The 45,391-nt window shown below is 64.9% G+C and carries 45 protein-coding genes and 2 pseudogenes; 24 read left to right on the forward strand and 23 right to left on the reverse strand.

What is annotated here, in order from left to right; translation table 11 throughout:
• Positions 1-281, forward strand: a 281-nt coding sequence (locus tag A5707_RS00630; RefSeq protein ID WP_156657400.1) for an alpha/beta hydrolase fold domain-containing protein, incomplete at its 5' end; no start/stop codon positions are given.
• 93 nt (positions 282-374) lie between these two features.
• Entirely contained in the window at positions 375-1,451 is a 1,077-nt protein-coding gene (locus tag A5707_RS00635; RefSeq protein ID WP_065012603.1) for a hypothetical protein, read from the forward strand.
• On the opposite strand, the gene A5707_RS24260 is transcribed toward A5707_RS00635, so the two are convergent.
• Entirely contained in the window at positions 1,448-1,753 is a 306-nt protein-coding gene (locus tag A5707_RS24260; protein WP_065012604.1) for a ferredoxin, read from the reverse strand. The two genes, A5707_RS00635 and A5707_RS24260, sit on opposite strands and share 4 nt — an antisense overlap.
• Complete coding sequence (locus A5707_RS00645; RefSeq protein ID WP_065012605.1) at positions 1,753-2,892, reverse strand: Rieske 2Fe-2S domain-containing protein; 1,140 nt, start codon at positions 2,890-2,892, stop codon at positions 1,753-1,755. The genes A5707_RS24260 and A5707_RS00645 overlap by 1 nt, the downstream gene beginning before the upstream one ends.
• 99 nt (positions 2,893-2,991) lie before the next feature.
• Here A5707_RS00645 and A5707_RS00650 point away from each other — a divergent pair, with 99 nt between their 5' ends.
• Positions 2,992-4,695: a 3-ketosteroid-delta-1-dehydrogenase gene (locus A5707_RS00650; RefSeq protein ID WP_065012606.1), complete on the forward strand. Its 1,704-nt coding sequence runs from the start codon at positions 2,992-2,994 to the stop codon at positions 4,693-4,695.
• On the opposite strand, the gene A5707_RS00655 is transcribed toward A5707_RS00650, so the two are convergent.
• Complete coding sequence (locus A5707_RS00655; RefSeq protein ID WP_065012607.1) at positions 4,696-5,370, reverse strand: PadR family transcriptional regulator; 675 nt, start codon at positions 5,368-5,370, stop codon at positions 4,696-4,698. It abuts the gene before it with no gap.
• A 100-nt stretch (positions 5,371-5,470) separates the two neighbouring features.
• On the opposite strand from A5707_RS00655, the gene A5707_RS00660 reads away from it, so the two are divergent.
• The gene (locus A5707_RS00660; RefSeq protein ID WP_232000585.1) at positions 5,471-6,100 is read left to right on the forward strand and encodes a PaaI family thioesterase; all 630 of its coding nucleotides are present in this window, start codon (positions 5,471-5,473) and stop codon (positions 6,098-6,100) included.
• On the opposite strand, the gene A5707_RS00665 is transcribed toward A5707_RS00660, so the two are convergent.
• Positions 6,072-7,355: an amidohydrolase family protein gene (locus tag A5707_RS00665; RefSeq protein ID WP_065012608.1), complete on the reverse strand. Its 1,284-nt coding sequence runs from the start codon at positions 7,353-7,355 to the stop codon at positions 6,072-6,074. The genes A5707_RS00660 and A5707_RS00665 overlap by 29 nt on opposite strands.
• 114 nt (positions 7,356-7,469) lie before the next feature.
• On the opposite strand from A5707_RS00665, the gene A5707_RS00670 reads away from it, so the two are divergent.
• The gene (locus A5707_RS00670) at positions 7,470-8,399 is read left to right on the forward strand and encodes an NAD(P)-dependent oxidoreductase (RefSeq protein WP_065012645.1); all 930 of its coding nucleotides are present in this window, start codon (positions 7,470-7,472) and stop codon (positions 8,397-8,399) included.
• Position 8,400: 1 nt separating this feature from the next.
• On the opposite strand, the gene A5707_RS00675 is transcribed toward A5707_RS00670, so the two are convergent.
• On the reverse strand, positions 8,401-9,231 hold the full coding sequence (locus tag A5707_RS00675; RefSeq protein ID WP_065012609.1) for an SDR family oxidoreductase: 831 nt from the start codon (positions 9,229-9,231) through the stop codon (positions 8,401-8,403).
• Positions 9,232-9,327: 96 nt separating this feature from the next.
• Positions 9,328-10,263: an enoyl-CoA hydratase gene (locus A5707_RS00680; protein ID WP_065012610.1), complete on the reverse strand. Its 936-nt coding sequence runs from the start codon at positions 10,261-10,263 to the stop codon at positions 9,328-9,330.
• A gap of 155 nt (positions 10,264-10,418) precedes the next feature.
• On the opposite strand from A5707_RS00680, the gene A5707_RS23625 reads away from it, so the two are divergent.
• From A5707_RS23625 to A5707_RS00690, 3 genes are read left to right on the forward strand one after another with little or no spacing between them, the layout of a single operon-like run.
• The gene (locus A5707_RS23625; RefSeq protein ID WP_156657405.1) at positions 10,419-10,583 is read left to right on the forward strand and encodes a hypothetical protein; all 165 of its coding nucleotides are present in this window, start codon (positions 10,419-10,421) and stop codon (positions 10,581-10,583) included.
• Positions 10,584-12,062 (forward strand): alpha,alpha-trehalose-phosphate synthase (UDP-forming), encoded by a 1,479-nt coding sequence (locus A5707_RS00685; RefSeq protein ID WP_065012611.1) that lies wholly within the window; start codon positions 10,584-10,586, stop codon positions 12,060-12,062. It begins immediately after the preceding gene.
• A gap of 40 nt (positions 12,063-12,102) precedes the next feature.
• Positions 12,103-12,666 (forward strand): hypothetical protein, encoded by a 564-nt coding sequence (locus A5707_RS00690; RefSeq protein ID WP_065012612.1) that lies wholly within the window; start codon positions 12,103-12,105, stop codon positions 12,664-12,666.
• A gap of 3 nt (positions 12,667-12,669) precedes the next feature.
• Here the strand turns inward: A5707_RS00690 and A5707_RS00695 are convergent, their stop codons facing one another.
• The 12 genes from A5707_RS00695 to A5707_RS00750 all read right to left on the reverse strand — a co-directional run bounded on the left by A5707_RS00695 (position 12,670) and on the right by A5707_RS00750 (position 24,477).
• Positions 12,670-13,152 (reverse strand): mammalian cell entry protein, encoded by a 483-nt coding sequence (locus tag A5707_RS00695; RefSeq protein ID WP_065012613.1) that lies wholly within the window; start codon positions 13,150-13,152, stop codon positions 12,670-12,672.
• Positions 13,152-13,835, reverse strand: a complete 684-nt coding sequence (locus tag A5707_RS00700) for a mammalian cell entry protein (RefSeq protein ID WP_156657408.1) — start codon at positions 13,833-13,835, stop codon at positions 13,152-13,154. The genes A5707_RS00695 and A5707_RS00700 overlap by 1 nt, the downstream gene beginning before the upstream one ends.
• Complete coding sequence (locus A5707_RS00705; RefSeq protein WP_065012615.1) at positions 13,832-15,541, reverse strand: virulence factor Mce family protein; 1,710 nt, start codon at positions 15,539-15,541, stop codon at positions 13,832-13,834. The genes A5707_RS00700 and A5707_RS00705 overlap by 4 nt, the downstream gene beginning before the upstream one ends.
• A complete protein-coding gene (locus A5707_RS00710) occupies positions 15,541-16,695 on the reverse strand; it encodes an MCE family protein (protein ID WP_065012616.1) in 1,155 nt (384 codons plus the stop codon). Before A5707_RS00710 ends, A5707_RS00705 begins: the two co-directional genes overlap by 1 nt.
• Positions 16,692-18,074 (reverse strand): virulence factor Mce family protein, encoded by a 1,383-nt coding sequence (locus tag A5707_RS00715; RefSeq protein ID WP_065012617.1) that lies wholly within the window; start codon positions 18,072-18,074, stop codon positions 16,692-16,694. Before A5707_RS00715 ends, A5707_RS00710 begins: the two co-directional genes overlap by 4 nt.
• A gap of 49 nt (positions 18,075-18,123) precedes the next feature.
• On the reverse strand, positions 18,124-19,185 hold the full coding sequence (locus A5707_RS00720) for an MCE family protein (RefSeq protein ID WP_065012618.1): 1,062 nt from the start codon (positions 19,183-19,185) through the stop codon (positions 18,124-18,126).
• Positions 19,175-20,224 carry an MCE family protein gene (locus A5707_RS00725; RefSeq protein WP_065012619.1) on the reverse strand — a complete coding sequence of 350 codons (1,050 nt, stop codon included), beginning with the start codon at positions 20,222-20,224 and terminating at the stop codon, positions 19,175-19,177. The genes A5707_RS00720 and A5707_RS00725 overlap by 11 nt, the downstream gene beginning before the upstream one ends.
• Complete coding sequence (locus A5707_RS00730) at positions 20,224-21,426, reverse strand: MCE family protein (protein WP_065012620.1); 1,203 nt, start codon at positions 21,424-21,426, stop codon at positions 20,224-20,226. Before A5707_RS00730 ends, A5707_RS00725 begins: the two co-directional genes overlap by 1 nt.
• A 59-nt stretch (positions 21,427-21,485) precedes the next feature.
• Positions 21,486-22,328 carry an MlaE family ABC transporter permease gene (locus A5707_RS00735; RefSeq protein WP_065012621.1) on the reverse strand — a complete coding sequence of 281 codons (843 nt, stop codon included), beginning with the start codon at positions 22,326-22,328 and terminating at the stop codon, positions 21,486-21,488.
• A gap of 4 nt (positions 22,329-22,332) precedes the next feature.
• On the reverse strand, positions 22,333-23,097 hold the full coding sequence (locus tag A5707_RS00740) for an MlaE family ABC transporter permease (protein ID WP_065012622.1): 765 nt from the start codon (positions 23,095-23,097) through the stop codon (positions 22,333-22,335).
• A gap of 260 nt (positions 23,098-23,357) precedes the next feature.
• Positions 23,358-24,272 carry a 3-oxoacyl-ACP reductase gene (locus tag A5707_RS00745; RefSeq protein ID WP_065012623.1) on the reverse strand — a complete coding sequence of 305 codons (915 nt, stop codon included), beginning with the start codon at positions 24,270-24,272 and terminating at the stop codon, positions 23,358-23,360.
• Positions 24,273-24,285: 13 nt separating this feature from the next.
• Complete coding sequence (locus A5707_RS00750) at positions 24,286-24,477, reverse strand: ferredoxin (protein ID WP_065012624.1); 192 nt, start codon at positions 24,475-24,477, stop codon at positions 24,286-24,288.
• Positions 24,478-24,636: 159 nt separating this feature from the next.
• On the opposite strand from A5707_RS00750, the gene A5707_RS00755 reads away from it, so the two are divergent.
• From A5707_RS00755 to fadD17, 3 genes are read left to right on the forward strand one after another with little or no spacing between them, the layout of a single operon-like run.
• Positions 24,637-25,818 carry an acyl-CoA dehydrogenase gene (locus A5707_RS00755; protein WP_065012625.1) on the forward strand — a complete coding sequence of 394 codons (1,182 nt, stop codon included), beginning with the start codon at positions 24,637-24,639 and terminating at the stop codon, positions 25,816-25,818.
• Between the two features lie 8 nt (positions 25,819-25,826).
• Positions 25,827-26,918 carry an acyl-CoA dehydrogenase family protein gene (locus A5707_RS00760; RefSeq protein ID WP_065012626.1) on the forward strand — a complete coding sequence of 364 codons (1,092 nt, stop codon included), beginning with the start codon at positions 25,827-25,829 and terminating at the stop codon, positions 26,916-26,918.
• Positions 26,915-28,423 carry a long-chain-fatty-acid--CoA ligase FadD17 gene (gene fadD17 / locus A5707_RS00765; protein ID WP_065012627.1) on the forward strand — a complete coding sequence of 503 codons (1,509 nt, stop codon included), beginning with the start codon at positions 26,915-26,917 and terminating at the stop codon, positions 28,421-28,423. Before A5707_RS00760 ends, fadD17 begins: the two co-directional genes overlap by 4 nt.
• Before the next feature lie 18 nt (positions 28,424-28,441).
• Here fadD17 and A5707_RS00770 read toward each other — a convergent pair whose 3' ends face one another.
• Complete coding sequence (locus tag A5707_RS00770) at positions 28,442-29,887, reverse strand: aldehyde dehydrogenase (protein ID WP_065012628.1); 1,446 nt, start codon at positions 29,885-29,887, stop codon at positions 28,442-28,444.
• Between the two features lie 100 nt (positions 29,888-29,987).
• On the opposite strand from A5707_RS00770, the gene A5707_RS00775 reads away from it, so the two are divergent.
• The 9 genes and pseudogenes from A5707_RS00775 (at position 29,988) to A5707_RS00815 (ending at position 36,865) form a co-directional block, all read left to right on the forward strand.
• Positions 29,988-31,253 (forward strand): aromatic ring-hydroxylating oxygenase subunit alpha, encoded by a 1,266-nt coding sequence (locus A5707_RS00775; RefSeq protein WP_065012629.1) that lies wholly within the window; start codon positions 29,988-29,990, stop codon positions 31,251-31,253.
• Complete coding sequence (locus tag A5707_RS00780; protein WP_065012630.1) at positions 31,253-31,582, forward strand: hypothetical protein; 330 nt, start codon at positions 31,253-31,255, stop codon at positions 31,580-31,582. The genes A5707_RS00775 and A5707_RS00780 overlap by 1 nt, the downstream gene beginning before the upstream one ends.
• Complete coding sequence (locus A5707_RS00785; RefSeq protein ID WP_065012631.1) at positions 31,579-32,823, forward strand: metal-dependent hydrolase family protein; 1,245 nt, start codon at positions 31,579-31,581, stop codon at positions 32,821-32,823. The genes A5707_RS00780 and A5707_RS00785 overlap by 4 nt, the downstream gene beginning before the upstream one ends.
• 10 nt (positions 32,824-32,833) lie before the next feature.
• A complete protein-coding gene (locus A5707_RS00790) occupies positions 32,834-33,292 on the forward strand; it encodes a MarR family winged helix-turn-helix transcriptional regulator (protein WP_065012632.1) in 459 nt (152 codons plus the stop codon).
• Positions 33,293-33,368: 76 nt separating this feature from the next.
• Positions 33,369-33,644, forward strand: a pseudogene (locus tag A5707_RS00795) (2Fe-2S iron-sulfur cluster-binding protein); the annotation flags it as partial.
• Positions 33,641-34,393 carry an SDR family NAD(P)-dependent oxidoreductase gene (locus A5707_RS00800; RefSeq protein WP_065012634.1) on the forward strand — a complete coding sequence of 251 codons (753 nt, stop codon included), beginning with the start codon at positions 33,641-33,643 and terminating at the stop codon, positions 34,391-34,393. The pseudogene A5707_RS00795 and the gene A5707_RS00800, both read left to right, overlap by 4 nt.
• A 12-nt stretch (positions 34,394-34,405) precedes the next feature.
• On the forward strand, positions 34,406-35,677 hold the full coding sequence (locus A5707_RS00805) for an aromatic ring-hydroxylating oxygenase subunit alpha (protein ID WP_065012635.1): 1,272 nt from the start codon (positions 34,406-34,408) through the stop codon (positions 35,675-35,677).
• Complete coding sequence (locus tag A5707_RS00810; protein ID WP_065012636.1) at positions 35,670-36,005, forward strand: hypothetical protein; 336 nt, start codon at positions 35,670-35,672, stop codon at positions 36,003-36,005. The genes A5707_RS00805 and A5707_RS00810 overlap by 8 nt, the downstream gene beginning before the upstream one ends.
• Positions 36,006-36,019: 14 nt before the next feature.
• Entirely contained in the window at positions 36,020-36,865 is an 846-nt protein-coding gene (locus A5707_RS00815) for a TauD/TfdA dioxygenase family protein (protein ID WP_065012637.1), read from the forward strand.
• 4 nt (positions 36,866-36,869) lie between these two features.
• On the opposite strand, the gene A5707_RS00820 is transcribed toward A5707_RS00815, so the two are convergent.
• Both A5707_RS00820 and A5707_RS00825 read right to left on the reverse strand, forming a co-directional pair.
• On the reverse strand, positions 36,870-38,420 hold the full coding sequence (locus tag A5707_RS00820) for an acetolactate synthase large subunit (RefSeq protein WP_065012638.1): 1,551 nt from the start codon (positions 38,418-38,420) through the stop codon (positions 36,870-36,872).
• Between the two features lie 37 nt (positions 38,421-38,457).
• Positions 38,458-40,137, reverse strand: coding sequence for an acyl-CoA synthetase (locus A5707_RS00825; protein WP_065012639.1), 1,680 nt, complete (start codon positions 40,135-40,137; stop codon positions 38,458-38,460).
• A 68-nt stretch (positions 40,138-40,205) separates the two neighbouring features.
• On the opposite strand from A5707_RS00825, the gene A5707_RS00830 reads away from it, so the two are divergent.
• Complete coding sequence (locus tag A5707_RS00830; protein ID WP_082969170.1) at positions 40,206-40,994, forward strand: crotonase/enoyl-CoA hydratase family protein; 789 nt, start codon at positions 40,206-40,208, stop codon at positions 40,992-40,994.
• 70 nt (positions 40,995-41,064) lie between these two features.
• On the opposite strand, the gene A5707_RS00835 is transcribed toward A5707_RS00830, so the two are convergent.
• The gene (locus A5707_RS00835) at positions 41,065-42,270 is read right to left on the reverse strand and encodes a cytochrome P450 (protein WP_065012640.1); all 1,206 of its coding nucleotides are present in this window, start codon (positions 42,268-42,270) and stop codon (positions 41,065-41,067) included.
• A 16-nt stretch (positions 42,271-42,286) separates the two neighbouring features.
• Here A5707_RS00835 and A5707_RS00840 point away from each other — a divergent pair, with 16 nt between their 5' ends.
• On the forward strand, positions 42,287-43,009 hold the full coding sequence (locus A5707_RS00840; protein ID WP_065012641.1) for an acetoacetate decarboxylase family protein: 723 nt from the start codon (positions 42,287-42,289) through the stop codon (positions 43,007-43,009).
• A 66-nt stretch (positions 43,010-43,075) separates the two neighbouring features.
• Here A5707_RS00840 and A5707_RS00845 read toward each other — a convergent pair whose 3' ends face one another.
• Complete coding sequence (locus tag A5707_RS00845) at positions 43,076-44,107, reverse strand: LLM class F420-dependent oxidoreductase (protein WP_065012642.1); 1,032 nt, start codon at positions 44,105-44,107, stop codon at positions 43,076-43,078.
• 46 nt (positions 44,108-44,153) lie between these two features.
• Between A5707_RS00845 and A5707_RS00850 the strand changes: the two genes are divergently transcribed.
• Positions 44,154-45,146 carry a Zn-ribbon domain-containing OB-fold protein gene (locus tag A5707_RS00850; protein WP_065012643.1) on the forward strand — a complete coding sequence of 331 codons (993 nt, stop codon included), beginning with the start codon at positions 44,154-44,156 and terminating at the stop codon, positions 45,144-45,146.
• A gap of 10 nt (positions 45,147-45,156) precedes the next feature.
• A pseudogene (locus A5707_RS00855) lies at positions 45,157-45,391 on the forward strand (lipid-transfer protein); the annotation flags it as partial.

Consider the following 45,391-nt stretch of genomic DNA (forward strand, 5'->3'; position numbering starts at 1 on the left):
GCACAGGCGACGACGCGTATCGGGTGCCTGCAGATGTCACTGACCTTTCCGGGCTGCCGCCGGCGATCATGGTCACCGCCGAATGCGATCCAATCCGCGACTGGGGTGAGCGCTACGCAAACCGCTTGCGCGATGCCCGGGTACAGGTGACCATGACCCGCTACCCCGGTATGTACCACGGCTTCTTGATGCGCTCCGAGGCCACCGCACGGGGTCGACTGGCGATCGCCGAAGTCGGCGCGCTGCTGCGCGCGAAGTTCGCTCATCCGTTGAAGTTCTGACGGTTTGACGTCCCGATCACCGGACACCTGTGCGCTGCAATGCCGCTGGCGGCCGCAGAATCGAAAAACCAGCGGCAACCAAGAGGAGACCCGATGCTCACCGATCAGCGGCGCATGGAACTGTCCGACGTCCTCCGGCCCGCATCGCCGCCAAGGGAGGTCGACGATGTCTACCCGGACCACCAGCGCGAGCTACTGCTGGACACAGTGCACGGCAACGGGCCGTGGAAGCTGATCCTCGCTCATCACTTCGCGTCGGCTGAAGAGCTCATTGCGACCATGAGCGGCGTATTTCCCGAAGGCTTCGAACCCTCGCTGGATCTGTTTCTGACTCCGACCTTCCGCGGCTTCCTGGCGAACTACGGCGCCGTGCTGTATCCAGAATTGCACGATTGCTTTTACAACGCGCGCTTTGTGGAGATGGCCAAGGCCTACTGGAAAGCCGACTACGCCAAACCACAGATGATGCTGTTCAACATCAACGGCCCATGCGCCAATCGCGACCCGGGACATCTGGATTCGCCGAGCTTCCGCGGTGTGCGGTATGAGAACGCGCCGACGTGGCTGACCAGTGTCATGGGCAAGTCCGGGCTATTTCAGGATTACCTGATCAAGATGGCGCAGGTGATTACCTGGTTCTCACTGGATTCGGGCAGCGGCTTCACCTATTGGCCCGATGGGCCGCTCAAGCCGCCGCAGCGGGTGCTGCCACCGGTGTACAACCGCGGCGTCGTGGTGCAAAACGAGATGATGGTGCACCGCGGCGAAGCCAACGGGCCCCTGGATGAGCAGATCCCCGCCGGGCTGAGCTTCGACACTGTCTTTACCGGCGACCCGGCCGAGCGCGACTGGTGGCTGCTGAAGAACGGCGACGACGTGATCGCCCGCCATCACACCGACCAGCTGCGCTTTCTGGTGCACTGGTCGGCAGAAGTGTTCTCCGACTTCGACGAGTTGAAGAAGAACATGGACGGCTCCGATGACCTGACCATCGAGCAGGCCATCGACACCTTGGTCAAAGACGTCAACACGCAGGGCATCAAACTCGCGACCCCGGACGACCCGCTGCACGACCCGGAGTTCATCCGCACCCTCAACGCGGCCTATGACTTCGGCGGCCCGTCGAGCTACCCGGAAGAAGCACCGATCAGCGCGTTCCAGTTGGCCTAAACAGACCGGCGGGTGTCTGCTATCTGGACTATTTCATCGACAACCGGCAGGTCGCCGTGACGGACTGCGTCGGCAATCGAGCCGCTGAGCGCCGAACACGCCAGGAACACACCGCGGCCCGAGTGTGCGGCGAGGTGCTGGGCGTCCCGCCGTTCAAGGCAAAGGGCGGAGGCTTGCGCATCCCATTGCACGCTGGTCTGATCCCAGCTGCTCTTTCGCGCCAGGACCCGCGCGCCGCAGCGCCGGCAGTCGACCGACACCATTGGACAGTCGGATAGCCGGTTGTCGACGCGAGCAGTCATCAGGTGGCTCCCGCCGCAGACCTCACGGCGAGGTTCGCTTCAACCACCTTCATCCACTCCTGGCGCGGACTGGTGGTGTCCAGCTCATACTCGAAGCGATCCACCATGTCCGGCGTCACGTCGGCGACGTCGACGTAGAACTGCTCATACCAGCGGCGTAGTTGATAGACCGGGCCGTCCTCCTCGCACAACAGTGGATTGTCGATGCGCGCCTTGGTCTTCCAAATCGCAACGTCCTGCTCGAAGCCCATCTTGACGAAATCGCCCAGGCCGATCGCGGTCTGCACCGCGAGCTCATCGGGCAGCGCCTCGGACTTTTTCACGATGATGCCGTACTGCAGCACAAAGGATTTGGCGTCGATCGGGTAGTGGCAGTTGATCAGCACCGTCTGGTGGTCGGCGTCCTCATAGTGATACGTCAGGTCGTCGATCATGAAGGACGGCCCGAAATACGACGCGACTGACGTGGTTCCGAGCATCTGCGACGTGCCCGGTTCGCCGACGTCCGGGCGGCCGGCGCTGTTCATGTACTGAGTCGCAACGTGACCTTCGAAGATGTTCTTGAAGTGCGTTGGCAGCGATCCATGGATGTAGAAGAAATGCGCCATGTCGACGACGTTGTCGATGATCTCACGACAGTTGCTATTGACGGTTGTCGTGTACCAATGCCAGTCGGTCCATTCGTCGGTGGTCGCCCCCTCGATACGCGGGATGGCGACTTCCGGCGGCGGCGGGTTGCCCTGCGGGTCGTTCCACACGAACAACATCCCGTCTTGCTCCAGCGTGGTCCACGTCGCGGTGCGGGCCAGCCTGGGGACCCGCTTGCTGTAGGGCACCTGCTTGCAGCGGCCGTCTCCGCCCCACCGCCAATCGTGGAATGGGCAGGCGATCTCGTTGCCCTTCACCTGACCTTGCGACAGATCACCGCCCATGTGGCGGCAATACCCGTCGAGGACATTGATCCTGCCGTCCCCGCTCCGGAAGACCACCAGCTTCTGTCCGAACGCATGCACGGCATGCGGCTTGCCGTCGCCAAACTCCTTGGCCAGGCCGAGACAGTGCCAGCCGCGAGCGAACCGAGACGGGACGGCCTCGGCTTCGATGTGCCGAATCTGGTCGGTGTTGGCTTGCAACGTCATGTCTTCGTTCTACGACTGTCGGTCGGCTTATCGTGGTGGCCATCCCGCTGGCAGGGAGAACAGCTCACGTCGGCAACTTGGCGACCTAGTGTCATTGTCGTGGCGACTTTTCCCTCCGGCACTATCCCGGCCGGTTTGCCTGTCCGCGATACCACCGTTGACCTTCTCGTCGTCGGCTCGGGCACCGGAATGGCAGCGGCGCTCGCCGCCCAGGAACGCGGATTGACCGTGTTGATCGTTGAGAAGTCGTGGTATGTCGGCGGCTCGACCGCCCGATCGGGCGGCGCGTTGTGGTTGCCGGCGAGTTCCGTCCTTGCCGAACGCGGCGGTGACGACACCGTTGAACGCGCCCGGACATATCTCCAGTCGGTGGTGGCCGGCAGCGCTCCTGCCGAGCGGTCCGACGGCTATCTGCGCAACATGACCGCCACCGTCGACATGCTCCGGCGCACCACGCCGATGCGGTTCATGTGGGCCAAGGACTATTCGGACTACCACCCCGAGGAACCGGGCGGAACCGCCGTCGGCCGTACCTGCGAGTGCCGGCCCCTGAACTCGGCGATCCTCGGCGAGTACCGATCCCGACTGCGACCGGGGGTGCTCGAGGTCAAGCTGCCCATGCCCACCACCGGCGCCGACTACCGGTGGATGAATTTGATGGTGCGGGTTCCACAGCGGGGCCTACCGACCATCGCCAAACGCTTAGGCCAAGGCGTCGGCGGACTGTTGCTCGGTCGGCGTTATGTCGCGGGTGGGCAGGCCTTGGCGGCCGGGCTCTTCGCCGGGATTCTGCGGGCTGGGATCCCGATTTGGACCGGCACCGAGCTGCACCGGTTGACCACCGACGGCGGCCAGGTCACCGGTGCCGTCGTCGGGCACAAGGGACGCGAGGTCACCGTCGCCGCGCGGCGCGGCGTGGTATTGGCCGCGGGCGGGTTCGACCACAACATGGGCATGCGGTGGAAGTTTCAGTCGGAATCTCTCGGCGAGAACATGAGCCTGGGCGCGGAAACCAACACCGGTGACGCGATCCGCACCGCTCAAGATATCGGTGCCGCAATTGACCTGATGGATCAAGCGTGGTGGTTTCCGGCTGTGGCGCCGCTGCCCGGCGCCGCTCCGTCGGTGATGCTGGCCGAGCGGTCTTTGCCTGGCTCGCTGATCGTCGATCAACACGGCGCCCGGTTTGTCAACGAGGCAACGGATTACATGTCGTTCGGGCAGCGGCTGCTGGAACGCGAACGCTCCGGCAGCCCGGTGGAATCCATGTGGATCGTGTTCGATCAGCAGTATCGAAACAGCTATGTCTTTGCCGGCGAGCTGTTTCCCCGTATGTCGATTCCGCAAAAGTGGTACGACGCCGGTATCGCCCATCGCTCGAATGGCCTTGCCGACCTCGCCGGCAAGATCGACGTTCCCCGATCGCAGTTCACCACCACCGTGGCTCGCTTCAACGAGATGTCGCGAGCCGGAGTCGATTCCGACTTCGGCCGAGGAAGCAGCGCCTACGACCGTTACTACGGCGATCCGACGATCGACCCCAATCCCAATCTCCGTCCGCTGGATAAGGGGCCGTTCTACGCGGTAAAGATGGTGCTCAGCGATCTCGGTACGTGCGGCGGTCTACGCGCTGACGATCGCGCTCGGGTGTTGCGCGAGGACGGCAGCATCATCGAGGGCTTGTACGCGATCGGGAACACTGCAGCCAACGCGTTCGGAACTACATATCCCGGTGCGGGTGCCACGATCGCCCAGGGATTGGTGTACGGCTACGTCTGCGCCCGCCACGCTGCCCGAGGGTGATCAGTCCGGTTCGTCGGCGTCGGCCTTCTTTTCAATCTCGTACCAGAATTCCGGTGTGGGCCACGGGACTTTGGAAGGGCCGCCCTTCCCTGTCTGGGGGAAGGCCGCTTCTGCCTCGTCAAGGTCCTTGATCATCTTCAGGGTGAGCTCCCGCTCATTGGCGTAATACCGTTCGGCCCATTGCAGTGCGACGCGGGCGTATGCCCAGGATGGATCGGCGCCGGCCCACCGGGCGTCCTTGGCCGCCCTGCGGTGCATTTCATCGGCAAATGCCAGGTGGTCTTGCAGCACCTGCTTGAGCCTTTCCGGGGTGGTGAGGTGTCCAAACGTGATCCGCAGCAACGGGCCATGCTTGAGCGTCGGATGGTCGACTGGCGCCTCGTTTGCCCACCGGGTCACCGCCGCCAGCCCGGCCTCGGTGATTTTGTACAGTCGGCGATTGCGCGTGCGACCAGTGTTCTCGACGCGCGAGGTCACCAGGTCCAGCCGCTCCAGCTTCTTGAGTTCGGAGTAGATCTGGCTGTAGGCCGGACTGCCGTAGTAAAAGCGCATGCTCCAGTCGATCCACTTGCGGATGTCATAGCCGGAGAGCTCGTACTCATACGACAACATGCCGAGCAGCGCCCAGCTGGTTGCCGCAAGATTCGGCTTGCCGGGCGGATCGCTGCCGTTCATTTGGCCAGGTTAACAACGCGGGGTAGCCGCTCGTCGGTCGCTCACCGCTGGCCGGGACACCACATTGCCCAGCAGGCCGGCCGTCGCGCAGGCTTTGTCCGTGATATCCGAACAGGAACGTGGACAGCTCGAGGCGGTATACGGGCCGTTGGCTGATTCGGTGCGCCGCCTCATCGACGCCACGATCAGAACGCAAGTCGACGCAGCAGCACTCGCCGAAGTGAAGAACAAGATCGATTGCGCAACCGAGGAATTGAGCGCGGCATTGATGCCGGGCTCCTTTGGTGTGCGGCAGACCGCCGATGGTCAACCGATGGCATGGGGCAACGTCATGATCGGACTGCGCAACCCAGTTGCCCCGCCGCTGGTCGTCCACCATGGCGCCGACGGCCTGGTGTGGACCGAGTTCCGCCTCGGTGCGGCCTACGAGGGTCCGCCCGGACACGTGCACGGCGGCGTGTGCGCGATGGTCCTCGACCACGTCTTGGGCGCAACCGCGCACAAGCCGGGACGGCCGGCCTACACCGGCACTTTGTGCGTGCGTTATCTGCGTGGCACACCGCTTGGTGCGCTACGCGCCGAGGCACGCGTTGACCGCGTGGAGGGAGTCAAGACATTCGCCGTGGGCCACATTGCCGACGCTCGGGGCGTCACCGTCGAGGCTGAAGGCGTGTTCATCCACCCGCGGCAGAACCTGGACGCTAACCGCGGGCCGGAGCCAGTCGCTTGAGGGCCAGCCCACCTTCGAACGGCCGGTAGCCGAACGCCGCCGGGGCACGATATCCGGTGTCCTCGAGCGGCGTGTGCACCTCGGCAACCGTGGGCCCGATCTTGGCGGCGACGGGAGCCAACGCATCGAGGTCGAACCGGTACAAGCGGGCTGCGTTGCTGCCCAAGATCTTTCGGGATTCGTCGGTGGACCTGTCGTGCAAAGCCCAGCGGATCGCCAACTTTGAGTGCGGCGCGAACCCCTCCTCGTGCGGATAGTCGCTGCCCCACATGATGTGGTCTGCCCCCATGAAATCGATCATCATCGAGTCGTAGGGTGCCAACTCGCTCGCCAGATAGCAGTTCCGTTGGGCGTATTCACTCGGGGACATGGTCAACTCATCGACGGAGGAACCGCCGAACATCCCGTAGGTGCGGTTGCCGGCCTCGGATTTCATGGTGGGCACCATCGCGTCGAGTACGGCCAGTTGCGGCTGCACCCAGAGGGTGCCTTGTTCAGTGGGCACGAACCGCAAGGTCGGATATCGTTCGAATACTCCGGCGAGGATCAGGTGCCCGAGCGTGCGATTGGCCCAAATCGCCATCTCGGTAATCAACACCGCGTTCGACGCAGGCTGGTCCATCGGCATCTCGGGGCTACCTGCCCCCGCGTGCTGCACCACCGTCAGGTCCAGGTCCGCACACAGCGCCCAGATCGGTTCGTAGCGGGTGTGAAAGAGTGGGGCGACGTTCGGGTCACCCGGTGAGACCGGCGGGATCAGCACGCCACCGAAGCAGTCCTGCTCGATGCCCCAGCGGATCTCCGCCACCGCCAACTCGACATCGTTCGGGAAAACTTGAATCAATCCGCGACGTCGTGCCGGAGCCAGCGAGCAGAAGTCGACCTGCCAGCGATTGTGGGCTTGGACGCCGGCCCACCGCTTCTCGAACTCGTCACGGGTTCGGGGCAGGCTGATGGTGATGTTGGGGGTGGTCGGAAAGAACGGCGGAACGGTGTTGGGCAGCAGCACTTCGCCGGCCACCCCGTCGGCGTCCATCTCGGCTATCCGGAGATCATGGTCCCAGTTCCGGTTGGCGGTGGCGATGATCAGGTCGTCGAACGGGCTGACGTACTCCTTCGCCCAGGCGTCGAACTCGTCGTGCAGGCTTGAGGGCAGATACGGCTTGTAGTCCTGCAGATCTGCCCCGGCGTGAGTGTCCGTCGAGATGACGACATACCGATCGATCGTGTCCCAGGTTTCACGAGTTTCAGTCATCGGGTCCTCCGGCCTTGTCGCTATCTGAGGCTAGCCTTCCGAATGGTTCGACGACCGCAAGATCTGCATCTCATTGAGCGGACGCACGCCGCAGTACACGGCATGGTGGAGACCATGGAAATCGGGTTCATCGGCCTGGGCAACATGGGCAGCGGTATGGCCGCCAATCTCGTTAAAGCGGGACATGCCGTCACCGTCTACAACCGCTCACCCGCCAAGGCCGAGACGCTAGCTCAGCAGGGCGCAACACCGGCGCGCACGGTGGCCGACGCGTGCGGCGGTGACGTCGTCGTCACGATGCTGGCCGATGACCCGGCGGTCGAAGACGTGGTGTTCGGTGAGCGCGGTGTGCTGTCGTCGTTACCGGCCGGCGCCACGCACGTCTCGGCCAGCACCATCAGCGTCGAATTATCCAACCGCCTGACCGCCGCGCACGCCCATGCCGGACAGCACTACGTCGCCGCGCCCGTGTTCGGCCGCCCCGAAGCCGCAGCTGCTGCAAAGCTTTTCGTGGTCGCCGCTGGCCCACCGCAGGTGCTCGAGTCACTGGCCCCACTGTTCGAGGCGATCGGCCAGCGGACCTTCGTGGTGTCCGAGCAGCAGCATGCCGCCAACCTGGTGAAGCTCTCCGGCAACTTTTTGATCGCATCGGTGATCGAGTCGATCGGCGAGGCTGTCGCATTGGTCGGTAAGGCTGGGGTCGATCCACTGCACTACGTCGACATTCTGACCTCGACGCTGTTCAGCGCGCCGGCCTACCAGACCTACGGCAAGCTGATCGCGCAACAGGAGTTCGAGCCGGCCGGATTCGCTGCGACGCTGGGGCTCAAGGACGTCCGGCTGGTGCTCGCCGCGGCCGAGGAGTTGGCGGTGCCGTTGCCGCTGGCCAGCCTGCTGCGCGATCGTTTCCTCACACTGCTGGCCAACGGCGGCGGTCACTTGGACTGGTCGGCGATCGCCACGCTCTCCGGCCGCGACGCCGGTATCGTGGCGATCGCCAGCGCGGCGAAGCCGGGCGCCGCGGGTCGTCACCAAAGTGCCTAGATCAGACCACTCCGCGTAATCCGTCGGCTCCGAACGCCGGCTCCAGCATTGCGGTGAAGTCGGGGCCGCGGCGCAACATGTGCCCGCCGTCGACATTGATGATTTGACCGGTGATCCAACTGGCGGCGTCGCTGAGTAGAAACATCGCCATGTTGGCGATGTCTTCGACCTCGCCCACTCTGGGCAGCGGAGTGCACATCCGGTAGTCCTCGCTCAGCTCCGGCGATTCGGTGATCGCCGCGACGAGGTCGGTGCGGATCAGCCCGGGACGGATGCCGTTGACGCGCACCCAGGACGGGCCGAGTTCGTCGGCGGCCAACATCATCAGGTGGTCGAGCGCCGATTTGGTCACGCCGTAGGCGCCGAACCAGCGGTGGGTATTGCTGGCCGCGATCGAGGAGATCCCGACGAATGATCCGCCGCCACCGCGGACCAGTTCGCGCGCGGCGTGTTTGAGCACATACATGGTGCCGTTCACGTTGAGGTCGACGGTGTTACGCCACGCGTCGGAGTCGACCTGGGTGATCGGCCCGATGGTCTGCGACCCACCGGCACAATGCACCACCCCGTGCAGGCGGCCGTGCCAGGCCGCCGCGGCTTCGACGACCCGGCCGGTTTGGTCTTCGTCTGTGATGTCGGCGGGCTCGCATCGGATCTCACCGGCGCCGCCGGCGGGCGCGATCTCCCCCGCGGCGGTATCCAGCTTGTCCGCGTCGCGGCCGACGATCACCACCGCAGCCCCTGCGGCCGCCAAGCCGGCGGCTACGCCCTTGCCGATTCCGCTACCACCGCCGGTAACCAGGTAGGTACGGTCCTCGAACGAGAGTTGCACGGTCGCTCCTCACAATGAAGTGTTCCGCCGAGCGTCACGCCAGCGTGGTCGTCGCCGCCGAGCGTCACGCCAGTGTGGCGCTGGGTTCGAGAGGGGTTACGGCTCGTCTTTGCGGGCCACTTTCGACGGCTTCGCCGTTCGCCAGTCCTCGACGTCGGGTGGCAGGCCGATCGGGTATCGGTTCTCGTTGTGCGCCGCCCAGTGCGCATGCCCGAGCTCGTGAACGTGGAATGCGTGCCGCAGCGCCTCGGTGAACCCCATCGCGTCGGACGCCGCGTTGACCGAGTCCTTGATCAGCAGCGCTCCCATCGTGGGCCGTTCGGCGATACGTCGCGCAAATTCCAGCGTCTTGTCCTCCAACTCGTCGCGCGGGAAGACCTTGGATACCATGCCCAGCCGATAGGCTTCGTCGGCGTCCAGCGAATCACCGGTCAGCAGTAGCTCTTTGGCTTTACGTGGACCGAATTCCCAAGGGTGCGCATAGTATTCGACGCCCGGCATGCCCATCCGGACACCGACGACATCGCTGAATTTCGCATTATCGGCGGCGACGATCAGATCGCAAGCCCAGATCAGCATCAGACCCGCCGAGATCGCGTTGCCCTGGACCGAGGCGATGGTGATTTTGCGCAGATCGCGCCACCGGCAGGTGTTCTGAAAAAAGAAGTGCCACTCTTGCAAGTAGGTCTTCTCGGCGATCGGCTCCCGGGTCGCGCCGTATCCACGGAACGTCGGGTGCTGGCTCGGGCCGGGCTTGCGCTCCAGCAGCGCTGCCTCCGACCCCAGGTCGTGACCGGCGGAGAAGTTCTTACCGCGCGCCGCCAAGATCACCACCCGAACGTCGTCGTCCGCCTCGGCGCGAGCGAAGGCCTCGTCGAGCTGCACCAGCAACGTCCGGTTCTGCGCGTTGTGCGCATCGGGCCGGTTGAGCCAGATCCGGGCGATCCGGCCCTCGTCGAGAATTTCGTAGGCCACCAGGTCGGCGGATTCGCCGTCGACCGCGCTGGTGCCCGCATGATCCGGGCTCGTCATTGTGCCCACCTCGCTTGTTCTCGTTTCAGACGCTTTGCACATTACGGCCAGAACGTAACGCGCGCGCCGCGGGGTGCCACGTCGCACAACGGCTCGATCAACCCCGGCTGCCAGCGCGGCTGCGACGCAAAACACACTTCGCATACAGTTATGTCATGCCTGCCAAATCAGACACTGCCGAAATCGGCGACGTGGAACCTTTAGCTGACAGCACCGCGCGCCAGGCCAGGCGGGTCGTTGCCGCCTACGCCAATGACGCCGACGAGTGCCGCATTTTCCTGTCGATGCTCGGTATTGGACCAGCGAAAACCGAGAGCTAAATGGCTCCGGGGGGCGGCAAGAGCTCGAAAGATTCGGGCCCCGGGGACTCCGACTTCGTGGTGGTCGCCAATCGGCTGCCCATTGACATGGAGCGGCTTCCCGACGGGAGCACCACCTGGAAGCGCAGCCCGGGCGGGCTGGTCACCGCGCTGGAGCCGCTGCTGCGACGTCGGCGTGGCGCCTGGGTCGGTTGGCCGGGCATCAGCGACGGCGCCGTCGAAGACGACGATGCCCCGATCGAGGCAGAAGACCTGCGGCTTCATCCGGTATGGCTGTCCGCTGACGACGTCGCCGAATACTACGAGGGGTTTTCCAACGCCACCCTGTGGCCGCTGTATCACGATGTCATCGTCAAGCCGATCTACCACCGCCAATGGTGGGACCGCTATGTCGACGTCAACCGGCGGTTCGCCGAAGCCGCCTCACGCGCCGCCGCCCGAGGCGCGACGGTGTGGGTGCAGGACTACCAGCTGCAGCTCGTCCCCAAGATGCTGCGCGAGCTGCGGCCGGATCTGACCATCGGGTTCTTCTTGCATATTCCGTTTCCTCCGGTCGAGCTGTTCATGCAGATGCCATGGCGCACCGAGATCGTCGAAGGGTTGCTGGGCGCCGACCTGGTCGGCTTTCATCTGGCCGGGGGCGCGCAGAACTTCCTGATTCTGTCCCGACGTCTGGTCGGCGCGAACACCTCCCGGGGATCCGTGGGGGTGCGGTCGCGGTTCGGCCAGGTGGAGCTGGATTCTCGCACCGTTCGGGTGGGTGCCTTCCCGATCTCCATCGACGCGGGCGACCTGGACCACAAGGCCCGGGACCGCGCTATCCGGAAGCGCGCGAAAGAGATCCGGGCCGAGATTGGCAATCCCCGTAAGGTCCTGCTCGGCGTCGACCGCCTCGACTACACCAAGGGCATCGACGTTCGGCTGAAGGCGTTCTCCGAACTTCTCGCCGAGGGTCGCGCCAAACGCGACGACACCGTGCTTGTGCAGCTGGCCACGCCCAGCCGCGAACGGGTCGAGAGCTACCAGATTTTGCGCAACGACATCGAACGCCAGGTCGGCCACATCAACGGTGAGTACGGCGAAGTCGGCCATCCGGTGGTGCATTATCTGCACCGGCCGGTCCCCCGCGACGAGCTCATCGCATTCTTTGCGGCCGCCGACGTCATGCTGGTCACCCCGCTGCGCGACGGGATGAACCTGGTGGCCAAGGAGTACGTCGCTTGCCGCAGCGATCTCGGCGGCGCGCTGGTTCTCAGCGAATTCACCGGCGCCGCAGCCGAACTCCGGCAGGCTTACCTGGTCAACCCGCACGACACCGAAGGCATCAAGGACGCGATCGAAACTGCGCTCAACCAATCCGACGAGGAAGGCCGGCGCCGGATGCGGGCCATGCGTCGTCAGGTGCTTGCCCATGACGTGGACCGCTGGGCCCGGTCGTTTCTCGATGCGCTCGCCGATGCGCACCCCCGGAACAGCTGAATCGTTGCTTCTGGCGCAGCGACGCTGCGATACTCGACGCGTGAGCATCTTCCGCGGCCTGAGCGCCGCTGCCTGCATGGCATTGGTGGCTGTGGGATCCGCGAGCCCCGCCCAGGCACTGGGTCCACCACCGGACGGGATCTACACGTTCACCGAAGACGGTGTGCCGGCGGGGACTTGGAAGATCGCCGCGCTCTGCGACCCGATATCCCGTCAGCGTGCCATTCCCGATTTCACCGACCCCGTCATCGCGGCAGACCTTTGCGCACTCAATGTCTCGAGCACGACACCGCGGGTGATCAGTCAGGCCGAGAAGCGAGCCAACTACATCGGGCGGGCCAGGCTGACAAGCGATCTGTGGACGTTCCAGGTGGGGAAGACCAATGGCGTGTCATGCCCGGACGGCAGCACCGCGGCGTCCACGGACACCTACGCCTTCGACGACGTATCGCTGACCGGCACCCACACCAGCATCCACGGTGCGGTATGCGGCATGGAGCCGGCGATGACGAAGACACCGTTCACGTTGGCGTTCAAGGGGCCACTGCAGGCCCCGGTGGAACGCTACCCACTGGAGTGCGACCCGATCGGCAGTTGCCGCTGAGGGCTAAATCGGCGTGATGTAGTTAATCAGCCACTTACCGCCGACGCGCTTGTAGTCGACCCGCAACCGGCTGCCGTCGTAGACCGGTTGCCGGGATTTATCGGTCACCGTGCGGTTCAAATACACCATGACCGACGCCGAATCACGTTTGGCTGCCATGACTCCCACCCCGACAACGTTGGCCTGGACGACCACCTCGCGCTTTTTGGCTTCCGGGATGATCTGCTGGGTGGCGCTCTTTTCGAACTCCTGCCGATAGCCGGGCGTGAGCAGCTGATAGGTAGCCGTCAGGCTGCGCTCGACCGTCTGGTAGTCGTAGCCGAACACCTGCGGTATTTCCTTGGCGGCCAACGGCGCCAGCACAGCCCGCGCCGACTGCTCCCCGCGAGCCTGCACCCGGTCCCAGTAAAACCAGCCGCCGGCCGCAGCCAACCCGACGAAGGCGGTAGTCATCACGCTGACGACGGCGGCGATCAACCACCGCATCAATTGCCACCCTCTGGATACTTCAGGTCATAGCCGGTCATCCGCCCAGTGTCGTCCTGGTGCACGATGACTCGCATCCGGTAGGGCATCGAAGGCTTGTTGACGCCGTCGAGGTCGGTGACGGTGACCCGGACCGACACCAGTACCGAAGCGTTGTCGGTGACATCGTCGAAGCCCTCCAACGCGGCACCGTTGACAACCACTTCTGAGGTGGCGTCGGTGTGACGGTACAGGGTCTTGATGTTCTCGGCGTTGCTGCTGAGCATGCCCCGCAGCGGCCCGCTGGTGCCGTCGACCGCTCGCGTCACGCTCTCGTCGATGGTCTCTTGGGTGTAGCTGAACATATTGACCACCGTCTGAGTGGCCGTGTCGACGAAGCGCTGATCGCGCAACCGCTGGGCCTCGGCATCGCGGTGCTGGAAGAACAGCGCGGCCACGCCGGCAGTCAGCGCCGCGATCCCGACCAGTCCGGCCGCCAGCGCGACCATGCCCACCAACCGGCGATGTGCGGGCCGGCGCGGTGGCGGACCGACCGGCGCGGCCCGCCGCTTGGTCGGCTCTGCCGGTGTCTCCACGCGCACCGTGGTAGCGGTAGCCGTCTCACCGCCGGTGGGACCGGCCGCGCGCGAAGCCCGCCGACGCGTGCGGCGCTTCGTCGGCTCGGTCGGCTCGGCGTCCGTCACAACTGCCTCGGATCGCGCATCAAGTCCACCCAGTTCTCCGCGGTCGATGGTCTACCGGGCGCGAAGATACCAGTGCCACCTGACGGGTCCTGGAAAGTTCCCGTGGCCTCGTCATAGGTCGTGTAGGCAGCACCGCTGGCCTGCGGCACCGGCCCGGGTGGCGGGCCCCACGGCTTTTCCGGCGGCGGGCCTTGCGGAGGGTTGATTCCGATCGGCGGCGCCGGCGGCGGCAGGTTTTTCGGGAACGGGATTTGCGGCGGCTGCGGCGGGTAGGGCGCCGGCGGTATCCACGCTTGCCGGCCATCGGTGCCGCCGGTGTTGGGTGGCGGCGGCGTCGGGAACGGCTGGTGCGGTGCCGGTCCGGGCCCAGCGACCACACCAGGCGGGGGCGGCCCCACTATCGGTGTGCCCGGATCCGGGTCGGCGCCCGGCGGGATATACGGAAAATGGTTGGGCGGCGTGATGTTGAGCCCGTTGGTCATCGGGGTGCCGTAGGGGATCGGCGGTCCGCGCCACGGGTTGGTGCCGATCGGCACGTAACCGCGCGGGTCGCGGCACAGCGCCACCGTCGGCGCCCGCTTGCCCGGGAACTCCTGACAGGGGTAGTTGCGCGCGCCGCGGACGGTGGACGCGTCGTTTTGAGCAGTCTTGCAGTACATATCGGTCGGGATTTCCCGCACGGTCTCGTCCGCGGGTGTGCGGATCAGCGGCGGCGGGATGAAGCCGACGTTGCATGGCGGCGGGTCGATGTTGATCTTGAAGTCCAGCTTGGCGCCCTCGTCCTGAGGTACCCCATTGGCGGACGTGGTGATGGCGGCGAACAGCGCCGGCAATACCACCAGCAGCTGCTCGATCGACTTGTGGTAGATGACGCCGACCCGCCCCAGGTTGGCCAGGCTGGCCGCCAGCATCGGGAACGACGGGCGGATGCCGGAGAACGCCGTGTTGGCTTCGTCGGCCGCAGACGGAACCACTGCCAGCAGCTCGCGAAGCTGCGGGTCGGCCTGCCGCACCTCGGAGGTGAACCGCGCCAGCCCGTCGGCCAGCGACCTGATGTCGTCGCCCGAGCGAATCTGGGCCTGCAAGAACGGACCCACCTGGTCGATCAACTGCGAGGTCTGCGGATAGAACGCGTTGGCCTCATCCACCAGCAGCCGCGACGATTCGATCAGCCTGGCCAAATCCGGGCCGGTCCCGTTGAACGCGGTGAACGTCTCGTGCAGCAACTCCCGCAGTCGGGTGTCGGCCACGCTGTTGACCAGCGTCTCGGACTGACGCAGCAGAGTGGCAACATCCTGGCCGATCCGGGTGTTCTGTTGGCCGATCCGAGATCCGTTGTGCAGCTTGGTCGCCGCCGGAGTGTCACCGGGTACCAGGTCGACGTACTGCTCTCCGATGGCCGACACACTCTTGACGGTGGCAGTCACGTTCGACGGGACGGCTGTCCCACTGTTGAGCCGCATGACCGCGTCGACGCCGTGCGAGTTCAGCGTCACCGACTCCACCCGGCCGACCTCGACGCCGCGGTAGGTGACGTTGGCGTTCTTGTACAGACCGCCGCCCGCGACGAAGTCGGCGGTCACCCGGTAGGTTCCGACGCCCAGCGCGGCCGGCAACCGCAGGTAGAACGTCGCCATCACGGCAACCGTGATCACGGTGACCACCCCGAAGATGGCCAGTTGCGTTCTGGTCAGCCGGTCGATCATCAGTTCTGCCCTCCGACCGCCCCGGGCGGGATTTTGAACGGGTCAGCCGCCTGCCCCGACAGGTTGGCCATCGAGCCGATCAGCCAGTCCGGCGGGTTGAGGATCTCGTCCATGTGGCGCATATTCGGGTCCAAAACCGATGTGGTGAAGAACGTTTCACCCAGCCGGCGCACGGTGAGGTCGAAGGTGGTGAACACGTTGAGGTAGTCACCGCGCACCGCCTGCTTGATGCCGTAGTTCGGGAACGGGAACGTCAGCAATAGCTGCAGCGAGCTGACGAATTCCTTCTTGCTGTCAGCCACTGCTTTGGTCGCCTGGTAGATGTACTTGACGTCCTCGGCGAAGTCGACCTTGGTTTGCGCGAGCACGTTCGACGCCACCGTCGCCGTCTTCTTGAGCGCGGCGAACGCCTCGACGATGTGGTCCCGGTTCTTGTTGAGAACCAGCAGCGCCTCCGGCAGCGAGTCCAGCGCGCGACCGAGGCTGTCCTTGTTGTTCGCCAGGATCGTCGAGAACCGGTCCAACCCATCGACGGCTGCGACGATGTCGTTGACTTGATTGTTCAATCCGGCGGTCAACTCCGCGAGCCGCGGCACCAGGCCTTCGAATTCACCTTCCCGGCCGGCCACCGCGCGATAGGTCTCGTCGGTAATCTCTTGTAGCGCACCGAGGTTACCTTTGTTGACGACGACGCCGAGCGCCGAGAGCACCTCTTCGGTGGTGGGATAGCGACTGGTGTGGGACTCCTGAATGGTCGACCCGTCGGCCAGCCTGCCCACCGGATTCTTCTTCGGGGCAGCCAGCTCGATGTGCTGGGAGCCCAGCAGCGAGGTCTGCGCCACCTTGGCGGTCGAATTGGCCGGCAGCACCACGTTGCGGTCCAGCGCCAACTTGACTGCGGCAAAGAAACTTCCGTCCGGGCGCTGCACCGCGTCGATCCCCGAGACACTGCCGACGGTGACATCGTCGACCATGACCGGGGAGTTCTGCGGCAGCGTTGCCACGTCGGCCAAGTCCACGGTGATCGAGTAGGCGCCAACGCCGTGACCGGCGGTGCCGGGCAGTGCGATGGAGTTCAAGCCGCCGAACTGACAACCGGCGAGCAGCACGCTGCCTGCCCCGATCACCACTCCGCGCAACACTTTTCGGCTCATCCGCCGGCTCCCTGTTCGGCGGGCAGTGGGCCTGACGGCGCGCCGACGGGCGCCGGCGCTGGTCCCGGTGCGGGACTGTTGGGCGCGTTGGGGGCGGGCGGAACGAGCAGCGCCTGCAGGTCGTCCGGGTTGGGCGGATGCACACCGGGCGCCGGTACCCAGGTCAACTCCGGAATCGGGGTCTGCGCCTTGGCTTCCGTAGCGGGCGTGTCATAGATGATCTGGCCCTTGTATGCGGTGATCGAGTTGATGGGGTGGAACATCATCGGCGGGTAGTTCGCCGTCAGCCGGCGCAGCGGCGGACCCAGCCGCTCCCGGCAGATCTCGGCGCGCTTGTAGTAGTCCGGTGCGACCAGACCGGCGGCGGTGTCGAACGAGCCGCCGCAGATGAACTGAACCGGGTTGGAGAATTCCGGAATCGACAACAGCCCGTTCAGCGTGCCCTGCGCAGGGTCATAGATGTTGTAGAAGTTGCTGATCCCCGGACCGGCAACGTGCAACACCTGTTCAATGTTTTCGCTCTGGTCGCTCAACGTCTTGCTCAAGTCGCCCACCTTGTTGACCGTTCCGATCAACGTCGAGTTGTTCTCGTGCAAAAAGCCTTTGACGTCGTTGAGCGCCTGGTTGAGGGCCCCGATGGTCTGATCGAGATGGTCGGAGCTGTGGGCGAGCACCTGCGACACCGAGGCCACATGCCCGGAGAACGCGACGATCTGTTCGTTGCTCGTCGACAGCGCTTCGACCAACACTTGCAGGCTCTTGACCGCACCGAAAATGTCGGTGCGCGAATCGCCCAACCGGCCCGCGGCTTGGGACAACTCGCGTAGTGCGCTGTGGAATGATTCGCCGGTGCCGTCGAACGTGTCGGCGGCCTGGTTGATCGCCTTACCCAGCGGCCCCTGCATCTGTCCCGCTGCCGGACTGAGTTGATTGGCCAGATCGGTCAACGATTCTTTGACCTCGTCCCACTCCACGGGCACCGCGGTGCGAGACAGGTCGATGCTTGCTCCGTCTGCCATCACCGGCCCGCTGGTGTAGGCGGGGGCAAGCTGAATGAAACGCGCTGCCACCAGGTTCGGAGCCATGATGACTGCCCGCGCGTCCTGAGGGACTTTGACACCGCGGTCTACCGACATGGTGATCTTCACGTCTTCCGCGCGTGGTTCGATCGAGTCGATCTTGCCGACCGGCACGCCGACGATGCGGATTTGGTCTCCGGGATAAAGGCCGACAGCCGACGTGAAGTAGCCGACGATCTTGTGGCCGGTGCGCGCCGGCCAGACCAGGTAAGCGCCTGCTGCGATGAGAACCGCGAGTGAGACGGCCAGAGTCAGCCGCAGCGTTCGGCTGCGTTGTTGGAGGACAGAGGCGATAGTCATGGGCGCCGCTCCTCCTCATCACTTCGTTCTGCATCGTCGACGGCGCGGGTCATGGCGACTGCGGCCTAATGATCCACCGCTCCTGGATCAGCCCGCGCAGGTAGTCTGCCAAGCTGTCCGGGATCTTGCCGGGCTGGAAGACGGCGTCGAACATGATCCCGACGATCGGTGCCGGTACCACGCCGTAGACGTTTACGTTGAACCCGGGTCCGGAGCCAACAACCTCTCCCAGCGTGGTCGCGTATGGGGGCAGGCGTTTGAGCGCCTCGCTGATGTAGTCGCGGCGCTCGTTGAGCTGATCCAAGACCAGATTGAGCTTGGACAGCGACGGGCCGAACTCTTTGCGGTTGTCGGCCACGAAGCCGGAAAGCTGATGGGAGACATCGTCGATCCCGGAGATTAACTGGCCCAAGGCAGCGCGGCGCGCGTCCAGCGCGGCGAACAATTGGTTCCCGTCCAGGATCAGCTGGTTGACCTGCCCGGCGCGGTCGGCCAGGATCGCCGTCACCGACTTCGCGTGTGCCAGCAGGTTTCCCAACGCTTCGTCGCGACGGTTCAGCGTGCGAGACAATGACGTCACGCCGTCCAGGGCACCGCGCAGTTGCGGGGTGGCGTCGCGCAGCGCGTCGGTGAGAACCTGCAGCGACTTTTCGAATTGGTCTTTGTCTAACTCGCCGGAGTTGCGGCCCAGATCCTGTAGCGCGGAGTTGAGGGCATACGGCGTTGTCGTGCGGCTCAGCGGGATCGTCGTTGCGCTACCGCTGCCCGCCGGGGTCACCGAGATCGCTCGCTGACCCAGGATGGTGTCGGTCCGAATCGATGCCAGCGACTGACTGCCGACGGCGATGTGGCGGTCCACGGTGAACGACACCTTGGCGGCGTCACCGGCCAGCGCGACCGACTTCACCTGGCCCACTTTGATACCCGAGACGTAGACGTCGTTGCCGGGCGTGATGCCGCCGGCGTCGGTGAAGTAGGCGTCGTAATCCCGGCCTTGTGGCCAAAACGGTAACCCGGTGTAGCCGAATGCGACCAACACGATGCAGATCACCAGGGTCAATCCGAAGATGCCGGTCCGCAGCGGATCGCGGCCTTCTGCGTTATTTGGCAAAAGCGCACCTCCCCTTGCTGGGGTCCGGCTGGCCGCCCATCGGGATCAGGATGTCGCTGCCGGCCGGTCCGTTGATCTTGATCGACACCGTGCAGAAGTAGATGTTGAAGTACGCGCCGTAGGCACCGAGCGCGGACAGCCGCAGGTAGTCCTCGGCCAGCTGCTCGATGTCGTTGTTCACTTCGTCTTGGCGATCGTTGAGTTCGGTGGCGATGGGCCGGGTGTTTTCGATGACGCCTTGCAGCGGCCTGCGTGCGCCCTTGAGCAATTCGGTCAGATCTGCAGTCGTGGATGCCAACGGCGGGATCGCCCCGGCGACCGCGTCGCGGTTTTGTGCCAGTCCGGTGATCAGTTGCTGCAACTGGTCGACGCTGGCCGAGAATTGTGCGCCCTTGTCGTCGACGGTGGTCAGCACCGCGTTGAGGTTGGTGATCACGTCCCCGATGACCTGGTCACGCGCGCCCAGCGCCGAGCTGAAGGCGTTGGTGTCGGCCAGCAGATTCGACAGCGCTCCGCCCTGGCCCTGCAACAGTTGGATCACGTAGCTGCTGATCGTGTTGACCTTGTCGGCGTCCAAGCCTTTGACCACCGGGCGCAGGCCGCCGAGCAGCGCGTCGAGATCGAGCGCCGGCTGGGTGTGGTTCCGGTCGATGGTCGCGCCGGCCGGCAACTTGCGCAGTTCGCCAGGGCCGGACGTGATTTCCAGGAACCGGTCGCCGACCAGGTTGTCGTAGCGGATCACCGCGCGGGTCGATGAATACAGCGTGTAGCGCTTGTCGACGGTGAACGCCACGTCAACGCTGTTGTCGCGGTTGAGCTTGACGCCCTTCACCGCGCCGACCGGCACACCGGCGATGCGCACCTTTTGCCCGGACTTCAGCCGCGTCGCGTCGGAGAAGTTGGCGTGGTAGGTGTTCGACGGGCCGAACCGGAACTCGCCGAAGATCACTACCAGCCCGAGTGCGACCAGCAGCATGGTGACGGTGAAGATGCCGACCTTCACCATCATCGAGCGGTGCGATTCGTGTACGTCGGCCATCAGAAGTCATCCCGTTCCGCGAAGGCGCCGTGGAACAAGAACTGCAGCGTCGACGGCGCATCCACCTGCATTTCGGTGAACGGCTCGTACGGGATGTAGGCGTTGTCGGTGACCAGGAACGGCGAGCGGAACCAGGAGCCGCCGGTCTGCTTGGTCGGGATATCGGGCAGCCCACGGCAATTGGGGCCGCCAGACGCGTTGACGATCGGCAGGCTCTCCGGATAGGTGTACGACGGCGCGCCGAGGATAAAGCTCGAGGAGGTGAACAAGCCAGCTTTGCGGACACCGAGCAGCGGCGCGAACTCGTCGAGGCCACGCTGGATTCCCCGGAACATGCAACCGAACTCCGGCGAGTAGTCACCGGTGACTTTCAGCGGGGCGCGCAGCCGCTTGATCGCGTCGATGAGGTCTTGCTCAGCGGGCGCCAGCGTGTCGTAGACATTGTTGGCCAGGCCGATCGTCGCCAACAGCGTGTCGTTCAAGTTGCCTTGCTGATCCACGACGGTCTTGGCAATCGTCGGCGTGTTCTGAAAGACGGTGACCAGGTCGGGGGCAGCGTCCGCGTAGATGTTGGCCACCTGGGCCACCTTGGCGAAGTCCTGCCGCAGGGTCGACAACTGCGGGTTGGTCTGTTGGGTAAGGGTATTCGTGCCCGCCAGCAACGCGCCCAGGTCATCGCCGTGACCGCGCAGGCCCTCGGCGATGGCGCTGATCGTGGCATTGAGGTCCACCGGATCGATCTTGTGCAACAAATCGATCAGTGACTGGAACAACGTGTTGACTTCCAGCGAAACCGCGTCCGCCTTAAGGTGCGCCCCCGGACGAAGGGATGTTGCCGACGGTTTCTGCGGCGGAATGAATTCCACCGACTTGGCACCGAAGATGGTGTTGCTGGCGATGTGAACGGTTGCATTCGACGGCACGAAACGCAGTTCGCGGCTGTCGATGGCCAATTCAAGCTGGGCCTGCTCGTCGGAGTATTTGACGTTCTTGACTTTGCCGATCTGGATGCCGCGGTATTTCACTTTGTTGTCGCGGTCCATCACCAACCCGGCGCGCGGCGCGGTCAGCGTGACGGTGTCGGTCGAGGAAAAAGCGGCGTTGTACGACAGGTACGTCAACAGCGCAAAGCCCACTAATAGAGAGGCCAGCAGCGTTGCTGCCAGCCTGACATGTGTGCGTCGTGCGCCCGTGCTTGCCATCGCTCCCTCTACCGGATTCCCCGGCTTCGCATAATCGCCTTGCTGTGCATCGTCGCCTGCTACCCGGAGAGGTTGAAGTTACCGGACGCGCCGTAAACCGCCAGCGAGATGAACAAAGTGATGACCACGACGACGATCAGCGACGTGCGCACCGCCTGACCGACCGCGATGCCGACGCCCACCGGACCACCAGAAGCGTTGTAGCCGTAGTAGGTATGGACCAGCATGACCGCGATCGACATCACGATGGCTTGCAAGAACGACCACAGCAGGTCGGTCGGATTCAGAAACGTGTTGAAGTAATGGTCATACAGCCCCGCCGACTGACCGTTGATGAACACGGTGGTGAACCGAGCGGCGAAAAATGACGCCAGTACCGCCAACGAATACAGCGGGATGATCGCGATCAACCCGGCGATCAACCGAGTGGATACCAGGTAGGACACCGAGTGCACGGCCATCGATTCGATCGCGTCGATCTCCTCGGCCACCCGCATCGCCCCGAGCTGTGCGGTGGTGCCGGCCCCGATAGTGGCGGCCAGCGCAATACCGGCCACCACCGGCGCGACGATGCGGACGTTGAGAAACGCCGACAAAAACCCGGTCAGCGCCTCGATGCCGATGTTGCCCAGCGACTCGTAACCCTGCACCGCGATGACGCCGCCGGACGCCAACGTCAAAAACGCTGCCACGCCCACTGTTCCGCCGATCATCACCAGCGCGCCGGTGCCCATGGTCATTTCGGCGATCAGCCGCACCGTCTCTTTGCGGTAGCGCGTCAGCGCATTGGGGATGTAGCGCATCGACTCGCCGTAGAACAGCGCCTGCTCGCCGAAGTCGTCGATCGGCCCGCCGAAGCGTGAGAAGAAACGGCGAAAACGCAGGGTGGCGTCGTAGCTCATCGATTCACCGGCTCAGCACTCGAACGCCGATCGCCGTCATAATCACGTTGATCACGAACAGGCAGATGAACGCGTAGACCACGGTTTCGTTGACGGCGACGCCGACCCCTTTCGGGCCGCCCTTGACCGTCAGCCCCCGGTAGCAGCCGACCAGGCCGGCCACCACACCGAACAACAACGCCTTGACTTCGGAGAGCACCAGCTCACCGAGGTGCGTCAGCACGGTCAGCCCGTTGACGAAGGCGCCCGGGTTGACGCCCTGCAACAACACCGAGAAGACGTAGCCGCCGGCGATGCCGATCGCCGAGACCAGGCCGTTGAGCAACAGCGCGACGAACGTCGACGCCAACACTCTGGGGACGACCAGCCGCTGGATCGGGTCGATACCCAAGACCCGCATAGCGTCGATTTCCTCGCGGATGGTCCGAGCGCCCAGATCGGCGCAGATCGCGGTGGCGCCGGCACCGGCCACCACCAACACGGTGACGACGGGACCGAGCTGGGTAATGGTCCCGAAGGCGGTTCCTGCTCCGGAGAGGTCAGCTGCACCGAGTTCGCGCAGCAGGATATTGAGGGTGAACGCGACGAGGACCGTGAACGGAATCGCCACCAGCAGCGTCGGGATCAGCGAAACCCGGGCGATCATCCAGGTCTGGTCGAGAAACTCGCGGAATTGGAACGGGCGTCGGACCGTCTTGCTGAACGTCTCCAGGGACATTTCGACGAACCCGCCCACGGCCCGGGCCGGAACCGCAAGCTGTTGGATCAACCTGGTCCCTTTCTCCCGCGGCTGCCTGCAACTTGGAGCGAAGCTATACTTCTCCGGTCGGCGCCGTCAAAGCTGCCTTCTGAGCGGACGACGCTCCGCGTGAGCGGGATCATATTAACTAGAACACGTTCGCAGTGTCAAAGAACGGCAAAATTAGGTCAAGATTTATAGTTTAACCAGGTCAGAACCTATTGTGACCCACATCATTCTGGAACGTGTTCTAGCTCCACCGGGCTACCGCGCGGGTCCCCCTCACCGGATCAGGACTCCATCAAGCTGGACGCGGCGAAGTTCACCTCGGGGTCGCGTTCAGCAAAGTAATCGTGCAGCGTCGTGCTGAGCTCGTCGGGGTCCCAGGCCTGCGCGTCCGAGGTGAATTGATGTTCTGCGGTGGGCGCGGCCACCAGCGTGACCCGGGGCCCGTAGACGATGAAAACCTGGCCGTTGACCGCTTCAGCCGCCGGGGAGGCCAAAAACCGGACCAGCGTGACGACGTGTTCGGGTGAGAGCGGGTCGATCTGGCCCTCGCCGACCTCGGGTGCTGCGCCGAAGACCTCGGCGGTCATCGCGGTCCGCGCTCTCGGGCAGATCGCATTGGCGCAGACCCCGTAGCGGCCCAGCGCTCGCGCGGCAGACAGGGTCAGCGCGGTGATGCCGGCTTTGGCGGCACCGTAGTTGGCCTGCCCGACCGGACCGACCAACCCCGCTTCCGACGATGTGTTGACGATCCGGCCGTAGATGGAGCCACCGGCTTCTTTGGCCTTCGACCGCCAATAGGTGGCTGCGTTGCGGGTAAGCAGGAAGTGGCCGCGCAGGTGCACCGCGATGACGGCATCCCAGTCCTCGTCGGACATATTGAACAGCATCCGATCGCGGGTGATCCCGGCGTTGTTGACGACGATGCTCAGCCCGCCCAGGCCGTCGGCGCAGCTGATGAGTTCGTCGGCGGTGGAGCGCTGGCTGATGTCACCGGCCACCGCGACTGCTTTGGAGCCGGCGGCGCTGATCTCGTCGAGGACGTCGGATGCGTCCAGCGCGGTGGCGATGTCGTTGACGACGACGCTGGCCCCGGCTCGAGCTAAGCCGATCGCCTCGGCACGTCCCAAGCCAGCGGCCGCACCGGTGACCACCGCGACCTTGCCGGATAGATCGGTCGCGTTCGTGCTGCTAGTCAATTTATGAATACCTCTAGTCTTCGCGTTTCAGAGCCGCACGTGGGCATTCGGCGATGGCCTGTTCGGCCAGCACTTCCCGGTCGGCAGGAATCGGATCGGTTTTGACCACGGCGTAGTCCTCGTCGTCCAGTTCGAAGACGTCCGGCGCGATTCCTACGCATATCGCGTTGCCCTCGCACCGATCGCGGTCCACTATCACTCGCACGGGATCCTCCTTGGGCGTTTCCGACTGGCGGTATTCCCACCATACGACGAAAGGCCGGGCGAATCGGCCGCTGGACCCCCAGACTAGAACGTGTTACAAAACAGGGTGGGGGTGCCCCTGCCTTGCGGGGGAGTAAACGGGATCCCGAAGGGACGGCCAATGCGCATCAGTTATACCCCGGAGCAGGAGGAACTGCGCCGCGAGTTGCGGTCGTACTTCGCCAATCTGATCACCCCCGAGCGCCGGGAGGCCCTGAGCTCGACGTCGGGTGAAGTGGGCGAAGGCAACGTCTACCGAGAGACGGTCGCCCAGATGGGCAAGGACGGGTGGCTCACCCTGAACTGGCCCAAGGAGTACGGCGGCCAGGACCGCTCCCCGATGGACTCGCTGATCTTCACCGACGAGGCCGCGATCGCCGGGGCGCCGGTGCCGTTTCTGACCATCAACAGCGTCGCGCCGACGATCATGGCCTTCGGCACCGAGGAGCAGAAGAAGTTCTACCTGCCCAAGATCGCGTCCGGCGACTTGCATTTCTCGATCGGCTACTCCGAACCCGGCGCCGGCACTGACCTAGCCAACTTGCGGACCACCGCGGTGCGCGACGGCGACGACTACATCGTCAACGGCCAGAAGATGTGGACCAGCCTGATCGCCTACGCCGACTACGTGTGGCTGGCGGTGCGCACCAACACCGAAGCCAAAAAGCATCGCGGCATCTCGATGCTGATCGTCCCGACCGCCTCGGACGGCTTCTCCTGGACACCGGTGCACACCATGGCGGGCGTCGACACCAGCGCCACCTACTACTCCGATGTCCGGGTCCCGGTGGCCAACCGGGTCGGCGAGGAGAACGGCGGGTGGAAGCTGGTCACCAACCAGCTCAACCACGAGCGCGTCGCACTGGTGTCAGCACAACCGATCATCCTGGCGCTCAACCAGGTTCGCGAGTGGGCGCAAAACACCAAGGACGCCAGTGGCGCCCGGCTCATCGACTCCGAATGGGTGCAGCTCAACTTGGCCCGGGTGCACGCCAAGGTCGAGGTGCTCAAGCTGATCAACTGGGAGCTGGCGTCGTCGGAGGACGCCGCACCGTCACCGGCGGACGCGTCGGCGGCCAAGGTGTTCGGCACCGAACTGGCCACCGAGGCCTACCGGCTGCTGATGGAAGTGCTCGGCACCGCCGCGACGGTGCGGCAGAACTCGCCCGGCGCGTTGCTGCGGGGTCGGGTCGAGCGGATGCACCGGGCCTGCCTGATTCTCACCTTCGGCGGCGGCACCAACGAAGTTCAGCGCGACATCATCGGCATGGTGGCGCTGGGTCTGCCCCGAGCCAACCGATAGGGATTCTGATGGATTTCTCGACAACCGAAGCGGCGCACGACCTCGGCGATTTGGCCGCCACGATCGTCGATGCTGTGTGCACGCCGGAGCGCCAACGGGAATTGGACGGCCTGGAGCAGCGGCTCGACCGTGACCTTCTGCGCAAGCTCAACGAGGCCGACATCTTGAGCACCGCGGCACCGGAGTCGCTGGGCGGCGGCGGGTACGGAGTGCTGGAGCAGACCGCCGTGCTGGTTGCACTGGGCCGGGGGTTGGCCGCCGTGCCGTATCTGGAGTCGGTGGTGCTGGCCGGCGGCGCACTGGCCCGGTTCGGCTCCGCTGAACTCCAGCAGCAGTGGGGTGCTCCCGCGGTGAGCGGCGAGAAGATCCTCACCGTAGCGCTGGACGGCGAAATGGGCGACGGGCCGGTGCAGGCCACGCGTTCCGGTGCCGGCTACCGGCTGACCGGAACGCGTACTCAGGTCTTTTACGGGCCGGTGGCCGACGCATTTTTGGTTTCGGCCGAAACCGATTCGGGCACAGCAGTTTTCCTGGTCACCGCTGAGGAGGCATCGGTCACAGCCCTGGAGACCACCGGTCTGGGCAGTGTGGGACACCTGCGGCTCGACGGGGTCGAGGTGGGCGATGCACGACGGGTTGGCGGCGACGACGTGGTCGCTTGGCTTTCCACGCATGCTGCGCTGGGTCGCAGCGCATTTCAGCTCGGTGTGCTGGACCGGGGGCTGCAGTTGACCGCCGAGTATGCGCGCACCCGCGAACAGTTCGATCGCCCGATCGGTAGCTTCCAGGCGGTGGCACAGCGGTTGGCGGACGGCTACATCGACGTCAAGGGTTTGCGGTTGACCCTCACTCAGGCGGCGTGGCGGCTGGCCGAGGACCTGCCGGCCGACACCGAGGTGGCGACGGCGGCGTTCTGGGCTGCCGACGCGGGACATCGGGTGGCGCACACCATTGTCCACGTACACGGCGGTGTCGGTATCGACGTCGATCACCCGGTGCACCGCTACTTCCTGGCGGCCAAAGAAACCGAGTTCGCCCTTGGCAGCGCCACCGGGGCGCTGCGCAAGATAGGTCGTGAACTGGCGGATACGCCTGCGTGACCCACGACCTTCCGACCGTCACCGACCTGCTCAAGCCGTTGGTCGACGTCGACGATCGTGGCGTCTACTTCGAAGACTCGTTCATCAGTTGGCGTGAGCATCTTCGCCACGGCGCCGCCGTGGCGACCGCGTTGGGCGAGCGACTCGACCCGACGCGACCGCCCCACGTCGGGGTGCTACTGGAAAACACCCCGTTCTTCTCGGCCCTGCTGGTCGCGGCCGGGCTATCGGGCATCGTGCCCGTCGGGCTCAACCCCGTCCGCCGGGGCGCAGCGCTGGCCCGCGACGTCGACCACGCCGACTGCCAGTTGGTGTTGACCGATTCGAAATCCGCTGCGGCGCTCGGTGATCTGCCGCATATCGATGTTGACTCGACGGCCTGGGCCGACGAGTTGACCGCACACGCGGATGCCCCGGTGCGGTTCCGGTCCGCGACGCCCGCCGATCTGTTCATGCTGATCTTCACCTCCGGCACCAGCGGCGATCCGAAAGCAGTGCAGTGCAGCCAGGGCAAGGTCGCAATCGCCGGCGTGACGATGACGGAGCGCTTCGGGCTGGGCCGCGACGACCGCTGCTACGTGTCCATGCCGTTGTTCCACTCCAACGCGGTACTGGTCGGATGGTCGGTGGCCGTGACGTGCCGCGGCTCAATGGTGTTGCGCCGCAAATTCTCCGCCTCGGGGTTCATACCCGATATCCGGCGCTACGGCGTCACGTACGCCAACTATGTGGGCAAGCCGCTGTCGTATGTGCTCGCCACGCCCGAGCTGCCCGACGACGCCGACAACCCACTGAAAGTGGTGTACGGCAACGAGGGTGCGCCGGCCGACGTGGAGCGGTTCGCCCACAGATTCGGCTGTATCGCCGTCGACGGCTTCGGCTCCACCGAGGGCGGAGTCGCGATCGCCCGCACACCGGATACGCCGGAGGGCTCACTGGGCCCGCTGCCCGAGGGCATCGGGATCATCGACGTCGACACCGGCGACCCCTGCCCGGCCGGGGTGATCGGAGAATTGGTGAACATCGCCGGCCCGGGCCGGTTCGAGGGCTACTACAACGATCCGGAGGCCGACGCGCAGCGGATGGCCGACGGCGTCTATCACAGCGGTGACTTGGCCTACCGCGACGAGAACGGGTATGTGTATTTTGCTGGGCGGCTGGGTGATTGGTTGCGTGTCGACGGAGAAAACCTCGGCACTGCGCCGATCGAGCGGGTGCTGGCCCGCTATCCGGGGGTCAGCGAGGTCGCGGTGTACGCCGTGCCCGACCCGGCCGTCGGCGACCAGGTGATGGCCGCGGTGGTGATGACGCCCGGCACGGAATTCGACGCCGACACGTTCCGCGTATTCCTGGCCGAGCAGCCCGATCTGGGACCCAAGCAGTGGCCGTCTTACGTCCGGATCAGCACGGCGTTGCCACGCACTGCGACATTCAAGGTACTCAAACGCGAACTCTCCGCCGAGGGCGTCGACTGCGCTGATCCGGTGTGGACGATCAGGCGCTAGGTTGCGCGAGCAGACGCGCTAACTGGCCACCGAGATCGACTTGCTGTCCAAGTAACTCTCGATCCCTTCGCGGCCCAATTCCCGGCCGTAGCCGCTGGACTTGACGCCGCCGAACGGCGCGTACGGGTCCATCGTGTACCCCTGGTTGATACCGAAGGTGCCGGTGCGGATGCGGGCAGCCAACTCCACCCCGCGCTCGGTGTCGTCGGACCATACCGACCCAGCCAAACCGTAATCGGAGTCGTTGGCGATGCGCACCGCGTCCTCGTCGTCGCGATAGCCGATGACGGTGAGCACCGGCCCGAAGATCTCTTCACGCGCGATCCGCATGCTGTTGTCGGCGTCGGCGAAAAGCGTGGGCTGCACGTACCATCCGCGCTCGACGCCATCCGGCATGTCGGTACCGCCGGTGATCAGCCGGGCACCTTCGGCCTGGCCGGCCTGGATGTAGCCGATCACCCGCTCCTGCTGGCGCCGCGCCACCAGGGGACCCATCTGTGTCGCGGGATCGGTAGGGTCACCGACGGCAATCGTCTGCATCTCGGCCGCCAGTGCGTCGATGTATCCGCCTCTTCGGCTGTGCGGCACCAGGATTCGGGTCAGCGCGTTGCAAATCTGCCCACTGTTGGACAGGCTGGCCGCCCGGATTCCGGCCGCCACCGCGCCGGGGTCGGCATCGTCGAGGACGATCGCTGCGGATTTGCCGCCAAGCTCCAGGCTGACGCGTTTCAAACCGGTGGCACAGGTTTCGGCTACCCGTCGGCCGGCAGCGGTCGATCCGGTAAACGACACCTTGTCTACGCCGGGGTGGCCGACCAAGTACTCACCCACGTCGGCGCCGCCGGGCAACACGCTGACCACACCGGGAGGCAACTCGAGTTGCTCAATGAGCTCGGCGAGCAGCAGCGCGTCCAGCGGTGATTCCGGCGCCGGCTTGAGGATCACGCAACAACCGGCAAGCAGCGCCGGCACCAGCTTGGTGACGATCAGGAACTGCGGCATGTTCCACGGCACGATCGCAGCGACCACCCCGACCGGTTCGCGGTGAATATGAATATCAGCGCCGTAGCGACCGACGCGAATCTCGTGCCACGACAGGTCTTCGGCCAGATCGCAGAAGGCGGTCATCATCATCCACGGCAGCCCGACCTGCGCGCGCTGGGCGAAGCTGATCGGCGCGCCGATCTCGGTGGTGATGAGCTCGGCCATCTCCGAGCGCCGCTCGCCGTAGCGTTCGACCAGTCGTCGTATCGCGGTAATGCGCTCGGCGGGATCGAGCCGCGGCCACGGGCCCTGGTCGAATGCCGCCCGCGCGGCCGCGACGGCAGCGTCGACGTCGGCGGGTCCGGCCGACGCCACGTGCGCGACCGCGGCTTCGGTGGCCGGTGAGGTCACTTCGATCACGGCGTCGCTACCGGGCGATGACCAACTCCCACCGATGAACAGTGCGTCGTGTCGCTGCACGCAGACCTCCCCGACCCGGAATATCAACTACTTGTGATTGTGGTCTCGAGCATATACGGTCAGCGCTGCAGGCGGGTGGTCGTGAGCGACAGGAGTAGGCATGGCTCGTTTCCCCAAGCCGGCGGAAGGCAGCTGGACGCAGCACTACCCGGAGCTCGGAACCGGCCCGGTGTCGTATGAGGATTCCATCTCACCGGAGTTCTATGAGCTCGAGCGGGCAGCGATTTTCAAGCGTGCCTGGCTGAATGTCGGCCGCGCCGAGCAACTTCCGCGCAAAGGAAGCTACTTCACCAAGGAGCTGAAGGTCGCCAATACCTCGATCATCGTGGTGCGCACCATGACCGGCGACATCAAGGCGTTCCACAACATCTGCCGCCACCGCGGCAACAAGCTGGTGTGGAACGACATGCCGCTGGAGGAGACCAGCGGCTTTTGCCGCCAGTTCCGGTGCAAGTACCACGCCTGGTGTTACGACCTGGACGGCAACCTGACCCATGTCCCGCAGGAAAGCGAGTTCTTCGACCTCGACAAGAACCGCTACGGGCTGGTGCCGGTGCACTGCGACGTCTGGGAAGGCTTCATCTTCGTCAACTTCGCCGCCGAGCCCGAGCAGTCGCTACGGGAATTTCTAGGTCCGATGATCACCGACCTGGAGGGCTATCCGTTCGGGCAGCTGACGTCGCGGTGGTGTTACCGCTCGGAAGTGAAGGCGAACTGGAAGCTCTACCTGGACGCGTTCCAGGAGTTCTATCACGCCCCGGTATTGCACGCGAACCAGTCGCCGACCAGCTACTCCAAGGCGGCGGCCGAAGCCGGCTTCGAGGCGCCGCACTACCGCATCGACGGCCCGCACCGGCTGGTGTCGACGTCGGGTGTGCGGGCGTGGGAGATGGACGCCGATATGCGCAAGCCCATCGAAGATATCTGCCGCAGCGGACTTTTCGGTCCGTGGGACAATCCGGATCTCGGCACGCTGCCTGCCGGGGTCAACCCGGCCAACTGCAACCCATGGGGACTGGACTCGTTTCAGATCTTCCCCAACCTCGTGATCCTGATCTGGGGACAGGGCTGGTATCTGACCTACCATTACTGGCCCACCTCGTATAACAGCCACGTCTTCGAGGGCACCCTGTACTTCCCACCGCCCCGCACTCCGCGCGAACGCGTCGCCCAGGAGCTGGCGGCGGTGACCTTCAAGGAATTCGGTCTGCAGGACGCCAACACCCTGGAGGCCACTCAGTCGATGATCGAATCGCGTGCGGTTGACCGATTCCTCCTCAACGACCAGGAGGTGCTGCTGCGGCATCTGCACCACGAGACCGCGACGTGGGTCGACGACTACCGGCGCAACTCAGTGAGGGTGTGATGACGGCTAACCTGCCACCCGAATTCGCAGACCTGGAACAGTTTTCCGATTGGTGTCTGGCAAGCGAACCGCAGCGCTACCATAAGCGGCTCACCAGCACGATGGCGAAGATGCAGTCCTTCTACGATGCCGTCACACCACGCGCCGAGGATGCGCTGGCCTACTGCGACAAGTTCAGCCTCGACGATATGCCCGACGACGTCATGAACCTGATGTATCTGCTGTACTCGATGATCATGGTGTCGTTCCCGGTTGAATGCTGGAAGCAGCCGCGCATTCCCGATTCCGGCGCATCGACGTTGGATTGCGTCAGCGAACCTGTGCCGTGATCGTGCTGCGGGCCGCCCGCTGGGCGGATGTCGACTCCGGACAGGTGCACTCACCGGCGGTGGTCGTGGTGGACGGCGACCGGATCACTGCGGTCAACCCCTCTGAGGCACCTCACGATTCGACTGACATCGATCTCGGCGACGTCACGCTCCTGCCAGGGCTGATGGACATGGAACTCAACCTGCTCATCGGCGGCCCGGGCGGACCGGAGGGATTGCCGTCGCCGATGCACGGTGTGCAGGACGACCCGGCTTACCGCACGCTGCGGGGCGCGGTGAACGCCCGCACCACCCTGGATGCGGGTTTCACCACCGTGCGCAATCTCGGCTTGATGGTCAAGACCGGCGGGTATCTGCTCGACGTCGCGCTGCAACGCGCCATCGACCAGGGCTGGCACGTCGGTCCGCGGGTGGTTCCCGCCGGGCATGCCGTTACCCCCTACGGGGGACATCTCGATCCGACCGTCTTTCAGCGCCTGGCTCCAGGCATCATGCCGCTGTCGGTAGCCGAAGGGATCGCCAACGGCGTACCCGACGTGCGCGCCTGCGTGCGCTACCAGATCCGCCACGGCGCCAAAGTCATCAAAGTGTCCGCCTCCGGCGGTGTGATGTCGCACAGCACATCGCCGGGCTCGCAGCAGTACTCCGACGAGGAGTTCGCCGCGATCGCAGACGAGGCGCACCGCGCCGGGATCCGGGTGGCCGCGCACGCGATCGGCGACGGCGCGATCCGGGCCTGCATCAACGCCGGAATCGACTGCATCGAACACGGTTTCCTGGCCACCGACGACACCATCCAGATGATGGTCGACCATGGCACCTTCCTGGTCTCAACGACGTATCTCACCGAGGCGCTGGCCGTTGACCGCGTCGCCCCCGAGCTTCGCAGGAAGGCGGCCGAGGTATTCCCGCAAGCTAAAGCCATGCTGCCCAAAGCGATTGCGGCCGGAGTACGGATCGCGTGCGGCACCGACGCGCCCGCCATCCCGCATGGCCAGAACGCCAAGGAACTCTGTGCACTGGTCGATCGCGGCATGACACCGATGCAGGCGATTCGCGCAGCAACCGTCACCAGCGCCGAACTCATCGAAGCCGATCACGAGCTGGGCCGGCTGGCGCCGGGCTATCTCGCCGACATCATCGCCGTACCCGGTGACCCGTCCCGCGACATCGCCGCCACGCTGGACGTGTCGTTCGTCATGAAAGACGGTCGCGTTTACAAGCAGCCCTTAGTTCGCTGAGGAAACGAGCATGGAACTCACCGACAACATCTTGTGGCTGTTGAAGCAGGCCTTCCACTTCTCGCTGAAAACCGTCAATGATGCGATCAGCAACCACGGGGTGACCACCGCGCAGATCGGCCTGATGCGTCAGTTGGCCAACGAGCCGGGCCTGTCCGGAGCCGAGCTGGCCCGTCGGCTGCTGATCAGTCCGCAGGGCGTGCAGTTGGCGATCACCGCGCTGGAGAGCCGCGGGCTGGTGGAGCGCAAACAGGATCCGCAGCACGGCCGGATCTTGCAGTCCTATCTCACCGACTCCGGCCGTGCGGTGGTCTCGGCTGTACTTGCCGATGCGCTGGCCGCCCACGAAAGAGTCTTCGGCGTCCTGGACGCCGACGAGCAACAGTTGCTGCACGACCTGCTCGCGCGGGTGGTCGAACAGGGCACCGGAAACCTCCTGTTCAGCGATCATCCTGAATCAAGTACTTGAGACTGATCGCAAGTACTTGATATTGTCGGCGGTGATGGACGAGAGGATGGACGCCGTGCCAGTCGCAACCGACACCGTCACCGAGGAAGTGGCGATTCAGCTGGACCGGCGCACCACCGTGGTTCCGTATCGACCCGGCAACACCGTGTTGCAAACCGCCCGCACGGCCGGGCTGGCGGCGCCGTCGTCGTGTGAAACCGGTTCGTGCGCAACGTGTATGGCTCGGCTGGTGGAGGGCAGCGTGCGGATGCTCAACAATGACGCGCTGAGCGAGGAGGAAGTCGCCGACGGCTGGGTGCTGACCTGTCAGTCCCTGCCGACCAGTCGTTCAGTGCGGGTGGTCTACGAATGAGCGGTGGCCACCGAGTGGCAGTGGTGACCGGAGGTGCCTCGGGGATGGGCGAGGCGACCTGTCACGAACTCGGCCGACGCGGACACAAGGTCGCAGTCCTCGACATCGATGGCCAAGCGGCCCAGCGTGTTTGCGACGCATTGCGCGCCGCGGGGGTGACCGCACTCGCCGTTGCGGCAGACGTGGCCGACCGGGGCGCGGTCGAGGAGGCGTTCGCCAAACTACGCAGTGAGCTTGGCCAGGTAGGCATTTTGGTGACCAGCGCAGGCATGGTGGGTTTCGCGCCGTTCAGCGAGATCACTCCGCAGTCGTGGCAGCGGATCATCGAGGTCAATCTCACCGGTACGTTTCACTGCTGCCAGGTGGCGCTGCCGGACATGGTGGCCGCCGGCTGGGGCCGCATCGTGATGATCTCGTCCTCCAGCGCCCAGCGCGGTTCGCCGGGCATGGCGCACTATGCCGCTTCCAAGGGCGCGCTGATCACCCTGACGAAATCGCTGGCGCGCGAGTACGCCGGTGCGGGGATCACCGTCAACAACATCCCGCCGTCAGGCATCGAGACTCCGATGCAGCAGCAATCACAAGCCGAGGGAAACCTGCCGTCGAACGAGACGATGGCCGCTCAGATTCCGGTGGGACACCTTGGCACCGGCCACGACATCGCGGCGGCGGTCGGGTTCCTGTGCTCCGACGCGGCGGGGTTTATCACCGGACAGGTGCTCGGCGTCAACGGCGGAGCAGTGATGTGACAGGAGGTTCGCATGGCGCGATGGCCTAAACCGGCGGAGGGCACCTGGACCGGCCACTACCCGGATCTGGGTACCGGGCCGGTCTCCTTCCGCGATTCCACGTCACCCGAGTTCTACGCGGCCGAACGCGAGGCAATCTTCAAACGCGCCTGGCTCAATGTCGGCCGCATCGAGGACGTTCCGCGCGTCGGCAGCTACTTCACCAAAGACATCGCGGCGGCCGGCACCTCGATCATCGTGGTCAAAGGCAAAGACCAGGCGGTGCGCGCTTTCCACAACATTTGCCGCCATCGCGGAAACAAGTTGGTGTGGAACGACTATCCCAATGTAGAAACCAAGGGAGTCTGCCGACAGTTCACTTGCAAGTATCACGGCTGGCGCTACGACCTGGACGGTGCGTTGACGTTCGTGCAGCAGCCAGGAGAGTTCTTCGATCTCGACACCGACGCATACGGACTGCGTTCGGTGCACTGTGACATCTGGAACGGCTTCATCTTCGTCAACGTCGACGCCGAGCCACGGCAAAGCCTGCGAGAGTTTCTCGGACCGATGATCACCGGACTCGACGACTATCCGTTTGACAAGCTCACTGAACGCTACGACTGGGTGGCCGACAACAACAGCAACTGGAAGATCTTTGCCGACGCATTCCAGGAGTACTACCACGTTCCCGCGCTGCACCCCCAACAGGTTCCAGCAGCGGTGCGCGACCCCAATGCCGGATTCGAATGCGCACATTTCCAGATCGACGGACCCCACCGCGTGGTGTCGACCGCCGGCACCCGCCGCTGGCTGATGGCACCGGAGTATATGTATCCGATCGAACGAGCCACGCGCAGTGGCCTGGTCGGTCCTTGGCGCACTCCGGATTTGGGTGAACTGCCGGCCGGGCTCAACCCCGGCGGCATCGATCCATGGGGCATCAGCAACTTTCAGATCTTCCCCAACCTGGAGATCCTGATCTACGGCGGCTGGTACCTGCTCTACCGGTATTGGCCGACCTCGCACAACACCCATCGGTTCGAGGCCTACACCGCGTTCCACCCCGCTCGCAGCGTGCGTGAGCGCATCGAACATGAGGTCGCCGCGGTGGTGCTCAAAGAGTTCGCACTGCAAGACGCCGGCATGTTGGGCGGTACTCAGGCGGCGCTGGAAACCGGCATCGTCGAGGACTTCCCACTCAACGATCAGGAGATCCTAGTCCGCCACCTGCACAAGACTGTCGGCGACTGGGTCGCCGCATATCAACGCGAGCAGACGCCGGTGGGGGCGGCCCATGCCTGACCCGCTTTTGCCGAGTGCCTTCGCCGAGCTCGAGCCCTATGCCCAAACCTGGTGTCTACCGACGGAATCCGAGCGGTGGGACAGGCGAATGGCCAGCAGCATGTCCGACATGCGGGAGTTCTACGACGCCTTCTTTCCGCGGCTGGAAGAGGCGATCGACTACTGCGACAAGTTCCCGCTTGACGACCTTCCCGACGACGCGCTGCATCTGCTCCACCTCATCTATTCGCTGATCATGGTCGCCATGTCCGTGGAGGTCATGCATCAAATCAAACCCACCGACGCGGCCGACGCGGTCATGAGGCGAATCAACGAACCGGTGCCGTGAGGAAAGGACAGGCGATGAGTCTGCTTGCCATCAACAAGCTCACGACCACGGTGGGCGCCGAGGTGGACGGTATTGATCCCGATCGACTGGCTACCGACGACACCCTCGGGGAAGCGGTGCTGGATGCGCTGGAAGAAAACGGCGTGCTGGTCTTTCCCAGGCTACACGTGAATCCTGAAGCGCAGGTGGCGTTTTGCCGTCGGCTCGGTGATATCGACCATTCGTCCGACGGACACCATCGGGTGCCGGGGATCTATCCGATCACCCTGGATGTGTCCAAGAACTCCTCGGCGGCCTATCTGCGAGCCACCTTTGACTGGCACATCGACGGCTGCACCCCGATCGGCGACGAATGCCCGCAGAAAGCCACTGTGCTCTCGGCCGTCCACGTTGCCGAACACGGCGGCGAAACCGAGTTCGCCAGTTCCTATGCCGCCTACGACGCGTTGAGCGACGAGGAGAAGCAGCGCTACGGGTCGTTGCGCGTCGTTCACTCCCTGGAAGCCTCGCAGCGGCGCGTCACGCCCGATCCCACGCCCGAGCAGCTGGCGCGGTGGCGGGCGCGGCGCACACACGAACACCCGCTGGTGTGGACACACAGCAGCGGGCGCAAGTCGCTGGTGCTCGGCGCGTCCGCCGACTACGTCATGGGCATGGATCTCGACGCGGGCCGCGCGCTGCTGGCCGAACTGCTCGACCGCGCCACCGTGCCCGACAAGGTCTACAGCCACCGGTGGTCGGTGGGCGACACGGTGATCTGGAACAACCGCGGCGTGCTGCACCGGGCGGCACCCTACGACCCGGACTCCCCACGAGAGATGCTGCGCACCACCGTGCTCGGCGACGAACCGATCCAGTAGCCCATCACCCCAGCATTGAGGGCACCATCGCTTCGATGACGTGCGGGCCCGGTTCGGCGAAGCTGGCACGCAGCGCGTCGGCCAACTCCTCGGCAGTGCCGACCCGCCGCGCCGGCACCCCCATTCCCTCGGCGATCTTGACGAAATCCATTCTCGGGCCGGTTAAGTCAAGCAGTTGCTGCGCTTTGGGGCCTGGCGCACCCTCGGCCCCAACGCGTTGCAGTTCGAGCCGCAAAATGTCGTAGGCGCCATTGTTGTAGATGACGGTGGTGACATCGAGTTTTTCTCGCGCCTGTGTCCACAGTCCCGAGATCGTGTACATCGCTGATCCGTCGGATTCCAGGCACAGCACCGGACGGTCCGGCGCCGCTACTGCAGCGCCCACGGCTGTCGGGATGCCGTAACCGATCGCGCCGCCGGTCAAGGTCAGCCAGTCGTGCGCAGGCGCGCCGGCAGTGGCTGCAGGTAGCGGCAGCCCGGAGGTGTTGGACTCGTCGACCACGATCGCGCGTTCCGGCATCAGCGCACCGATCACGTCGGCGACCGCAACAGCGGTCAACGCACCCGTGGGCAGCTGCGGGCGCGATGGCGCAGCGGCCTCGGCGGCGGTGTCCGGCGCCACCTCGTCTGCCAATGCCGCCAACGCGTCGGCTGCCCCGGTGTGGTGTGCGAGCACGTGGACTTCGCAGCCGTCCGGTACCAGGTCGCTGGGCTTGCCTGGATAGGCGAAAAACGATACCGGTGACGCCGCGCCGGCCAGGATCAGGTGCTTGGCGCCGTCGAGTTGTGCGGCAACAGCTTCCGAGAAGTAGGCGATACGCTCGACGACGGGAACGCCGGCGCCGCGTTCGAGCCGGGTCGGGAATGTCTCGCAATACAAGCGGGCACCGCAGGCCGCCGTAACCCGGGCCGCTGCCTGCAGGCCGGGAGCACGGGTGGCGTCGCCGCCGACCAGCACCACCGAGGGCTCGCCGGAGCGCAGCACCTTGGCTGCCAGCCCCACCGCGTCGGCGTCGACAGTTGACGTCGTTGGCCGGGCAGGCACCGGATGGCCCGTTTGCGCGACCTCGCCCCACGAAAGGTCTGCCGGCAGAATCAGTGTGGCGACCTGTCCCCCGCCTTGGCTAGCGGCGATGGCTTCGGCGGCGTCGGCAGCAACGTCGCCATCAGTGCGGCGCAGCCACCCGGACACGCTACCGGCCACCGCGTCGATATCGGATTCCAATGGCGCATCGTACTTTTTGTGGTAAGTGGCGTGGTCGCCGACCACCACCACCATCGGCACTCTCGCGCGGCGCGCGTTGTGCAGGTTGGCCAGGCCGTTGCCCAGCCCCGGGCCGAGATGCAGCAGCACCGCGGCGGGTCGGCCGGCGATGCGCGCATAGCCGTCGGCCGCTCCGGTGGCCACGCCCTCGAACAGCGCCAGTACGCCCCGCATCCGCGGCACCGTGTCCAGTGCGGCCACGAAATGCATCTCGGAGGTGCCCGGGTTGGCGAAGCACACGTCGACGCCGCCGTCGACCAGAGTGTTGATCAGCGCATGGGCACCGTTCACAGAGCTACTGTAAACGCCTCACGCACTACGGGGTGATTTAGTCGCGGCCTGATGCGCCCGGCTCCGCCGCGCTGGCGGCCGCCACGTGGTTGGCGTGCCTGTCGTCGGCCGGTCGGGCCTCGGTCTGCTCTTTGGCCCAACGGTAGTCGGGCTTGCCGGCCGGTGACCGCTTGACCTCGTCGACGTACCAAAGCGCCCGGGGGACTTTGTATCCCGCGATTTCACTGCGCACGAACTGGTCGAGGTCGGTCAACGCGGGGCGCGTCCCGGGGCGCGGCTGGATGACGGCGGCCACGCACTGGCCGTAGCGCTCGTCGGGCACTCCGACCACCAGCGCGTCGAACACGTCAGCGTGGCCCTTGAGTGCGGCCTCGACTTCCTCGGGGTAGATCTTTTCCCCACCGCTGTTGATCGACACCGAACCGCGGCCCAGCATGGTGACCGTCCCGTCGGCCTCCACCTGTGCGTAGTCGCCGGGGATCGCGTACCGCACACCGTTGATGGTTTTGAACGTCTCGGCGGTCTTCTTCTCGTCTTTGTAGTAGCCGACCGGGATGTTGCCCTTCTTGGCGATGATTCCCCGCACGCCGGAGCCGGGCTTCACTTCGTTGCCGTCGTCGTCGAGCACGACCGTGCGATGGTCGATGGTGACCCGCGGGCCGCCGGTGTGCGCTTCACCCGCCGCGACGATGCTGGTGCCGCCAAAACCGGTCTCCGACGAGCCGATCGAGTCGGTGATGACCCGGTTGGGCAGCAGTTCGAGAAGCTTCTCCTTGATGCTCGGTGAGAACAGCGCCGCGGTGCTGGCCAGCAGGAACAGCGATGACAGGTCGTAAGCCTCTTTTTCAAGTCCTTCCTGCAATGCATCGAGTAGCGGTCGCGCCATCGCGTCACCGGTGAAGAACAGCAGGTTGACCTTGTGGTCGTGGATTGTCCGCCAGACGTTATCGGCGTCGAATTCTGGTGCCAGAACGGTGGTTTGGCCCGAAAACAGCGACATCCACGTTGCGGACTGGGTGGCGCCGTGGATCATCGGCGGGATGGGGTAGCGGATCATCGGCGGATTGGCCGCGGCTTGCTTGGCCAGGTCGTACTCGTCCTTGACGAATTCACCTGTCGCGAAATCGGTTCCACCGAACAGCACGCGGTAGATGTCCTCGTGACGCCACATCACACCCTTCGGGAACCCGGTGGTGCCGCCGGTGTAGAGCAGGTAGATGTCGTCGGCGCTGCGCTCACCGAAGTCACGCTCCGCTGAGCCTTGTTCGAGTGCGGAGTAGAACTCGACACCGCCATAGCGCCGATAATCGGCGTCGGAGCCGTCCTCGACCACCAGCACGGTCTTGACGTTCGGGGTCTCGGGCAACACGTTGGCGACGCGGTCGGCGTACTGGCGCTCGTGCACGACCGCCACCATGTCGGAGTTTTCGAACAGATAGCGCAGTTCGCCCTCGACGTAGCGGAAGTTGACGTTGACCAGGATGGCGCCGGCCTTCACGATGCCCAGCATCGCGATCACGATCTCGTTGCGGTTGCGGCAGTACAGCCCGACCTTGTCGTCCTTTTTGACGCCCTGGTCGATCAGGTAGTGCGCCAGGCGGTTGGCCTTCTCCTCCAGTTGCGCATACGTCAGCTGGTCGTCGCCGCAGATCAGGGCGACGCGGTCAGGCACGGCGTCGATGGCATGCTCGGCAAGGTCGGCAATGTTCAGAGCCACGGACCCAAACTAGAACGTGTTACATTTCTTGACAAGTTTGTGATCGCCGCGCAGAAAGGCAGACATCGGTGAGCGAGGCTCATGCGCTGATTGACCAGCGCGGACACACCCTGATCGTCACGCTGAATCGCCCTGACGCCCGCAATGCGCTCAGCGGCGAAATGATGCAGATCATGGTGGAGGCCTGGGACCGTGTCGACAACGATCCCGACATCCGGTGTTGCATCCTGACCGGGGCGGGCGGTTACTTCTGCGCCGGCATGGACCTCAAGGCGGCCACCGCCAAGCCGCCGGGTGACTCGTTCAAAGATGGCAGCTACGACCCGTCGCGCATCGACGCTCTACTCAAGGGTCGCCGGCTCACCAAGCCGCTGATCGCCGCTGTCGAAGGGCCGGCGATCGCCGGGGGCACCGAGATCCTGCAGGGCACCGACATCCGGGTGGCCGGTGAAAGCGCCAAGTTCGGGATCTCCGAGGCCCGCTGGAGCCTGTATCCGATGGGCGGCTCAGCGGTGCGGTTGGTCCGGCAGATCCCCTACACGGTGGCGTGTGACTTGCTGTTGACCGGACGGCACATCACCGCCGCCGAAGCCAAGGAGATCGGGCTGATCGGGCACGTTGTTCCGGATGGGCAAGCGCTGACCAAAGCGTTGGAGATCGCCGAGGCGATCTCCAACAATGGGCCGCTGGCGGTGCAGGCGATCCTGCGGTCCATCCGCGAGACCGAGGGGCTGGCCGAAAACGACGCGTTCAAGATCGACACGCAGATCGGTATCAAGGTGTTCTTGTCCGACGACGCCAAGGAAGGCCCGCTGGCCTTCAAAGAGAAGCGCGCACCCAACTTCCAAGGCCGCTAGGGCTTTGCGCCCGCTCTTGGCGCCGAGCGTGAAACTAACTTCACGTTCGGCCACCAGCGTGCGACTAGCTTCACGCTCGGTGCAGAGGCGCGCTGGGCGTAAACACCACCGGCATGGCTTCAGGGCCGACGACGAAGTTGGCGCGGCGCAGCGGCAACGGTTCATCGGAGGCCAGCCGAAGATCCGGCAACCGCTCCAAGACTCGACGCGTCATCAACGAAAGCTCCAGCCGGGCCAGCTGATTGCCCAGACAGAAATGAGTTCCAAAGCCGAATGCCAAGTGGCTGTTGGGGTCTCGCCGGATATCGAACTGCTCGGGATTATCGAACACCGACTCGTCGAAGTTCGCCGACTCAAACAGCAGCATGATCTTCTCGCCCTCGCGGAGCGACGTGCCGTGAAACTCGGTGTCGCCGGTCAGCTTGCGGCACATGTTCTTCACCGGCGAGGTCCAGCGCAGCATCTCCTCAATAGCACCCGGTAGCAGGGTCGGCTCGGCTTGAAGCTGTTCCCATTGGTCTCGGCGTCGCAGCAGCTGCTCGGTGCCGCCAGACAACGTGTGCCGGGTGGTCTCATCGCCACCGATGAGGATCAGTAGCGTCTCAGAAACGATCTGTTCGTCGGTCAGCCGTTCACCGTCGACCTCGGCGTGCACCAGCACGCTGGTCAAGTCGTCGGTCGGCTGCTCCCGCCGCGCGGCGATGGTCTTGAGAGTGAGCTCTGTGTAGGCGATGTTGGCGTCCAGCGCTGCCTGATAGTCGACCTCTTCGACGGTCGAGCTGAGGGCACAGACCAGGTCGTCGGACCATTTCAGCAGCGTCGCCCGCTGTTCGGGCAGCACGCCGAGCATGTCGCCGATGACCGCCATCGGCAGCGGTGCGGCCAGGTCCCGCACAAAGTCGCACTCGCCTCGTTCACATACGCCGTCGATCAGCGTATCGACCAGGCTGGCGATGGATTCTTCCTTGTCGCGCACCTGTTTACGGGTGAACCCGGCATTGACCAGTTTGCGGCGCAGCAGATGCTCAGGGTCGTCCATGTCGATCATGTGCGGAAGTGCGTCCACCCCGGGCCGGATCCCGCCGGCGTTGGAGAACAGCTCAGGGTTGCGTTCGGCTTCGATGACGGCCTGATACGTCGACGCCGCGGCCAGCCCGTGGCGATCCCGAAATACCGGCTGATTGGCGCGCATCCAGCGATACGCCTCTCGGGCTTGCCGGCCGTCGGCGTAGAAGGTGCCGTCTGTCAAATCGACATCGGGAATCGTGACTGTCATGGACTAACCTCCAGATATGCCTGAATCACAACACACCATCGCCGGAACGGTGCTGACCATGCCGGTGCGCGTTCGGAAGGCAGACGTGCACACGGCGATGTTCTCGGTGGACGCCGAGGCGGCCCAGCGGCTCATCGACTACAGCGGCCTGAAGGTCTGCCAACACCGCCCCGGTCGTGCCGTGGTCAACCTCATGCTGGCGCGCTATATCGACGGCGACCTCGGGCAGTACCACGAATTCGGCACCTGCGTGATGGTCAATCCGCCCGGCTCGCAGGCACGTGGACTGCGCGGCCTCGGCGCTGCCGCGGCGTTCATTCACCACCTGCCGGTCGACCAGAGCTTCACATTGGAGGCCGGGCGCACCATCTGGGGATTTCCGAAGATCATGGCGGACTTCACCATTCGCGACGACGGCAACTTCGGGTTCGACGTCAGCGCCGAGGGCTCGCACATCGCCGGCATCGATTTCGGCCGCGGTCTGCCTGTTCCGTCGCTGTTCACGGCGAAACCGCAGGTGCTCAAGACCTACACCTACGCCGACGGCACTACCCGAGAGGTGCCCTGGGAGATGAAGGTCAGCGGGTTGCGCGGCCGGATCGGCGGAGCGGCCCTGCGGCTGGGACATCACCCGTACGCCGCGGAGTTGGCGGCGCTGGGTCTGCCGAAGCGAGCGATGGTGTCGGGATCGGTCGCCAATGTGGAGATGTCCTTCGGCGACGCCCACCCGCTGGGCTGACCGACCTCGATTGCCCGGGCTCATCCGGTCACGCTAGAACGTGTTCTAACCAGCCGCAACACCCGGCTAGACCAATGCCGCCAGCTCGCGGACCTGCTCTACGCTGCGGGCCGAGACCACCATCATCGTCACACCGGCGGCCTCCCAGACGGTGATCTGCTTACGCACGTAGTCGATGTCGCCGACGATCACCGCGTCATCGACGAGTTCGTCGGGAATGACCTTGGCGGCCTCGTCCTTGCGGTTGCTGCGGAACAGTGCGGTGACCTCGTCGACGACCTCGGCATAGCCCATCCGGCGATAGACGTCGGCGTGGAAGTTGGTGTCCTCTGCCCCCATGCCACCCATGTAAAGCGCCAAAAACGGCTTGATCCCCGCGAACGCTGCGGCCCGGTCGTCGGTGATGACGACTTGGGCCGTCGCGCAGACTTCGAAGTCCTCGCGACTGCGACGGGCACCAGGGCGCGCGAAGCCTTCGTCGAGCCACTCGTTGTACATGTCGGCCAGCCGCGGGGTGTAGAAGATCGGCAGCCAGCCGTCGCAGATTTCGGCGGCCAGCGCCACATTCTTCGGGCCTTCCGCGCCCAGCATGATCGGGATGTCGGACCGCAGCGGATGGGTGATAGGTTTGAGCGCCTTACCCAGACCCGTTGTGCCCTCAGCGGTTAACGGCAGCGGATAGTGCGGGCCGTCGCTGGTGACCGGCTTCTCGCGGGCCCATACCTGCCGGATGATGTCGATGTATTCGCGGGTGCGGGCCAGCGGCTTGGGGAATTTCTGCCCGTACCAGCCCTCGACCACCTGCGGACCGGACACGCCTAACCCCAGCAGGTGGCGCCCGCCGGAAAGGTGGTCCAGGGTCAGCGCCGCCATCGCGCACGCAGTCGGGGTGCGCGCGGACAGCTGCACCACCGAGGTGCCCAGCCGCAGCCGACTCGTCGACGCTCCCCACCAGGCCAGCGGCGTGTAGGCATCCGACCCCCACGCCTCGGCGGTGAACACCGCGTCGAAGCCGGCGTCCTCGGCCGCGGCCACGAGCTCACCTGCGTTCTCCGGCGGCTGCGCGCCCCAGTAACCCAGTTGCAGTCCCAGCTTCATCTCCGGCTCCTTGCTCAGATTCTTAGAACCTGTTCTACTCGTTGCTGTGACCACCAGCCAAAGCAGCCCGGTGCAGATCGATACCGATCAGCGGCCTTTGTCGGCACCTCTGAAGCTGTCCTTCGACTACACCCGTTCAGTCGGACCTACCCTCAGCCAGTTCTTCACCGCCCTGCGTGAGCGACGCATCGTCGGGGTTCGGGGTTCGGATGGCCGGGTCTACGTCCCCCCGGCCGAGTTCGACCCCGTGACCTACGAACGATTGACCGAGATCGTACCGGTGGCCAGTGTCGGGACCGTGCTGTCGTGGACCTGGCAGCCCGAGCCGTTGGCCGGGCAGCCGCTGGACCGGCCGTTCGCCTGGGCGCTGATCAAGCTCGACGGTGCCGACACTGCGCTGCTGCACGCCGTTGACGTTGGCTCGTCCGACGCGACGATTACCGGGGCACGCGTGCATGCGCACTGGGTCGATGAACCGGTGGGCGCCATCACCGACATCGCCTACTTCAGACTCGGCGAAGAGACCGAGTCAACTGCGGAAACGACTGACGACCGTGACCCGGTGACGGTCCAGGTGACGCCCAGCAGCATCGAAATCCAGCACACCGCTTCACTTCCCGAGACCGCGTTCCTGCGAGCTCTCGAAGAGGGCAAGCTGCTCGGCGCCCGCACCGGCGAGGACGGGAAGGTGTATTTCCCGCCGAAGGAAGCAGATCCAGCGACCGGCCTCGAACTCGACAACTTCGTCGAGTTGCCGGACAAAGGCACGGTGACGACGTTCGCGATCATCAACATCCCGTTCGCCGGCCAGCGCATCAAGCCGCCGTACGTCGCGGCTTACGTGCTGCTCGACGGAGCCGATATCGCGTTCCTGCACCTGATACAGGAAATCGACGCATCCGAGGTGCGGATGGGCATGCGGGTGCAGGCGGTGTGGAAGCCCCGCGAGGAATGGGGTCTGGGCATCGACAACATCGAATACTTCAAGCCGACCGGCGAACCTGACGCCGACTACGACACCTACAAGCACCACCTGTAAGAGGGATAACGTGACCGATCGCGATGTAGCTGTCGTCGGATTCGCCCATGCGCCGCATGTGCGCCGCACCGACGGCACCACCAACGGCGTCGAAATGTTGATGCCATGCTTCCATGCACTTTATGACGAACTCAGACTCGAGCAGACCGACATCGGCTTCTGGTGCTCCGGCTCGTCGGATTACCTTGCCGGTCGCGCGTTTTCGTTCATCTCCGCGATCGACTCGTTGATCGGGGGCACCGCCC

Origin of the sequence: Mycobacterium kyorinense (genome assembly GCF_001672775.1) — a bacterium.
Classification (GTDB): Bacteria; Actinomycetota; Actinomycetes; order Mycobacteriales; family Mycobacteriaceae; genus Mycobacterium; species Mycobacterium kyorinense_A.

Bases quoted from the DNA above. Each gene is read 5' to 3' on its own strand.
- A5707_RS00635 (WP_065012603.1), top strand. From the start codon at position 375: ATGCTCACCGATCAGCGGCGCATGGAACTGTCCGACGTCCTCCGGCCC.
- A5707_RS24260 (WP_065012604.1), bottom strand. From the start codon at position 1,753: ATGACTGCTCGCGTCGACAACCGGCTATCCGACTGTCCAATGGTGTCG.
- A5707_RS00645 (WP_065012605.1), bottom strand. From the start codon at position 2,892: ATGACGTTGCAAGCCAACACCGACCAGATTCGGCACATCGAAGCCGAG.
- A5707_RS00655 (WP_065012607.1), bottom strand. From the start codon at position 5,370: ATGAACGGCAGCGATCCGCCCGGCAAGCCGAATCTTGCGGCAACCAGC.
- A5707_RS00665 (WP_065012608.1), bottom strand. From the start codon at position 7,355: ATGACTGAAACTCGTGAAACCTGGGACACGATCGATCGGTATGTCGTC.
- A5707_RS00670 (WP_065012645.1), top strand. From the start codon at position 7,470: ATGGAAATCGGGTTCATCGGCCTGGGCAACATGGGCAGCGGTATGGCC.
- A5707_RS00680 (WP_065012610.1), bottom strand. From the start codon at position 10,263: ATGACGAGCCCGGATCATGCGGGCACCAGCGCGGTCGACGGCGAATCC.
- A5707_RS23625 (WP_156657405.1), top strand. From the start codon at position 10,419: ATGCCTGCCAAATCAGACACTGCCGAAATCGGCGACGTGGAACCTTTA.
- A5707_RS00685 (WP_065012611.1), top strand. From the start codon at position 10,584: ATGGCTCCGGGGGGCGGCAAGAGCTCGAAAGATTCGGGCCCCGGGGAC.
- A5707_RS00695 (WP_065012613.1), bottom strand. From the start codon at position 13,152: ATGCGGTGGTTGATCGCCGCCGTCGTCAGCGTGATGACTACCGCCTTC.
- A5707_RS00705 (WP_065012615.1), bottom strand. From the start codon at position 15,541: ATGATCGACCGGCTGACCAGAACGCAACTGGCCATCTTCGGGGTGGTC.
- A5707_RS00710 (WP_065012616.1), bottom strand. From the start codon at position 16,695: ATGAGCCGAAAAGTGTTGCGCGGAGTGGTGATCGGGGCAGGCAGCGTG.
- A5707_RS00715 (WP_065012617.1), bottom strand. From the start codon at position 18,074: ATGACTATCGCCTCTGTCCTCCAACAACGCAGCCGAACGCTGCGGCTG.
- A5707_RS00725 (WP_065012619.1), bottom strand. From the start codon at position 20,224: ATGGCCGACGTACACGAATCGCACCGCTCGATGATGGTGAAGGTCGGC.
- A5707_RS00730 (WP_065012620.1), bottom strand. From the start codon at position 21,426: ATGGCAAGCACGGGCGCACGACGCACACATGTCAGGCTGGCAGCAACG.
- A5707_RS00735 (WP_065012621.1), bottom strand. From the start codon at position 22,328: ATGAGCTACGACGCCACCCTGCGTTTTCGCCGTTTCTTCTCACGCTTC.
- A5707_RS00755 (WP_065012625.1), top strand. From the start codon at position 24,637: ATGCGCATCAGTTATACCCCGGAGCAGGAGGAACTGCGCCGCGAGTTG.
- A5707_RS00760 (WP_065012626.1), top strand. From the start codon at position 25,827: ATGGATTTCTCGACAACCGAAGCGGCGCACGACCTCGGCGATTTGGCC.
- A5707_RS00775 (WP_065012629.1), top strand. From the start codon at position 29,988: ATGGCTCGTTTCCCCAAGCCGGCGGAAGGCAGCTGGACGCAGCACTAC.
- A5707_RS00780 (WP_065012630.1), top strand. From the start codon at position 31,253: ATGACGGCTAACCTGCCACCCGAATTCGCAGACCTGGAACAGTTTTCC.
- A5707_RS00790 (WP_065012632.1), top strand. From the start codon at position 32,834: ATGGAACTCACCGACAACATCTTGTGGCTGTTGAAGCAGGCCTTCCAC.
- A5707_RS00800 (WP_065012634.1), top strand. From the start codon at position 33,641: ATGAGCGGTGGCCACCGAGTGGCAGTGGTGACCGGAGGTGCCTCGGGG.
- A5707_RS00805 (WP_065012635.1), top strand. From the start codon at position 34,406: ATGGCGCGATGGCCTAAACCGGCGGAGGGCACCTGGACCGGCCACTAC.
- A5707_RS00810 (WP_065012636.1), top strand. From the start codon at position 35,670: ATGCCTGACCCGCTTTTGCCGAGTGCCTTCGCCGAGCTCGAGCCCTAT.
- A5707_RS00815 (WP_065012637.1), top strand. From the start codon at position 36,020: ATGAGTCTGCTTGCCATCAACAAGCTCACGACCACGGTGGGCGCCGAG.
- A5707_RS00835 (WP_065012640.1), bottom strand. From the start codon at position 42,270: ATGACAGTCACGATTCCCGATGTCGATTTGACAGACGGCACCTTCTAC.
- A5707_RS00840 (WP_065012641.1), top strand. From the start codon at position 42,287: ATGCCTGAATCACAACACACCATCGCCGGAACGGTGCTGACCATGCCG.
- A5707_RS00845 (WP_065012642.1), bottom strand. From the start codon at position 44,107: ATGAAGCTGGGACTGCAACTGGGTTACTGGGGCGCGCAGCCGCCGGAG.